Below are 57,671 nucleotides of genomic sequence, written 5' to 3' on the forward strand. Positions count from 1 at the left end.
TTTGACGAGACGGCAGGATTCACTTTATGTTACAACCTGTTAGTTTGCTCGCACTCTTCTAGAGAGTTACTTTGTCACAGGGCTTCAACCTTAGAATTTCTTCACCAGTTGCCTGTCAGCTACTAAGCGTCTTGGTACTTACTCAGATTGGACTTTCACCAATTAGCAATTAACGGCTTGCTGGGCACGCAAAATAGAAAAATATTAATAATATCTTATAGTCTTTTTTAACTTTTTTTGTTACCCTAGTCTTATTAAAGTTGTTGTACGTATAAGTTGTTAAAGTTGCATACAAGTTGAAAGTGGTGGTACCAATGGCACAAAAGACCAAATATACGATTGTAAAGGAACAAATAACGGAATGGATCACTAGTGGTAAGGTGAAACCCGGGGAAAAAATCTATTCTGAAAATGAACTGGTTAAAATGTTCGGAGTTAGCAGACATACAGTTCGCCAAGCGGTCGGGGATTTAGTACACGAAGGCTGGCTATATAGAGAACAAGGGGCAGGAACTTTCTGTTCCAATAAAATGTCGGAACCGTTGGCCGAATCTCAAACTCAAGTACAAACTTTGAACACCACTGGGAAAAACATTGGGGTAATAACAACCTATATTTCAGATTATATTTTTCCTTCTATTATTAAAGGTATAGAATCCTATTTGACTGTACAGGGATATTCGTTAACGTTTGCTTGTACAGATAATGAGGTGGAAAAAGAGAAACAATGTTTACAAACCATGTTAAGCCGGAATATTAATGGGCTGATCGTAGAGCCGACTAGAAGTAGTAATTACAATCCTAACATTAATTACTATCTAGAGCTTGAGCAAAACAATATCCCTTACTTAATGATTAACCAATTCTACTCCCAACTAATGCCGCCGCACATCATTATGAATGATGAACATGGTGGTTATATTGCTACGGAACATTTAATTAATCTTGGCCATGAAAAAATAATCGGTCTTTTTAAAACCGATGACCTCCAAGGAGTAAATCGGATGCAAGGTTTTATCCGAGCTTTTAGGGAATACAATCTCACCTTTTTCCCAGAAATGGTTATTACTTATACAACCGATGACCCGGAATCTCAACTACTTGAACGGTTACAGCAATTTTTCATGACAGAAAAACAACCAACCGCAATTGTCTGTTATAATGATCAAATAGCTTTACAAGTTCTAAATATGTTAAGAAGTCTTGGCTTAAGTGTTCCAGACGACGTTTCCATTGTCGGCTATGATGATTCCTTCTTAGCAGAGGCAACCGATGTGAAACTAACATCTGTTACACACCCTAAAATGCAAATGGGGATTGAAGCGGCCAAATGGATTGTCTCTGCCGTTGAAAGTCGAGGAACCAATCCACCTTCTACTGTTTATGAACCAGAGTTAGTGATTCGAAAATCAACTGCAGCAGTGCACAAATAACTAGGCTAGCCAAGCCTACGTCAAAAATGATTGCGCCTACTTTTTCTTGCTAAAAAGGTGTCCCAAATAAACTTGGGGCACCTTTTTTTTACACTATGTGAGTTTCTTAATACAATCTCCAGTAAACTTCCTTAATTAATACAATTTAATCAAAATGGAGCCGTGTGCTGGAAGAGTTTGTTTAATACTTTCGGCAACCACTCCAAGTTCCGCTTGTTTCCAAAGATCTCTTGCCGTTTTTTTCGAAGTGAGACCAAGCTGTTCCAATGAAACATCGACAACGGCTGTTTCTTCAGCGGCATTAAACAAGGCTACGTAAGTATGACCATCGTCACCTTTTGCGGTCCAGACAATTTTGTCATCCTTCCGATAAACCAAGCGATTACTGTGGCTGTATTGGTTTAGTTCCAAAACCTCTTTATTTGTAAGCAAGGAAAGCGTCCAGTCATCGTTATCCCGAAGTTCTCCCCCAAACATAAGCGGGGAGCGGAAGATCGACCATAATGTCATCATTGTTATTTGTTCATCTTTTGTAAATCGAGTCCAGCGGTCCGCCCCTCCGCCGTCAACTGAACGAATTCCAATATGGCCAAGAGGCAGCATATCACAGTCTGGCCAGTGCCCTGGTCCTACATGCCGGCTCCACTTTTCACACCTTTCAAACATGCCATATAACAGGCTCCAATGATCCCAAAAATCATCGGTCATTCTCCACATGTTAGCATTGTCAATTAAGGTTTCAGCAGATTCCAACGGTGCCGGACCAGGTGATAGACTGAGGACCATCTCTCTTCCACTGTTATCGATTGCCTTGCGAATTAACTTTATTTCATCTTGATGGATTTGATAAAGTCGGGAAGCTGCAATATCGTCCACCTTGACAAAATCCACTCCCCACTCGGAATACAATTGAAATAAAGAATTATAATATTCCTGTGCACCTTCTTTAGAAGCATCCACCCCATACATATCCGTATTCCAAGGACAAATGGAATTTGGATGTGCTATATCTCTTGCTCTCACATCAGTACCCAAAATTGGTGTATTTGCATGAACGGCTTGGCGTGGAATTCCCCGCATGATATGTATGCCAAACTTTAATCCAAGGTTATGTACATAATCCGCTAACGGTTTAAAACCCTTGCCCCCTTCTGAAGAAGGAAAACGATTAACTGCCGGTACCAACCTTGAGTATTCATCCATTTCAAGCGGAACAAATGGACGATACACTGATGATGTTGCCCCGGGTTCAGACCATTGAATATCAACCACAACATACTCCCAGCCATATGGTTTAAGATGTTCTGCCATATAATCAGCGTTCCCTACAATTTCCTCTTCCCTTACTGCCGCTCCATAACAATCCCAGCTATTCCAGCCTAATGGAGGTGTTTTTGTAAATGTGTGATGTATCATTTTTCAATTCCTTTCTATTAAATTATTGCCCTTTAAACTAATAATAAGGAATTGAGACATCTACATCTATAATAAATTTTTGCTCTATATTGTAAAATATTGCTCTTTTGATAATACTTAATCGAATCTAAACTCATTTAAAAAGGCTAGATCTTTTCCTAACCGAAACTCCCCTGGAGAAAAACCTATCCATTCACGAAAGACCTTTATAAAGTAACTGCTATTGGAATAACCAATTTGTTTTGAAGTCTCTTCAATGGTCATATCTGTGTTCCTTAGGAGCTGGACCGCTTTTTCCATTCGGACCTTTGTTAAGTATTCCATTGGTGAAAGTCCAGTTGTTCGTTTGAAAAGACGGGTAAAATGAAATTTGGATAAGCCTACTCTTAGTGCAAGTACATCAAGACTTTGAATAGTACAGTAATCTTCCTCTAAAAAATGGACAGCTTGAATCACCTTTTCAGGCCAGATTTCTTTTTCCTTTTTATAAGCCGCAGTATATCGGTACAGCTCCATTACAAATTGATAAACAATCGTTGAAGCACGAAATCCATCAGTAATCTGCTGTTTGCTTGCAGCATAATAGGCATTTTTCAAGAAGGTAATGGGGGAGCTCAACTCTGAAATTTGAGAAACATTCCCCATTAATTTAATTAGTTCTGTCCATTCTTTTTGAAGATTTGTTGGTCTAAATAAGATAAAATAAAATTCCCAGTTCTCACTGTCTTGAGGCAAATAATAGCGATGATCACTTGGAATTTCTACCATAAATGCACTGCCTTCAGTAAGCTTGTGAACTACACCATCTAGCTCAATATTTCCACTGCCTGAAATGGTATATTGAAACAATAATAATGGACCATCTTTACGTTTTAATCCATCCCATTCATATGAAGTATCTTTTATATGCTGGTGCCCTACGGCAAAAAGCTGGTAGAAGGAACTATTTAAGGTATCTAAAAAGCGGAATCCATAAACTCCAAATTTACTAGACATGAGATTTCCCCTTAAATGATTGATTTTAGTGAGGTATTGTGAAAATGCATTATTCTGGAATTATTATTATTTTAGATTGTTTATTGTATTGAAGACTAATGATAAACGCTGTATTTCATCCGCAGGTTTATGATCTGTCCCTGGCTGCCTTTTACGGTGATTATACCAAATGGACTGCCATCCTGCTTCCGATGGAGCAACAACAGCCTTTATTCATTATAGTCCCTAGTAATTCAGGCTCTTCTGGAAATATTTGAATATTATTCAACCTAAATGATTATGTAATGTATCATCTAAGTCAAAAAAAATCGCTTTAATACCCATTTCAATTTCCTCCAATTCGAATTAAGAATAACCTAAACATTAAAAAGGCAAAGCTTAGGTCAGCAAGATTACCAGTTTAATATTCCTTCTTTTTTAGCGGAATCTATGCTATTTTTATTGTACAGAAAAAAATTATGAAATCTTGGTGATATGGATGAAATTTAATAGTAAATTTTATAGATTACTTGAATTTGTTACAGCCTTTTTTCAGTTAAATATCCTATGGCTGTTGTTATGTTTACCAGTTTTAACCATTTTCCCTGCAACTGTTGCCATGTATTGCGTCACACGACAATGGATTTTACATAAGGACTATAGTGTTTTTCGTCCTTTCTTTAAATATTTCAAAGAAAATTTTAAAAAGAGTTTATTGTTAGGCATTTTATGGACTTTTTTTGGTAGTTTGTTTTATATTGATTTTACCTTAATGGATAATCTTGGTGATTTTCAATATATTCTATTACCGATACTGTCTTTATTAGGAATCATAGTTCTTACTACTTCAATCTTTATTTTTCCAACCATCGCTAACTTTGATATGAATTGGTGGGACACAATAAAAAATTCGGTGTTCTTTTCCATTAGATATCTTCCGACTACTCTTGTCGCGGTTATCTATATCGCTTTAATGACTTTTATTCTCTATACTTGGCCAGTAACATCATTATTTATTTTCAGTTTAGGTGCGTATAGTATATACTTTTTATGTAACAGAGTGTTTTCTAAAATTCAACAAGTTAATGCTTCTTAACATCAAAATACTGGTTTATATTTTTTAATGGATTAATTGCATTCCCCCAAAATAACAAGAGGGTCTCAAAAAGTTGTTTATTACAACCTTTGGGACCCTTTCTTTTTTAATGTTAGAACTCTAGCTTTTAAGAATATCCTCAATCCTTGCTAATTCTTGATCAGAAAACTCAAGGTTATTCAATACTGCAACATTTTCCTCAATTTGGCTCACTCTGCTCGCACCAATCAGGACTGTAGTAACCTTTCCACCACGCAAAACCCAGGCCAGCGCCATTTGTGATAGACTTTGACCACGCTCTATTGCAATTTCATTTAATTTTTGAACACGCTCAATAACTTCTGCTTTAACTTGATCTTCACTTAGAAACCCTGTTGATTTTGCTGCACGAGAATCGGCTGGAATCCCAGTTAAATACTTATTGGTTAACAAGCCTTGTGCTAACGGGCTAAACGCAATCGAACCGACTCCACTTTCCTGAAGCACATCCTGTAAGCCGTCCTCTATCCAGCGGTTAAACATGGAATACTTTGGTTGATGGATTAACAAAGGTGTTCCTAACTGATTCAAGATTTTAATCGCTTCAGCTGTTTGTTCTGCACTGTAGTTAGAAATTCCAACATATAACGCTTTACCCTGACGAACAATAGAATCTAATGCTCCCATGGTTTCCTCAATCGGTGTGTTTGGGTCTGGACGGTGCGAATAGAAAATATCAACATAATCAAGTCCCATTCGTTTTAGACTCTGGTCCAGACTTGATACTAAATATTTCCTTGAGCCCCAATCCCCATATGGTCCTGGCCACATCGTGTAGCCTGCTTTTGAAGAAATGATTATTTCTTCACGGTAAGGAGCAAAATCAGTCTTTAATATTCTACCAAACATTTCTTCAGCAGACCCCGGCGGCGGGCCATAATTGTTGGCTAAATCAAAATGGGTAATCCCTATATCAAACGCTCTTCTCAGCATTGCCCGTCCATTTTCATATGTATCAACACCACCAAAATTGTGCCATAGTCCAAGCGAGACCGCAGGAAGCATTAATCCTGAACGGCCACTGCGATTATATTTCATTGATTCATAACGATTTTCTGCTGCTTGGTAAACCATATTTTTTTCCTCTTTTCTATATTTTTTGCTGAGCAGCTAATACCACACAAACTAAGCATATCTTATAAATTAGAATAATGTGCAAATATTTTGAAGTCCCTTATTAAAGATAAAAACAAGGTAACCGAGCTACCTTGTTTTTATCTCTCTCACAGAGTCGCGATAAATGATATTCCTTTTAATAGGAACCCTACTGAATTTTCTTTATTTTTTACCATTTTAATAATAAATCATGCCGAGGTTCTCGCCATTAATTACCATACGAATGTATTAAATGAAGAAGGCTCTAACGTAACTTTATATTTTTCACTTCCTTCTCCAATACAAAGTTCACGTTGATTTTCAAACGGGTTTGAAATAACAACTACTTTAGAACCATCAGGATTTCTAAATGCAACTGCATTTCCAGTCCATGGACCATTTGTTTCAATCCTAAAGGCACCAGGTGCGATAAAATGAGAAAAATGTTTCATCACATAAAATTCCGGATTATAAATAACTTCTTTCGTCTCAGGGTCTACTGTTATCATAGAATTTTGTTCCCATCCCCAAGTGCTTCGGCCAAACGGTTCCAAGACCATGTTCCAATAAACATAGGAATTTGCACCATTCACAAAGTAATGTCGAAACAAATTATAGACGTATTGAGCATATTCCCACGTGTTTTTTCCATCTCCACATTCATTCTCTGTCTGCATGTAACGTAGTTCTGGATAGCTTTGGACTGTTTGCTGAATTGCATACTTTCCTGCCCATTGATAGCCGACACCTTTAATGTATTTATAAGCCTCAGGGTCACTTAGGACCGTATTCGCCAGTTGATCATAATCCGAAGCAGATTTTTGAAATAATTCATTGACAATTCCATTAATGGTTCCCAGCCATATTTCCGTGTCTAGCCCATGTCGTTCAAAAGCTGGACCTAAATAATCAGAAATGAATTCACGAAGCTCTTCGCCGGTCCAAACACATGATGGGAATTTCTGATCAGCCACCACTTCATTTTGGACATGGATTTGGTCGATCTTAATACCTTCTTGTTTGTAAGCCTCCACAAACTTTACAAAGTATAAAGCATACGCCTCCAAAACTTCCTTTTCCCAACGCAGTTTTCCATAGTTGTATGCTTTAGGGAACTTCATCCATGTTGGAGGGCTCCACGGAGATGCGAACAATTTTATGTTTGGATTACGTTTCAACGCTTCTTTTATAAATGGAATCAAATACTGTTGATCCCTTTCGATATTAAAATGCTCCATATGATAATCATTATCCACTTCGTTGTGACTATACCATTCTAGTGCGTAGTCACTTGCCCCAATTGGAAGCCTGCAGATTTCGAACTTACATTCACCATTTGGATCAAACAATGCATCATACACTTTATTTCTGTCTTCTTCTGTCAGGTGTTGGAGAGCGCTTAGTCCCAATTCATTAAAGCAGCCACCAAAACCATCTATAGTCCGTCCAATCTGATCCGTCAAGGTCAAATTGAGTGAACCTGATTCGGTTTGAAAAACCGTCGTCTCTTTCCAACCACCTAGCTTTGTTGTTGAAAACCAATGAATTTGTTTGTTATTCATTTTAGTTGTTTCCTTTCTTCCGCAACTTGGTCTTCCTCGATAATGATAACTCCCCAAGGTTCTAAATCCATTGTTTGACCTATATTCACTGCTCTTTCTGTCAACAGTTCCAAACCTTTGTTATGGGGATACTTAAAGACTTTCGTTTCATCAGAATAATTAAAGTAATAATGAAGCATCTTGCCATTTTGATTGATTCCAGATTTAATGATTAATGGCAAGGCTAAATCTTGGTCTACTCCCCATAAGCTAGCCTTTTTAACAGCCTGTTCTAGCACCTTTTTCATTATAGCTGCACTTGGTATACAACCAATGTAGGTTGCACTACCCATACCGTATTGATTTTCAGTAATGGCTGCATATTTACCCCATTGTGGGTGGTCATAGTATGCAAGGACCTCTGCGGTTGTTGGCGTAATTAGCTCCATCCATGTTTCCACAAAATTATTTTCTTCGCCTACCTGAAAAGGATCATTTCTTAGTGATACATTTTTCGGCTCAACAAACATATTATAATAAATGCCACAAGCTTCATTTATAATGCCTGGTTGATGTGAAGTTCTTACCTTAACATTTTCATCCGTAAAACCACTCTTAAAGGTATAAACAATATGTCCGCCGTTTTTAACAAATTCGTTTAATCGTTCTAATAGATTATTGGATGCAGTATACAATGCGGGTACCACTAACATCGAATAGTCCCCAAGATTTTCATTAGTGGGATTCACAAAATCGCAGCCAATATTCATTTTGTATAACTCATCATACATCAGTCGAACAATGTCATTGTAGTTCTTAGAGGTTGATTGATTAAATTTAAACCAATTTAAGGCGGTTAACGATTCATTGCTAACTAGAATCGCAACTTTATTTTTTTTCTTTAAGTTAACTAGATGTGGAGAAAGTCTTTCGAAATCCTTTCCAATTGTCTTCGCTTCATTGTATACAGGATTGGGTTCAAAATCATGACTTAATAAACCTTTCCAATATGTTTCAAAAGAGTTATGGATGGAATGCCAATGCCAGTAGGCTACCATATTTGCTCCAGAAGCAAGATGACTAAATGCCTGCAATCTAAGTTGACCAGGGTATCGAGTCCAGTTAGTAAAAGCTTGAGCCTCTGTTTCTATTACTAAATAATTCTTTCCCTTTGTGGATCTGGCAACATCGCCTCCAAAGGAAATTTCAATTCCTGTTAGATCGTCTTGTGAAGGATGATAAATATCCACTCCGGTTACATCGAAGGCTCTTGAAGCTTCAAAGTGATCTACATTCGGTTGGATTCCGTAGGAGTATCCTCTCCATTCAAAGTCAAAATTTTGTGTGACAAACTGATTGGAAAGCTTATATTCATTAACAATGGATACTTGCCAACTTAGGAAATCAGTGACTAGCTTTCGTTGAAACTTAGAAAACTCCGATCCAAGGCTGCCATTAATAGTTCCTACAACGGAGGGAAAGTCCTCCCAGCTGTTTATCCGGTTACTCCAATAATCGAGACCAAATTTCTCATTTAGACTTTCAATTGTCTTGAATTTTTCCTTCATATATTTGACGAATAATAGTTGGACATTCGGTCCTGCTGTATTATAATGCTTCGTTTCATTATCTGTTTGGTAACCAATTACCGCAGGATGATCTTTTACATGACCGATCAACTTTCGGATGATTCTTTCTGAATAAAAAAGGTAGCTAGGATTGGTAATATCCATAATCTGGCGAGCGCCATATCGGCCTGGTCCATTTTGGGTTACTGCTAACACATCGGGATGTTCTTTGACCATCCAGGTGGGAACCGCATACGTAGGTGTTCCAACAATAACCTTAATTCCAGCTTCATGCATTGCATTAAGCACTCGGTCCACGGAAGTAAAATCGAAAACCCCGTTTTGTGGTTCATGGGTACTCCAGGTCGATTCGGCAATCCGAACTACATTGATTCCAGCATCCTTCATCATCTGAATATCTTTATCTAAACGATCGTAGGGCATATATTCATCGTAATATGCTACTCCGTATAACAATTGTTGCATTAGGTAAACCCCTTCCAGTTAATCTATTAATCATTTGCTTTAACATTCCGCTCCAATCAACAGAGTGTGTAAAATCAACATTTAGCATTAACCCAGCTATTTAATTGCTCCATCGGCTATTCCTTTAAGAATGTATTTTTGGAATATGGCGTAAAAGACAATGACAGGAAGGGCCGTGATAATAAGCCCGGATAGAATTTTTGGCCAATCACTGTTATATTGACCGAATAACATGTTTACCGATAACATTAATGTATAATTATTTACATCGGTAAGCATAATCATTGGCAATAAGAAATCGTTCCATAACCATAGGACATCTAAAATAAGGATGGTTGCAGTAATAGGTTTTAAAAGAGGAAATATAATTTTTGTGAATATTTGGAAGTCGTTGCAACCATCAATTCTTGCTGCTTCCTCAAGTTCTTTCGGAATCGTTTTAACAAATCCATGATATAGAAATATCGCCATGTTAACCCCGAGGCCAATATAAATAAGGCCCAATCCGAATGTGGATCCCTGTACGGACAACCCCTTTGCTACTTTTGTTAGCGTGATCATTATGGAGTGAAATGGAACAAGCATTGATGCTAGGAATAAGGTAAACAAGAAATTGCTCAATTTACCCTTTGTTCTTGCTAGTTTATATCCAGCTAATGAACCGCAAATAACAATTCCTGCCAGCCCGATAACGGTAACAATTATGGTATTCCAAGCACTATTGAATAAATCTAACTCTTCGAATATTCCTGTATAATTTTCAAAATGTAATTTTGTAGGGAGCTTCATAACAGATGTAAAAATCTCCCCTTGTGATTTAAATGAATTGATGACAGCCATGTATATTGGAAAAAATGAAATCGCCGCAAAAATTGCCAAAACTAAAGTTGTACCAATAGAAACCAGTTTCTTTTGCATTATGCTTCCACCTCTTTCTTTTTCAACACTTTTACTTGAATTAGCGTGATGACCAAAACAATCAAGAAAAGAATCATCGCTTTAGCATTCGCATAACCATATCTAAAATTATTGGAAAAGGCTTCTTCATAAATATTCAGCGCCATAACCTGTGTCGATCTTCCAGGCCCGCCTGCAGTAAGTGCATAAACGACATCAAAAACTTTAAATGCACCATTTAATGTTAAGAAAGCGCAAATCGTTATTGCATGCATAATCATTGGAATCGTCACGTGGAAAAGTCTTTGAATTGGATTTGCCCCATCAATCATAGCAGCCTCTTTTAGGTGTTGCGGAACTCCTTGAAGTGCAGCCATATAGATAACCATCATATAGCCAATTCCATGCCATAAGGACACGATAAGAATGGAGTAGAAAGAAACGTTGGCATCACCAATCCATCCCTGATCAAGAAATGATAATACAGCCTTTTTGGATAATTCCGGTAGGACGTTAGTAAAAATAAATGAAAACATGAATGCACTAATAATTAAACTCAACATATTAGGCATAAAGAAAATGGTTCGAAAAAAGCCTTTTGTTCTAACTCTAGTTTCAATAAATAGAGCTAGAAGCAACGCAATCACGTTCTGAAAAACAAACATGAACGCTGTATATTTTAAAGTAAAGAAAAAAGAATGGCGAAATGCAGGGTCATCTTTAAAAGCTTCTATATAATTGCTTATTCCAACAAAGTTATAGGTTTGAGATAGAGCAGTCCAATCTGTAAAACTATAGAATCCCGCTCCAATCATTGGAATCAACAAGAATATAGAATAAAAAAGAAATGCAGGTAGAACAAATAGGATTAAACTAATAGAACCTTTATGTTTTTTTAGATTTAAACCACTTTTAGAGCTTACTTTAGATTGTACTTGTTCAATAACCATTTCACCGCTTTGCTTATTTAACTGCGACATTACCTAACACCTCACTGACATTGTTGTATTGGATAATGATAAAGACAGCTATAAGCTGCCTTTATCATGCACTGAATTTAAAATTTTACTTATTATTTTTGTTGAATTGGTCCCAAGCACGGTCCAAACCTTTGATGACATCCTTATTAGACGCATCACCTGCAAAATAACTTTGTAATAATTTTTGTGACTCATCTTTTACAGCAATCGGAATCGAAGGATCCTGATAAGCTTTTCCTTGTGAAACAAACTCAGTTGATTCCTTTAACCAAGGAAATGGTTCAAAGGTATGAACGCTAGAGACAGCATTAAATCCGAGGCTTTTATAAAATTCACTAGAATCTTTATCATCCAGAATATAATTGATTAAATCCTTTGCCACTTCTTTATGTTTGCTCATTTTTGATACCGCAAGTGATGTAGATGTAGAAAGGTTTATTCGCGTCGCTGCTGCATCTTCATTGATAGGAAGTGGAGCAACTCCAAATTCAAAGTTCTTGTTTGTTTTTAAGATTGAATCCGCCATCCATGGTCCTTGTATCCACATTGCAGCTTTACCATTAGTAAAGTCAGCTGCCCCCTGATCTTGTCCAATCTCAAATGCACGTTTTGTACCATTAGAGTTAGATAAATCCATAATATTAAACATATCTTTTAACTCTGAGAAAGAGCCTTTTCCTTCATTCATTTTCTTAACAAAGTCAGGATTTTCCTTAGCTTGAGCCGCTCCTACTGCTAGCGGTAAAAATAATTGAGGAATATATGAATCTTTATAGGATAACAAAAATGGAGTAACATTTTTTTCTTTTAATGTCTTTACAACCTGTTCCATCTCTGAATAGGTTTGCGGTAATTTCAAATTTAGGTCTTTAAAGATTTTCTTGTTGTAAAGATATCCCCATTGAAGTGTCTCCAAAGGAACCGCTACAACCTTACCTTTACTTGTAATAGATGGTTTGATAGTATCAAACACTTTGTCTGCAAATGGTTCATTCGATAAATCTTCAAGATACCCAGCTTTATCGTAAATAGGAATATCATTGATTGCATGCAGAGCGAACACGTCAGGGCTATCACCAGATGCCATCCTAGTTTTTAATAGTTGTGCTGCCTGATTAACACTTGGTAATTCCAATTTGATTTCTACATTAATACCTTTTTCCTTTTTCTCTTTAGCTACAAATTGATCAAGATATGTTTCATACTGCTGCTTAAAACGCGGTTGTCCAATAAATACTTTCAGTTCAACATCTTTTTCTGCCTTTGATCCACTATCGTTAGAAGCAGTTTCCTTAGTATTACAACCTGCTAACAAACCGAAAGCTAGAATAAAGATTAGCAATGATGATAACGCTTTCTTCATTTTTCGTGACCCCCCTGAATAATATTTAAAGCATACTTTTATATTAATCGCCCCTCTAGATTTTAAATATTGAAAATATTAACGCTTACATTTGGACTTTTTTAACCTTGTCTCATTTCACCTGGAGAAATTTTGAAATATTTCTTGAAGACTCGATAGAAGTAAGAAATATCTTCATAACCAACCATCTGGGCAATACTCTTGATTTGAAACTCATTACCTTGTAGTAATTTTTTTGCATATTCCATACGACGGCTGACGATAAATTCGGTAATATTGCATCCATGTACATTTTTAAATGTTTTACTCAAGTATTCTTTACTTACAAAAAACTTGTTGGCTAAGACCTCTAAAGATATATCAATATCTACAAAGTTCCGTTCAATATATTCTTTAATTTCTTCCAAGTTTAATCTGCTCTTCCGCTTATTTATATCAATCATATACTCGATATAGCGTTTTCCTAAATCCTGTTGTTTCTTCATAACTCTATCAAGGGAAAGGTCAAATTCACTAATTAGGTCACCATTATTTTCAAAAACCTCGTGAACATTAAAATTATTTTTTATCATTAGTGCTTCTAAAGTAAGAATAAATTCATGCTCAATCTTTGCAATTACATTACTGTCAACCCCAGTCACTTTCTTAAATTCATTAAAATAACGGTGAATGACATTTTCAAATCCCTCAATATTTAATTCGTGCAAAAATGAGGTAATTGTTTTTTTGTATTCCATAATTAGGGCAGAGATATCTTTGCTAGAAAAAGAGATTGGCTTATAGAATTGTGACTGTGAATAACTTTTTATTTCGTTGATACACTTTTCTAGAGCTAGATTTAATTCTTGAGCATTGATAGGTTTCAGTAAATACTCATTAACCCTCGAACGGATTGCCTGGCGCATAACGTTAAAATCGTCATACCCGCTTGCCACAATAAGCTGAATTTGTGGGAAACGGTCTGCCATGATTTGAAGCAGCTCCATGCCGACGACTCCAGGCATTTTCATATCCGTGATGACAATATCAGGGGAACTCTGTTCAATTAACCTTAAGCCCTCTTGTCCATCCCCAGCTTCCCCAATTATTTCAATACCATATTGATCCCATTTTCCAAATTGCTTAATCGTTTCTCTTGTCCATTTTTCATCATCAACAATTAATATTTTAATCATGAAATACCCTCCATCGTTATCCTAGCAGGAATCCTAATTACCACCATTGTTCCTTTTCCCACGGTACTTGAAATATCAAGACCGTAATCATTACCGAAATACAACCTGATTCTTGCATCAACGTTTTTAATACCAATACTTCCTGTTGTACTTAAAGAATGAGTGCTCTTTTTAATTTGCTCCATAAGGTCAACTAATTTCTCCTCAGGAATTCCAACACCATTATCTGTAATTGTAATTTCAATATCGTCAAAAACTTTTTCAACTTCAATCGATAGTTTCCATAATCCCTTTTTTTGTTCAAATCCATGATTAAAAACATTCTCTACTATTGGCTGAATCGTTAACATTGGAATCGTGTAACCCTCTGTACCTTCTTCAATGTATAAATCAGTCTGTACCTTCCCCTCAAAACGCATGTTCTGAATATATAGGTAATTTTTTATATGTTCTATCTCACGGTCAATTAAAACCAAGTTTCCTTGCTTTCCTGTTATATAGCGAAACATATCACTCAATGCACTTATGACAGAATAAATCTCCTCGGCTTTATGAGTCACTGCCATTCCGCCTACCAGCTGAAGGGTGTTGTATAGAAAGTGAGGATTGATCTGTGCCTGCAATGCCATAAATTGTGCGTTTCGTGTTTCTATCTCACTTTTGTACTCTTTATTAATTAACTCATTAATTCGGAAAACCATCGATGAAAATCGTTTTTCGAGCAATCCAATTTCATCTATACGCTCTGTTTCAATACTAACATTTAGGTTGTTTTCTCCTACTTCATTCATAGCATGTACTAACTGAATGATCGGCTTTGTCGTGCTTAATGATATGTAAATGGATAAAATAATCGTAAGCAGGATCGAAAGAGCACTAATAATTATTCCAACGATAAGTGTTTTCGTAACTCCATTCAAAAGGATACTTTCAGGAACAACTTTTACAATGGCTACTTTATTGTTGAAAGCCCTCTTAAAAAAAACATAACCTTTGTTCATTTTTAGATAGGATATATTTTTCTTACTATCATTCATTTGTTTGATGATTTTTTGAAAATCAACGGAAGTTTTTTTACCTAGATTAGGATTGTAAAGAATATGCCCCTGACGGTCTATCACAAAAACAGAACTTTCCGGTTCTGATTCTAGCATCTCAATAACACTATCGATTACATTCCAATTCATTTCCAAAGATATTCCACCAACAATTTTTCGATTCTCAAATCTTATGATACTTCTTGTAAGGGAAAAACCTTGATTCGGCAGTTTGCTTTCAAAACTATAATTCGGACGAACCCCTAAATTACTCCAAGCAGTCCCATTTAGTTGATTAATCTTGGATACTTTAAAATCTGCCTCTTTTATGGAGTAGACTGTCTGGCTTTCTTTGGCATATATCGAAACAGCATTCACATGTTTATTCCCATAGTAAATAGAAAATAACTTATCCTGGATATAAGCCAGCGTACTAAAATTTAAAGGAATATTTTCATCATTAATCTGACTAATACTTGGTATTAATTTTTCATCTATTAAACTTGCAAACAAAATATTGTCACTTTCTGTTAACTTTTCATCCAAATATTTTCCTGCTAAATTAATTCTCGCCTCATTTGAATTTACTACTTCCTTTTCAAAATTACTTTGCGAAACATTTATTGAAAACATGATCAGAATTAGTAATGGTAAAATCATGACAGAAAGCATTAAGAGCATAAGTTTATAGCGGATATTACTTGCTATTTTACGAAAAAGATTTTGATGTATGTACATCCAAAAAGCATTTAGTGCCTTCATAAATTTCAGCATTCATTTTCTTTCCCTTTCAATAAATTTATAACTTATTTTATATACCAACTTAACTTTCAAATAGGGGTTTGTCAAAAGTATTTTAATACTAGGTGTACCCAACAAAAAAAGACAGATGGAGCTTCAAACTTAATGCTCCTTCTGTCTTTTTTTATGCATGTGAGACAATTAATTGGCAATCTCCAGCTATCTCGAATTCCCCAAACCCAACCGGGATAATAAGGTGGGTGCCCTTGTCCAATTGATAGGCTTCCCCTTGATGAACAAGTGTGCCTTCGCCCTTTATCATACTAAGAAGTAAGTAATCATCATGGGGATTAAACGTTGCCTTTCCATTCACATCCCACTTAAATACGGAGAAGAAATCCGATTCTACATAAGTTGTAATGGTTACATTATCCTTTATTTCAATTTTAGGAACAGAAACGTTCCCTTGATGTGGAACTGTAGTAACATCAATTGCTTTCTCCAAATGGAGATCTCGCAAATTGCCTTCTGCATCTCTGCGGTCATAATCGTAGACGCGGTAGGTGGTATCTGAGCTTTGTTGTGTTTCTAATACCAGGGTTCCTTCACACAAGGCGTGGATGGTTCCACTTGGTACATAGAAGAAATCGCCTGGCTTAATTTTAACCCTGCGAAGTAAATCCTCCCATCGCCCTTCCTTCGTTTGCTGGATCAATTCTTCTTTTGTCTTGGCGTTATGGCCAAAAATCATGTCCGCATCCTCTTTACAATCAATGATATACCAGCATTCTGTTTTCCCAAGTTCACCGTTTTCATGGATTTTTGCATAGGTATCATCTGGATGAACTTGAACGGATAAATCCATGTTCGCATCCAATATTTTTGTTAATAGAGGGAAAACGTCCTCCGTCGGATTTCCAAAAAGTTCAGGTTGTTCTTTCCAAAGTACGTCCAGAGTTTTTCCAGCAAATGGTCCGTTTTCAATCATCGATGGACCGTTTGGATGTGCAGAAATTGCCCAGCATTCCCCTGTTTTATCGTTTGGTATCGAGTAACCAAATTCTTTTTGTAAGGCGGTTCCCCCCCAAATTCGTTCTTTAAAAACGGGTTTTAAAAATAATGGCTGCAATATTATTCCCTCCGTAGTTCATATGTCTATTGGAATTTTCCCCTTTCAAATTTATCATAATCATTTTTTTATGGAAAGCTATTAAATTACGGCTGTTTACTTTAATTATTGCTAACCACAGCATTCATCCAAGGATTGCATAGTTTGAGTAATCACTGGAAATTTTGATAGAATAAACAGACTACATTTTTTAAGGAGAGATCAAATGACAAACAACCAAAAATATATCGGTTATATTGGAACATACACGAAGGGGGACAGTAAAGGAATCTATTCCTTCACACTTGATACTAACGAGGGAAGATTAGCAGATATTAACGAGGCGGCGCAGTTAGAAAATCCTACATACCTAACGATCAGTAAGGACAATCGCTATCTATATTCCGTTGCAAAAAAAGGGGAAGAAGGTGGTGTCGTTGCTTTTTCAATAGAGGGAGATGGCACGTTAACGGAGCAAAATCGTCAGATGCTTCCAGGCTCATCGCCCTGTCATGTAAGTGTAGACAGCAAAAACCGCTATGCATTCAGTGCAAATTACCATAAAGGATCCGTAGAATCCTACTTAATTAACGAGGAGGATGGCACGGTCCAACCGGCTGCCTCAATCATTAAACATGAAGGTTCAGGCCCAGATCCAAGACAGGAAAAACCGCATACCCATTATGCCGGAGTCACCCCTGATGAGAATTATCTGGCCGTTGTTGAATTGGGAATTGATGCACTTATCACTTATGCGATCCACAGTGACGGCACACTTTCCAAAGCGAATCTGCTTCCTTTAAAAGCTGGAAGCGGCCCAAGGCATTTGGTTTTTCATCCGAATGGAAAATTTGCTTATCTCATGACCGAATTTAGTTCAGAGGTCATTGTTTTAACCTATCACCCGGAAAATGGCCATTTTACAGAAAAGCAATATATTTCCACCCTTCCCGCTGATTTTTCTGAAAATAATCAAGGCAGTGCGATTCATATTTCATCGGATGGACGTTTTGTATATGCGGGCAATCGAGGCCACAACAGCATTGCTGTGTTCCGTGTTGATGTAGAAACGGGAGAGCTTAGCTTTGTTGAGTACACATCTACTGAAGGAGATTGGCCGAGGGATTTTATGTTCGACCCAACGGAGAAATTCATCGTTGCATCCAATCAGGAGTCGAGTAATCTTGTATTGTTTGCGAGGGACGAGGAATCTGGAAAATTAACCCTTATTGAGTCTGATATTGTTGTGCCATACCCAGTTTGTATCAAATTCTTACATGTTTAAAATCAAAGCCAGGAAAGCGATGCGCTATCCTGGCTTAATTTTTTATAAATTGGAGAACTAGGGCGTAAAAATTTACAATCCGTGACAATACTAAGGAGGATGTTCTTATGATAAAGGATGTGTCTTTATGAGTTTCTTTCATAGTCAAGAAACCCTTAGTTCAATTGAGTGGATATTAAGAGCAGTTATCGGATTTTTCTTTTTGCTTATTGTCGCGAAAATCATGGGACAACGTGCAATTTCCCAATTAAGATTATTGGATTTTGTTATCGCCTTAGTGCTAGGAAATATCATTGCTCATCCATTATCAGATGAAAAACTTGGCATGAAAGGTTCGATGATTACGACCGTTGTATTGGTGGTTTTGTATACAGGAGGATTGTTCATCAGCTTAAAATCGAGTCGCATCGAAAAATTCCTAGACCCCGCCCCATTTCCACTGATAAAAGAGGGCGAAATCAATTACAAGGGACTAAAGAAAGCTAGAATTTCCATTGATCATTTATTAGCTGAGTTAAGAAAAGAAAAAGTTGCGGATATAAAAAAAGTGGCTTTGGCGCTTTGGGAGTCCGATGGGGAAATTTCGATTTTTTTGGACCCAAAATATGAAGCACTGACACCGGCAAGTTATCAAAAGAAAATTGAGCCCTTTGACCTGCCAAGGACGATCATAAAAGAGGGAAAGATTGATTTCACTTCGCTGCAACAAATTAGAGTGGAAGAAGGATGGATTGTTAACCAGCTTAAGACGCTTCATCAGGTAGAAGTATGTAATGTTTTGCTTGGTACCATTGATCACCAAAAAAAATTACAGATTTTCCTATATAAATCTTAGATCTACCAGATTAACTTAAATGAGAAGCGTAAGAAAAAAGGTTGTCGAACCCTTATATATTTTGACGAACGAAATTTACTTACAATCTAGATTATTACTATTATAATACTAATTATAGGAAGAAGTAATTAGTACGTTGGTAGTATAGCCAAGCGGTAAGGCACGGACCCTGCAAGGTCTGAAATCTTTGGTTCAAATCCAGATACTACCTTAATAAACCATTAAAGTGACAGGGGAAAATTACCTGTCCTCTTTAATATTAAACAAACATCATTTACAGATTGGTCTAATGTTAAATCACAACATGAAGTGATGAATCTTTTTTAAAAAGTATCGAACCTATTTTTTGTTTTCCCACTATTCAAAATGCGATTTGCAGGAATAGATCTCATAGCCAATTCATTATAGTTACTCTCAGGTTTAAATATAAACACGGGGTTAGAATGTTGTATCAAGTGTAAATCCCAACACATACCATCTACCTTGTTATATTGTCCTTGGATAGTCATGATATGGTTGGTATTGTTTGAAGGTTGAATCTGTAAATTTGTAAAAGTGTTACCACTACATTCGTTCGGAATAGTTTCACTGCCTTCTAAAACAATATTTTCAATACAATCTTCCAATGAAATTTTATCAAAGCGATTAGCATTTACGTATGCAAATCCACTAGAAGGTTTAGTGGCTTTCAAATAGATACCTTTCGCAAAAGATACAATTTTTATATCTGTAAAGTTTACAAATGAAATCTCATGTCCGCTTCCACCTGAGTACAAAAAGATTCCTGTGCCTGAAACTGAGCCTGTCCAATTTACAAGGACAAGATTTTTTAATGATGTATTATTCCAAGTATTGTAGTATTTATATTTCCCGTCCAAATAAATAGCTTCTTTGGTGTAACCGTTGTAATCAACCATAATACTAGCATCCCACAATGAAGAATCCTTTTGTAGTTCAAACCCCCGAATGTTAGCACCGATTATAAATCTTGTCCCATAACTTCCTTGTAACCTAACACCCTGTTTAATGATAATGGTTCCTGTAATATAATAATCTTTATCTGAGGCAATTACTGTTTTCCGGGCATTTTGGGAAGCAAAATCAATTGCAGCTTGAATCTTCGCCTGTGGTGTAGTACCTGTAAAATCCTCAACATACACGTTTGGATTTTCTGCCAAATAAAATTCCTCCTTTAATACTATTATAGGTTTCAAATTATTATATTGATTTTAAAAAAATAAGCATGGTTAAATCGCACAATGATAAAGAAATTATATAAAGTAATAAAAACAGCCCCAAATTATGAATAAACATAATTTGGGGCTGTTTTTATTACTAAGGGTAGATATGACTTATCCATGTTTTGTTTTGATATTAGGAACTGCTCTGTCACTAATCTTCTTATCATTCATTCCTATAGATATTCTCCCAGCAAAATAGTATCCATATGGAATTTTATTCAAGACAAATGTGGATGCAATTGACAATAATAAACTAGCAAAGAAATATAATCCTGTTAGCAGGGATGGATGAATTTCCAAAGACAAACGATTGAAAACTACGTACATCACAGCTAAAAAGACCGGATGTATTAAATAGATGCCGAACGAATACTGGCTAATCCAAACGAAGAATTTAGGTACTTTGGGAATTTTTGTAGCAATATAATAGATCAAAAATATCATACTTGTCGTAAAAAAAACCATATCTACTCTTTTAGATGAAATAATCGGTAAAACTTTTGTTCCATATAAAAATAAACAAATGGATCCTAATATGAATGGACTGACAATTACCCACTTTGAATATTTGTTCAAAAGGTTGATAAATAAGGAAAAGTGTTTACCGCAGTAATAAGCCAGTGAAAAATAAAACACCCAGCCAAAAAAAGGAATCCAATAGAATTTTTCCCATATGTATACCCCAATTTCTGTTGGATACGGTTTAACAAAGTTGAAAAAACCTAAATAGGCCATATTGATCAAAAATGCGCTCCCCATAACTACTGACGGTTTCCATTTTTGCAAATGTTTATTGAAAAAATAATGAAGCAAGTAAAATTGAAAGATAACCAAGATAAAATAGCCATGGAAATCCCCTAATAAAAGATGTCGCCAGAAAAATTGTCCAAACGAAATCAACAAACTAGTTCCTGTACTTAAGGATTGTTCAAAGGCTTTTAATACAGCAAAAAATGTCCCAAACAATACATAGGGAACCATTACATACTTTAGCCTTTTAGCCCAAAAGTTTGAAGGTAGTTCATTTGGGTAGGAACGTGATAAAATGAATTCTGAAATAAAAATAAAGGTGGGCGTACCAAAAGTTAATAAAACTCTTATTAAATTGACTGTATTACTTTCATCAGCGTAAGCTCTTGCAAGTGAATGAAGAAGTAATATACTTAAACAAGATATACTTCTCATTAAGAAAATTTCATTTATCAATTTTTTCTGCAAAATGCCCTCTCCCTTTCAAGGAAAAAATATTTAATAGCACTTTCATTATTCATAAAAGAACACTTCTACATATTGGTATAATTTTCTTTTAGCGTCATTTCCATGAACCCCAAAGGTATTACCAATTATTTTGACATATTCACTAATTGTGATACCAATGTTGTGCTTATTCATCCACCATGCTTTTGGATCATAGGAAGTATCACTAGAAACATAAATTAGCTCATTATTGCTATTCTTATAAACTTTATTGAAATTATATTTTACCCTCCTCATATGGAAATCAGATGAGACTAAGATTGCAGAACGGTAATTATACTTTTTCATTATTTTCTGTACATAAACTGCGCTTTCATATGTGCTATCTGCCTTATCCTCTAATACTAAAGAATTCCTTGGTAGAAGTGAAACAGCCTTTCCCCAAAGATTATCTGCCAATCCATTTGATACGATGATTTTACTTGCATACCCCAACTTATAAAGCTCAATTCCTTTTTCGAGACGCCCTTCCCCTCCACTCAATACAACAATCACATCTACTTCTTTTGGCTCTTCATTAATCACCAGATATCTTCCTGCGAAAAATAGGACAAGAATAAATACAAGTACCACTAACAAATAAAGTGTATATCGAAAACTCGTTTTTTTATTGATAGTATTCAGCGTACCTTTGCCTCTATTTTGTGGAGACCTAATCTTTGAATGTAACATTTTTATCTCCTGTAATAATCTTTTTATCTTCCAAATAGATAATAAAGGGAATTATTTTTTCATCGCATTAAGAGTTCTTTAACATAAAGGTTTGTCTTTAAACAGTTGCGTGTTCAATAAGGTCATAAATTTCTCCATAAGAATGTCTTCTATCAAATTTTTCTTCCGCCAATCTCCTTGCATTTTCCCCATATGCCGCACGTAAACCTTTATTATTATAAAGCTGTTCAATTAGGGCGGCTAATTTCACAGGATCTCCTGGATTGTAGTTATAGCCAATATTTTCTACCGTCACCATGTCCATAAATTCCTTATTTAGGCTGCTATTTAATACTGGTAAACCTGCTGATAAAAAATCTCCAATTTTGTTCGTAATACTTTGTTGAGCACCTTTACTGATTGCATTCGCTGCAATATCTGAACTTACTAAATAAGGAATCATTTCCTCATATTTTAAATGACCCATAAAATTCACAGGTGCACCCAGCTGATTGGCCAGATTTTCAAATTTTGGTTGTAATGGTCCGGACCCAAATACTTTAAAAACAATATTGGGTATCCCTTTATTTTTTAGAATAGAAACTGCACGAATCACTGTCTCCAGGTCATAACTATAGCTGATAGTTCCGATATAGGTAATCCAAAATTCATTAGGATCTTCCTTTACTTGCTTTTCCTTATAGGAATCAAAAACGCCTAGGTCTGTTCCGATAAAGACGGGTAAGTAACTTCTGGCATTTATATTGACTTTATTTACTCGCTGTACATAACTCTTAGAAACACCTACAACATAATCTGCTAAACTATAAATTTTATTGGCATAGACTGTAAGTGGATATAATATGACATCAACCAATACCTCTGGTAGAGGGATAGCATTTTTGATTGCTTCTGGCCATACGTCCTGAATATCCATCACAAATGGTATCTGAAACTTCTTAGCATATCTACCAACAATAAAAGCAGCATCCATCATAGGATAGGCACAATAAATCACATCGGGTTTTTGCTTAATGTTTTTTAAAAAAAGCGCAAGTTGTTTCGAAAAATGTCTATGGCTTTGAATTCGATCGATACCAATATTCTTTTTGTACCCTAGTTCATCTATCATGACGATATTATACGTAAGACTCCTATTGATATTTTCTATTTTAGTTTTATCTCGAAAGTTTTTATCACTGTGCTTAAAATTACTCGTAAGTAAAGTGACCTTATGACCCTTGCTGCTTAATTTGTCTGCAATATAAGTAAATCTATTAAATCCTTTTTCCCCTGGAAGTATTGTAAAGGGAGCGACTAAAAGAATCTCTCTATTATTTGTTAACATCCTTCCACTCTCCATCCGACATCAGGTTAGCTGTACTTTTTAGACAACTACTTTCATAGTTTCTCTAGATTGATTGGTCATAAACAACAGTATTTCCTTTAGTGACCTTCTATCTAGATGGTAATAATTATCAAGTAGATCTGAAATTTTCGTAACATCTAAAGTCACTGATTTACCAACGAAGATTTTTGGATGTACCTGATAGTCCTGTACTTCATTTTTATTTAGAATTTCTTCAAATAGTTTCTCACCTGGTCTTATTCCAGAATAAGAAATTTCTATCTCATCTTCTGAATAGCCGGATAAGCGAATTAAATTTTTAGCTAAATCAACGATTTTAACTGGCTCTCCCATATCAAGCACAAAAATCTCCCCACCTTGTGCTAGTGCTCCAGCCTGTAAAACAAGTCTAGATGCTTCAGGAATGGTCATAAAATATCTTGTCATTTGAGGGTCGGTTACTGTTACAGGACCGCCTTTCGAGATTTGATCCTTAAACAAGGGAATAACACTCCCCCTGCTTCCCAATACATTACCAAATCGGACTGCCACAAATCTCGTATTGCTTTTTCGATCCAGCTCTTGAACAATCATCTCAGCTATTCTCTTCGTAGCACCCATCACACTTGTTGGGTTTACTGCCTTATCAGTAGATATCATGACAAAAGTCTCAACACCATTTTCCCCTGCTGCTTCTGCTACATTTTTTGTACCTATCACATTATTCTTAATGGCTTCTTCTGGATTTCTCTCCATTAATGGTACATGCTTATGAGCAGCTGCATGAAATACCACCCTTGGCCTATATTCATTCATAATAGCGAAAATTTTATCCCGGTCCGTAATATCTGCAATTTCAGTAACAATTTCAATTTTATTACTTAAAGAGGATTTTAACTCCATTTCAATCGTATAAATACTATTCTCTCCATGGCCAAGCAGGATAAGTTTTGAGGGTGAAAACTGAGAGACTTGACGGCAAATTTCGGAGCCAATCGATCCACCAGCACCAGTTACAAGTACAACGCTGTTAGTAATATATTTTTCAATCGATTGTGTATCTAATTCAACCGCCTCCCTGCCCAAAAGATCACCAGGTTCTACATTGCGTATTTCATTAACAGAGACCTTACCAGTAACTAAATCTTCAAACATTGGCATCATTTGTGTATTAATCTTGGTTTTGGTGCATTCCACATAAATATCGTGCAACTCCTTTTTATTAAGGGACGGAATTGCAATAACGATATTTTCAATCTTTAGATCTTTGACCGCATCATCAAGTTTGTTTAAGCCTCCATGTACTGGTATTCCTATAATTTCAAGGTGTTGCTTTTGTTTATCGTCATCAATAAATGCGACAGGAATTAGTTCACCGTTACTTTGCTTTAATTGTCTTGCTACAAACATGCCAGCAGATCCAGCTCCAATAATCAGCGTTCTCTTCTTAACTTTATTGTTTCCTTCCAAGTGCTTACCTTTATAAATCCGCCAAGAAAACCGAGACCCGCCAATTAAAAACAAATGCATCATCCATGTCGTTGTTAATATTCGAAAATAAACTTGCTGACCAATAATATATTGAATAATAGCTGCAGTGATTACTGAAAAGGTTACGGCTTTTAGAACGGTTACCATCTCATCAACACTTGCATACTCCCAAGCACTTTTATACAACTTATATTTATAAGCAAATATATGATGACTTAAAAGTAAGGTTGTTGATACAAGAGCCAATGGCATAGTGGGGACTACACATCCTGAAAACAAAAGAAAACTGCATATATAAACGGATGTGAACACTATTAAGGAATCAACAACTAATAAAGAAACCAACCGTTTATGAAAACTCATGATTAGACATTCCTTTCCGATTCTTTTCAAAAGGCTTATATTCAGCTAACTTTTTCGATGAATATAAACAGAGGTGCAAAAGTTAGATTTCTGCAATTTTACAAAGAATCATCCGTTCTTATTAACGAACGGATAAATAATAGAAATTCGCTATATTACTAGAAAAAACCTTATTTCAAAGGGATTTTTTCCTACTAACTCGGGAGCTGGATGGAAATATAATTTTTTCTCCTATGATGAGTGATAAATGATTCAATTGTTTGAATAACCCTTGTTTGCTCTTCTTCCGTCATGTTTGTCCCTGAAGGTAAACAAATTCCTCTTTCAAATAAACAGTCAGAGACGCTCAAGTAGTTGGAATGAGGATAGTATTTAAATTGATTTAATAATGGTTGTAAATGCATTGGTTTCCAAATTGGTCTTGCTTCAATATTTTCTTTTTCTAGCGCCTGAATTAACTCAAGTGGAGAAAACAATGGTTGTTCTGAATCTATAAATAGAGTGGTTAGCCAGCGATTATGACGTGTCCCTTGATATTCCGGCATAAAAACAAACTCCTTAAAATGACTTAATTCGCGAACGTATCTGTGAAAAATAGCTTGTTTTTGTTCCACTCTTTCCTCAATAGCCGCTAGTTGAGCAATTCCGATTCCCGCCAAGATATTACTCATCCGATAATTGTAGCCCAACTCACTGTGCTGATAATATGGTCTGTTGTCTCTTGCTTGCGTAGAGAGAAACTTCCCTTTTACAAGTGCCTCCTGGTCATTTGAAACCAACATTCCCCCACCCGAGGTAGTAATAATTTTGTTTCCGTTGAAGGAATACACACCAAATTTCCCAACCGTTCCACTTTTTCTCCCTTTGTAGATAGCACCAAGTGATTCGGCAGCATCTTCAATAATAGGAACCTGATAAAAATTACAAATTTCTACTATTTCATCCATTTTCGCATTCTGCCCATAGAGATGGACGACTATTACTGCTTTGGGTAGGCTTCCTTCTTCTTCCGCATCCAAGAATGCTTTTTTCAAAGCTTTAGGCGACATATTCCATGTATCAAATTCTGAATCAATAAATACAGGTTCAGCTTGTTGATAAAGAATTGGATTTGCACTCGCCACGAAGGTAAGTGTGGAACAAAAAACTTTATCACCAGTTTTCACATCAAGTAATCTTAATGCCAGATGGATGGCTGCCGTACCCGAACTTACCGCTAGAGCACCTTTGGCTCCAACATATTGGGATATATCCTGTTCAAACCTGTCTACATTAGGACCTAAAGGAGCAATCCAATTTGTTTTAAAGGAAAAATCGATGTATTTCTGCTCATTGCCGGTCATATGTGGTGACGAAAGATAGATCCTCTTGTTATTACTCCCCATAAACTCACATCCACTCCTAAATGAAGTAATTTCTATTAGACTATATAAAGGCTAAGGTTATTGTTTACTAAGAAGATTTTGTATAGCCAAATCCGGATGTCTGTACAAAGGAAAATAACTTTCAGTAACAGGCAGGCTATTAACTAGTTCTTGATAAATTTCCTCATTACGGATTCTTTTTCCAATGTAAAAAGGCAAATCCCCATATTTATTAAAACGCTTTTTAAAACGATATAATGTATCGTTATCTCCAGCATATCCTCCACCTAAATGTAATACTTTCTTTCCTTTAAACTTTGCCCATTCAACAACATAATGAATTAAAGAATTATTAGGTGAGTACTTTAGGTATTCTTCATCCGAACCTAATAAATGATAATGGATGAAATCACCATAGTGCATAAAAAAGCAAGACATTACGACTTTATCTTCCATCATGACTTCGATTAGTTCCAAATGATCCCGCAAAAGTTCCACATTATTTTCAAAAAAATCTCTCTGAAAATAGTAATAATCATATGCGTTTTTCTTATCCATTGTTTTATAATATAGATCCAAAAAGTTTTCTAATTCGCTTAGAGAGCGATGGACCATCGTGAAATATTCATTGGCTTTCGCCTTCCGTAGTCTATTTCTGTTTTTCTTATCAAAATTAGCCCATATTTCTTCTAACTCCAAAGATAAATCAACGTAAATGGTATGACGGTTTAATGTAGCCTCAATATCCTTATAATCCAAGTCATTCCGAATTAATGGATGAAATCTAACAAACTCGGAAATAATATTTTTTTGAAAACAAAAGGAACTAAATGAATCCTCAAATTGTCTGTATAATTGTTTTTTAATGGACTCGTCCTTCGTATTAGTAATTGGGCCTCCATAACCGTATGGAGTTGTTATATCATACAAATCCCCATATTTTTTTCTGACGTCATCTGAATAGGATAAGTCATTAAGCCCTCTTAATAAAAACGGGTAATAGACAAAATTCTCTCCATTTTCATATATAAAGAGATGCGCTTTCCCCTCCCCATTTCTCTCATAAATTTCTAGATATTCCGGTGTAAAATATACATCTTTACTTTCTGTCTTTTCTAAAAATTTGTGCCAAAACTCTTTTTCACTTAAATCAAATGTTTTATAAACCACCTTAAGTACCCCCATTAATTCCTTTTAAAAGAGTTCCATTCGACCCATTTTCACGATAACCAATCGAAAATAGATGTCGTTTTTATCATATTTACTTAGCTAATCTCTATATTCATCCTGTTGCTTTTACACGCCAATGTGAACTCGGAGTGGTTGTAGAATACTTCACCGGTCAATAAAAGTATTTTCCGTTTTGAGTCAAGCTGTAAGAGGCAGCTTAGTAGATCATGATCATTCAAGGCATTAGAATCCGTTAATCGATAGAATTGATTTTTAATTTTACCAATATGATAAACTCCCTCTCTAGTTGAACATGTAAACATAGAAAAATCATATGCATCATGCTGGGCTTCAGCATTAGGATAATTCTCTATATAACATTCGTAAGTGGAGTGAGAACGTGCTGAAGCAAGCTGTCCCCCAACATACCAGTATGTAGAATCATTTCTAACAAAGCCGATTTTTTCATACCAACTGATAGCTTCCTCGTTATGATTAAAAACATCTAAGGACATCTTATATTTCCCATATTCATCCAATAGATGGTATCCGTGTTTTACTAAAAGCGATTTTCCAATGCCAAATCTTTGATATTCAGGGAAAACATAAATATTATTTAAAAAAATATCCTCTTCAAAAATACGCCATTCTGTATAGCCGGCTAAACGGTCATCAACAAATGCCCCAAAAAGTTTCACACGTCGATTTTTCTCGGGAACCGCAAGCAAGTTTTTTATATATGCCACATAACCTTCTGAACTAAAAATAGTGAGTGGAAAAATGTCTTTGTTCATTCCGGACTTAATCAGCTTGGGAATAAGATAAGCATCTTTAATTTGTAAAGGTTCAATCTTTATATTCATTAGTTTTATTCCACCTCTTGAAGACTAAGCTTTCATCTGTCGTTCCACATCAAAATCTAACATTTGTTGATCAGGTACATTAGCAATCCCGTCACGTTTTAAAGTTTTACTGATTGTCTTGAAAATAATCCTCAAGTCCAAGCCGAAAGACAGGTTTTCTACGTATTTAACATCTAATCCCAATCTGCTGTTCCAATCTAACTGGTTCCTGCCCTCCACTTGTGCATACCCTGTAATTCCCGGCCTTACAGAATGACGTTTTCTTTCTTCTAGAGAATAGTAAGGCAAGTATCGAACTAAAAGTGGACGAGGCCCAACCAAGCTCATGTCACCTTTCACCACATTTAGTAATTGTGGTAACTCATCCAGACTTAAGCGTCTTATCATAAGCCCAACTTTTGTTAATCGAATAGAATCCGGTAAGTCATTTCCAGTTTCATCCTTTTCATTTGTCATTGTTCTAAACTTAAATAAAGTAAAAATCTGCTCATGATATCCCACTCGTTTTTGTTTAAAAAGAATCGGGGAACCTAATTTCACTCTGACGACAATTGCAACACCAAGCATGATTGGGCTGAAGAGACACAATAGGAGTAAACCCGCAAAAATATCAAACAATCTTTTCATTATTACCCCCTAGTCCCATTCAATATATATTGTTATTTAGTTCTTAAAAAAGAACAATCAGGGAAAAGAACTGCTTTTTCAAGGGTTAAAACAATACAATGATAAATACCTTTATTTTGCAATTACAATAGGTATTTCTATAGAACGACTTTTTTTCCTAAATACCGCTTTTCTTAAAAATTTAGCCATAGGCTTTTCGATAACTAAATAGACCAACGAGGATGAAATAACTGTTAATAGGATCACGATTATCATTGAAAAAAAGTAGCCTAGTGAGTCGATTAAATTTAACTTCATCAAAATTAAGATATACAATTGCAGAAAAGGTCCATGGGCAATGTAGATTGAATATGAAGCGTCTCCTAGGAAAGAAAGCACTTTTGGGACTTTTCGATTTCTCTTGTCTTTTTCAGAAATACCAAGCATCATAATCATGGAAAATAGACAAAAGAATATAGGGGCCTGCATCTCAATTAAACTGTATATATTATTGATCCAAACACCTAAATATCCCAACATACCTATCAATATCAACAAGGATGAATATTTAAATGTATAGTTGAGAGTCAGATGTGCTACAAGACATCCAAATATGATTTCTAAACTGCTAAAGCTGATAAAAAATGAATTATCTGGATAAGGAATTATATGTAGCTCTATTAATATCGTAGCCACGATCCAACATAAAATGACTGGTTTAAAGATTACTGGTTTGAAAATATAAGCCGTGAATAAGATATAAAAAAACATCACATGACTAAGTGACCATGTTGAAGCAAGAATAGGATTTGTTGGTAGGATGAGCATTGACTTAATAATAATCTCCCAAGAATATGCCCCATCCATTGAAGGGGAAATAAATGAACCAGCAATCGCTAATAAGGTAAACATCCAATATAACGGGTAAATTCTAATTACGCGCTTCAAGAGAAATTCAGTTGTCTTTCCTGGAACACCAGCTTTCTTATGGTAAAGGTAATAAATCATAAACCCAGTTACGATAAAAAAGAAGTCAACACCGCCAGTTCTTTCCCATTCTCCCATGTGAAACCAGTCGTACTTAAAATCGGTATAAAACAAAATATTTACATGACCTAAGAGCACAAATAAAATTGCTACTGCCCTTGAAATTTGTACATACGAAAGCTTCCTTCGTTCATTAGCCAATTACACTCCTCCCTGTTTATTGAAAATCAATGCGGTGCAGTTATTCTAATACTAATATGTTTTTGAATGTTTCTTAAAAGCGTGTAATGAATAATTAGCAAAATACCATAAAGCGGCAGCGATATTGATTTTCTGTACCTTCCTATACGTATTCCATGTTTTCTGAGCGGATTTTAGTTTGTTACTTGAGAGTGAATGTACGCATTTTCTATAAATAGCCAACTCCTCATTCAATCCATATGCGTGGATACCTTTTGAGAGAATGGAAAGCCAAAGCCCATAATCTTCAGAACAATCTTTTTGCAACGGCATTTGTACTGCCCCTACTTTTCTTTTATCCAACAAGACGGTTAAAGTCCCAATCATTGTATTTTTCAATAGACTTTTATATTCTAGCTTAGGAGGGGCCCGAAATACGACATCAGTTTTATCACCGTTTTCATTCATAATCCTGTAATCAGTATAAGAAAAAGCAAGATCATTTTTTTCCATAAACACTACCTGCCGCTCTAATTTTTGAGGTAGCCAAAGGTCATCACTATCTAGAAAGGCAAGATAGTTTCCCTTTGCAGCAGCAATTGCTCTATTTCGTGCATTGGCAGGTCCGCTATTTTCTTTAAGTTCAAATAACTTGATTCTAGAATCATGAACCATTTCTTGCTTTACAATATCAACCGTGTTATCTAACGAGCAATCATCTACAATAATCATTTCCCAGTTTGTAAAGGTTTGCTCTTTAACTGAATGAATGGTTTCAGTAATAAATTTTGAAGCGTTATAAGTTGGAGTGATAATTGAAACAGCCGCTTCTGTTGAGTATTCCATTTTTTTTACCCCACTCTCTCCACTTTGTATACTTTGAAACGACTCTTCAGACCTCAAAAAGTAAGACTTTCTAATGATTAATTACCTTGTTTTGTTCAAGATTTTTTAGTAATTTCTGGTTGAGAATATTATCTTCTTTTACCCCTTGAGCTTGCTCACGTTGAAGAACAACTCTGATCGTTTGCAATAGGATTTTCAAATCCAGCCAAAACGAATAATTGCGAACATATAGTAAGTCAAAACGTAATTTATCATCTACAGGAGTGGTATAGTTTCCTAACACCTGTGCTAAACCTGTTATTCCTGGCTTCACGGTTAATCGATAAGTATATTCAGGGAGTTTTTGTTTAAATTGATTAATGAAATATTCTCGTTCTGGTCTTGGTCCTACTAAGCTCATTTCCCCCTTTAGTACATTTAATAATTGTGGAAGCTCATCCAAACGAACCGCCCTTATGAACCTTCCAATTAAAGTAATTCTGGGATCTCTATCTGTGGCTAATACTGGTCCTGTACTCTTTTCTGCATCTTGAATCATACTTCTAAACTTATAAATCCAATATGGATTTCCATTTAGTCCTATACGTTCTTGTTTATAAAGAGCAGGTCCTTTAGAGGTGAGTGGGATTAATAAAAATAAAATTAATAAAAAAGGACTAGCGATTACAATAACAATTGACGATACAATCACATCAAACATCCGTTTATAAATTTTTTGACTTACGCTTAAGATTGGAGGTTTTATCGAAATGACGAGCATATCATCTATTTGCTGTGTGCCAGCACCCAGAATCGACAATTCAAATAATTGTGGTACCACCAATATTTCTTTCCCGTAATTGATACATAAGCCCGCAATTTCCTCTTTATCCTCTCTGCTAATAGTGGGGCTAAGAAGGAAAAGATCTCCCTTTTTTACGTAGTCATGGATAAAACTTTTTTTAGCTAGGGGAATAAATCCCGATATTTCGAACCACCCTTTGTTATGATTTAAGAATTTGTCAGCTAAATACAGTCCTGTTTTTGAATCTTCACCGATAATATAGACTTTCTTCTTACCAAATATTTTTTTGTTTAAATACCAAATACATACACGCGTACAGATTAATAGAATCGTTTGAATAAGAAATGCTTCAAAAATAAAGCTTTGCTGAAAGGATAGATAAGGTGTCCATAGTGAAACCATTGAGATGAAACCTGAGAAGACAACCATCGATAATATAATTGAATAGACTAAATGCTGAATACTTTTTCTGCGCCAATCTGCATATAGTCCATAAAGATAAAAAACAAAAAGTGAGGAAACCGAAAGTACAATTAACCAAAAGTAATCGATGTTCACCCCCTTACTAGGGATTGAAAATAAATATGAGAACCAATTCGTCATGAAAAATCCTACAGATACTAACGTGATATCAACGAAAGCCAGAATTTTTACATAAGTCCCTCTATAGTCTTCATTCATTTCATTTCTCCTTTTTATTTATATTTACTTTAAGAAATCGATATTTAAGGGTGAACAAAGCCAACAAAACCTTTTTCTAATTGGATAATGACTAATACAAGTTGTAATGTAAGAAGATTAGTTACATTTCCAGTACTCCTGTAAAGTATTACTAACCATTTGATCTAGTGAAAAATCCTCTTCTACTTTCCTACGGGCATTTACAATACATTGATTCAGAACTTGTTCTTCAGATTCTATATATATAATTTTCTTACAGAAGTCATCTACTGAATGATTATTTATGAGAAAACCAGTTTTATTTTCAATAATAGCTTCCTTAATTCCACCTCGATTAATAGATATGATAGGGGTACCAACTGCCATAGCTTCTAAAATAACCATTGGAAATACTTCTCTATAGGACGTTAAAAGTAAGAGATTCATACTTTTTATAAATTCCTCAGGATTATGAACGATACCCACCATCTTTACCTTATGAGAAAGATTTTGTGAGCGTATTAGGTTGTTTAGTTTTTGGTATTCTGGACCATCTCCTGCAATAAAAAACATGAGATTCGGAATGTCCCGAAGCTGATTGGCAATATTAATAAATAGCTCATGATTTTTTTCTTCTGATAATCTTGCTAATATACCAACATTGAAAAATTCCCCTTTTTCTTTTCCATGGAAAACAAACTGTTTTAAATCAACTCCATTGTAAACTGTTGTAATTTTGTTAGGCTTTATTCCGGCCTTCACAAGGTTAAATTTTTCAAAGTCACTTACTGTGATGATTCTTTCTACATATTTATTTAATAAATATGAGAACAAAAATCGACTTTTCTCCTCAAGAACAGTTACATTATGCTTGGTATAAACAATCTTGAAGTTTTTTTTAGTCAACTTTTTAATAAAGATACAATACAGAACCATCCTTAAACTATTCGCGTGAATTAGATCTATTTGTTTATCAATCAATATCTCTTTCAGCTTTTTTATGTTAAGCAAATGCTTAGTTCTACTTATTTCACTAAAGTTATTTTTATGTTTGATTTTCTCGTACAGCTCTCCTGAACCGGCAGCAAAGTGAAAATTTATGTTAGGGTCCTGTAATTGATTCTCCAATTTACAAAAATACATTTCTGCTCCGCCGAAAATCAGCTTATCCGTAATGACTAAAATGTTCATGCTTTGCATCACCTCCTTTAAAACTTTAATTCAACTTTATTCTTTGTTTATGGGAAGTTAAGACAGGGAGAGGATCTGTCTTCTTCGCTTCAGTTCGTAATACCTGCTTCTCATTATGCAAATAAGTAGATAATATCGCTAAATACAAAAAAAATATATCGTTAATAATCACCGAAAGGAAACCCATTTGAAGTATAAACCCGATAAAGGTAAAGAATAGATAGGGTTTATTTTTATGTGTCCTACTTTGTATTAATTGAACAAACACTAAAATGATAAATAAACAAAAGCAGGAAATTCCTAATAAACCGGATTCTGATAATATCTCTAAAAATGTATTATGAACTTGAAGTGTATCTCCAAATTGAAATGAATTGTAAGCAGGAAAGTTAAATGCTCCAATTCCAACATATTTGTGTGAAGCAAAAAAATCCCAGGCCCTTTCCCACAATTCTAACCTCCCGCTTCCACCATCCGAGGACATGTCTTCAATTCTCGATTCTAAAATCCCATATATATCGAATTTCAAATGAACGATTGCAATATACAAACTAACCGATAAAGCAGCTACGATACCAACTAGCAATTTTAACCGTTTTAATGGATTATCATTCAAAATATAAATAAAGAAGATAAAAGCCATTATTAAAAGCCCGCCTCTTGAAAAAGTCAATAAATTCGTAATGATACAAAGGGTTAAACCAATTTTGTTTTTTAAAGAATTAGAATTGCATAAGTAATAACAAAAAAATAGAGTATTATACAGAACAAAAAAGTTAGGATCCTGTACCAACCCGATTAATCGGGGGTAATCCCGATCTAACATCACTCCGAATTCATATATTCTGTCGCCCTCGAAAATAAAGCCCACACTTTTTAATCCGATAAAATAGAGGACTAGGCTAGCTATATTAAAAAAAAGTCCTACATCTGAAATCGCCCTTTCAATCACCAAATTATTTGACCTTGCAATAATGGATTTAATAATAAAATAACAAGAAATATATAGAACTATCCCTATGAAAATTCTAATACTGGAGGCTGGATATAATGAAAATGCTCCAGTAAAGCTATACATCAAATAAAATAACAACATCGCTACTTCAAACAAGTGAAGCCTATAGAAGTAAAATGAGCCGATATGGATGAATAAATATATAATAGAAAAGACCAAATACGGTTTTATGGCAAACCCCACATAAATATAGTAATTTGCAAGAGTTACCAGTAAAAAGAGAAAGAAGATTGTGAAGCTGTATTTTTGAGAACTTGGAGATATATTATCGTCCATCTTACACCCCCTGGGATTTCTTGGTCCTCCATTTATATCTTGTTCCACTTACTTTAATATACTCATAAATTATGTTCTTAAATTCTTTATCTATAAAAAGTACTAAGGTTAATAGAAGGAAGTTAAATACAACTGCTAAAAATGGATGGGAATCTAGAAAAAATTCAATACCACCTAAACATATGATAAAAAATGATAAGTATGGATATATTGCCTTTTTGGCAATAATCCAACGATTTGGATTGTAAATCCAAAATCCTAATAGGGCAATTCCTTCAATCATAACACCTGCGAATGCTGCTCCAGTTACACCAAATAACCTGCTTAAAAACAAATAAAGAAAGACTCCTGAAATTACTGCAATCGATTGAACAATGGTACGAAGAGACTGTAATCCCTTTGTCGTTAAACCATCTGCTAATGCAATATTAATTGCCTGTAAGGTAAGCATTAAGGATAAAATTTTCAGTGGAAATGATGCATGAATCCACTTATCACCAAACAGTAAATCTATTACAACATTTGACATATAGTAAAAAGGAATTGTCATCGCCATTCCTACTAATGTCATGATCTTGATAAGCGTTATGTTGTATCTTAAATGATCGTCTAATAGATTATTATTAAAGGCTCTGAATAGTACAGGGTAATAAGCTCCAGCAATAATAAATGGAATTTGCTGTAATGCCTGGGGGATTCGATAAGCTACTGCAAATAATGCAACTTCTTCTAGAGTTATGGTCTTTTCCAGCACTAGGGGTCCTAAATGCGGAAGCATTACAAAAAGCAATCCACCTAAAGTAAATGACCCTAGATTTTGTAAAAGTCCTTTATGGAATTTACCTTTCAATCGAATGTTAACATTTCGACTTACTAGATAGACCCCAACCACACCCCCGGCAAAATAAGACAGACCATATAAAGTGGTAATAATCAATGGCTTAAGGCTAAAGTGAATCCCTACTGTTAGGGTGAGAACTAAACAAACAGAAGAAATAATTCGTATCATCCCGTTATACTGCATTTTCTCAATCATTTGAAAAAACGTTGTACCGATACTTTGTAGGGCAATTCCTAAAACCATCGGAATAATTAAATAATACGCTGTTTGTATTAACTCTTTATTCCCTGAGTTTGAAATATGAATTACGACAAATCCACAGATAAATGTTGCTACAAGTAAAACCATTCTCATTTTCACATATGAAGAGATTAGGATGGATAGATCCATATCCTTTTTAGATCCTTCTCTTAAGACAATGGTACTTAGTCCAGCATCTGTAAAATATCCCATAATCATTGCAAATGCTAACACAACACTAAACATCCCATAATCATACGACTTTAAATAATTGGCTAAAACGATTAGTGCCGTAGCATTTAATACACTAGATAGTGCTGTACTATAAAACAGATGAGTAATATTTTTTGCAATAGAATTTTTCTTTAATTTCTCCATAAAAATAGCCACCTTATATTAACAAACACCTGATTAAAGAAGTCTTCCCCCTAGTAATTATCCTGTTTGATAAATAACTCCTACAATTCTATTGTTTTTTCTATCCAAGTAATCTTTTGTTAGAAGTACATCTTCTTTCTTCGTTTTATTTTCTTTTAGCACTAAAATAACACCATCACATTGATTTGCTAGAATATGAGAATCTGATGCTATTAAAAAAGGTGGGGCATCAATGATTACCACATCAAACTCCGACACACAGTTACTAACAAATTCCTTTACTTTACTTGCTATCCATATTTCTGAAGGATTTAAAGGAATAGGACCAGTTGGTAAAACGAATAGTCCTGGGACAAACGTTTCTTTAATATAAAGTTGGATGTTTTCTTCATCCAAAATCACATTTGTTAATCCACTCTCATTTTTTATCTGAAACAAACTGTTTAATGAAGGTTTCCGTAAATTGGCATCAACAAGTAGTACCTTTTTTCCTTGCTCAACAAAAGCAATTGCTAATTTAGAAGAGATAATAGATTTTTGTTCCTCATTACGTGGCGATGTTACCATTAATAATACCGAATCACTAATAGATACTTGATCTATATTCGTACGAATCATTCGGATTTGTTCTGTACTGATTGAATCTTCATTAAGCTGAAGCCTTTGCATTATTTTTTTTGTTTCATCCCTTTTCTTATACACTGATTTGCCCCCTCTTATTATCATTTAAGACGGCTGACTGTTGCTTCCTTTTGTTTTTATTCATAAATTTTCTTTTGCTATTTTTTAAATTTATTTGTCCTAATACTGGTAAACCTACAATACCTTCAATCTCTTTTACATCTTTAATCGAATCGTCCCAATACTCTCTAAACATTGCAAGGCCAACTCCAAGGAAAATTCCAATCACTGAACCAATTGCGACGTTTAAAGACAAACTCCCAACGATCTTAATCGAAGGATCTCCATCTGTATCACTTAATAGCTTTATATCCTTAACATTAAACAGCTCATACATTTTATTGACCGATGTTTTAGCTATGGTATGTGCAAGCTTCTTAGTACTTTCCAAATCATGATCCCTTACTACTACATTGATAATTTGTGAATTTCTATTATTTTGTACAACTATCTTTTTCTCTAATTCGTCATCATTTATACTAAGCTCTTTTTTAACAGAATTTAGCACGATTGGACTCTTTATGAAATCAATTGTTGAAGCAAGCAGCATACTAAGTTCTTGTGTATCACTATAATTACCCTCTTCCTTTGTAAGTTTGCCAATTAGGATATTTTCAGTAGCTTCATAGGTTGGCTTTAATAAAAATAGGGATAAACCAACAGTCAAAAGAGATACACATATTACTGTAAGAATGATGGTTACTATTCTCTTTCTAATAATTCGAAGGAACTTTTTTAGATCTATTCTTTCGTCCATTGTGACCTCCAAAAACTAATATATTTATTACTCAGTTTTTACCATTTTAATCAGTCATGAGAGAACTGAAACATCCCGCTCCATCGTTAGCAATACATTTATCCCTCTAATTACTCTTTATAACGAACACAAAGGTGCAAATTAACAAAAAAGTGTTGGATTCTACTTTGAATTCATCGCGTCTTCTTCTGGAGTAGAATAATAATTATGTACTCCTTTATCCTTAATATAGTTTGATCCTATATTCGAATATAAACTATTTCTCATAGACTCTTTTGAAAATTCTATTATTGGATTATTGCCCTTTACTATATGTGCGTCCCATATTAAACCTTCAAATTTATTATCAGAGCCACTTACTGTTATTACTTTTTTAGTATATTTAGAGACTTGAATTTGAAGTCCATTAAAATCATTACCAGAACTTTCATTTGGAACACTCATCGAGCTATTAATGTCAATACAGCTTATACAGTCATCCAAGGTTAGATTAATAAATCGATTGCCGTTAATAAAGCTATATTTATTACTATCCTTTGGTTTTTCAGCTTCCAATTTAACACCGGTATGAAATCCTGCAATTCTAATATCAGTAAAATTAACAAAACAAATGAATTGACCTGGGCCACCAGCATAAAGATTAAGACCAGTACCCTTATGTGAACCGCTAGTGTTTACGATTGTAACATTTTTGATTTCTGTTCTATCCCATGACCAAAATTTTTGATTACCGTCTAAGTAAATAACATCTGAATCAAAGTGATCATCTATTATTTCAAAAATTCCATTTGAAATTGATGCATTTTTTTTCACATCAATTACCTGAAAGTTCCCTTCTATTATTAACCTAGTATTTTGACCAAATTCCAATTCAACACCCTCTTTTAAAACTAATCCTTTCTTTAGAATATAACTCTTATTTCCAAGTAACTTTACTTTTCCAATTTTTGTTTCCTGACTGTAATTTATTGCTTCTTGAATGGATCGTGAATCGTCTTTCAAATCATCACCGTTAGCTCCAAATTCATCCACATTCACATATTCGTTTTGGCCAGTGCCAGTCCTTGTAGCGACTTGATGCTCATTTTTAAATAAAAAAAGAAGGCCAACAATAAAAATAATGGCTGAAATATATATAGTTGTACTCCTTCTACTCATAATTCTCTCCTTACAATCCCTTAATTGATTCTTTATATAATTAATTATAGTTCATTATAATGAACAAATCAACAATATTATCCCATAAATAGGTAATTACGCTCGGGAATGTTCTGATTTTCGTAATCCATTTTGATTTTGACCGACTGCTGTTGTCCTTTTTTTACTCCGATTATTTTTAAACCAGTCATAAGTTTTCTCTAAACCAGCCTGAAAATTATGAAGTGGTTCCCACTCCAGGTCCTGTTTAATCTTTGTATTTTCCAACCTAGAAAATTTGATATCACCTTGCTTTGGCTCTTTATAGATTACTTCTTTTATATCTTCCAAATTTCCGAGAGTATAAATAAAATCGTTCACACTTGTCTCTGTATTAGTTGATAAATTATAAACCCCTTTGAGATCATATTCGACGCCGCGATAAATGGCATAGGCAACATCTTCTACATATATAAAGTCCCTAGTTTGCTCTCCGTCACCAAAGACCTGCAGGGGCTCTTGCTCTAAAACATTGTTAAGAAAAATGGAAATGACTCCACCTTCACCGACCGTTCCTTGTTTAGGACCAAAAACATTCGAAAAACGGTAACAAAGTGTTTCAACCCCAAACATTTCAGTCCACTTTTTACAGTATAGTTCCCCTACCCATTTATTGATTCCGTATAATGATAGAGGATCACATAAAGCATCTTCTTTCAATGGAATATTATCATTAAGACCATAAACGGCTGCTGAAGAAGCAAATACTACCTTTTCCACTCCATATTTGGTTGATAATTGAAGTATATTTGTCAATCCTAGGATGTTTGATTGAGAATCTAGGTATGGGTTCACCATTGATGTTCCGACATTTACTTGTGCTGCCAGATGAATAACTACATCAAATCTATTAGATTGGAATACACCCTCACACGTTTGGTCTTCTACGTTTAATTGATAAAATTTATGTTTGAACTTCACATTATCCTTATTTCCTGTAGAAAGGTTATCAATAATGTAGACTTCATCACCTTCCTTAAAAAATCTTTCAGAAACAAAGGAACCTATAAAGCCATAACCACCAGTTACAAGGACCTTCATATTTTCACCTCTATATATTTTGTCTAATTGTTATAACTATTTTTTGACTTTTTGTAGGGCGTTTCTTAACTCAATTAAGTCTTTCTCATTTATCAATCCAGATTCTAGTGCAATATTTATGAAAATATTCCAATTTTTAACATTTCCCTTACCATTATCATGTGTATCAGATTTTGCGGTATCTTGGCTTAAAAGTGTTTGTATGTCTACATCTAGTATTTTGGCTATTTTTCCCAAAATTTCAATTGAAGGGTTACTCTGGATATTTCTTTCGATTTGACTTAAGTAAGATTTTGAGATAGATGTTTTCTCAGCTAATTGAGATAAGGTAAGGTTTTTCTCTTTCCTTAATTTTTGAATTTTTTCTCCTAACATAATAGGCCTCCTAAAATAAATTTCACTCCTCTCTTAAATATCATTATAGTAAACATTTCGTTCTTTGTAAAGAACGAAGATAATCACCTAATACTTTTGGTAAGTGCTTTATTACGAACAACACTTAACCATTAACTCATTTTTAATAAAATAAATTGACACCACCGCTAAGTTGTAGTAAATTTTATAAATAATCTAAATATTACTTTCTTATCAAGAGAGGTTGAGGGAATGGCCCTGCGACACCTCAGCAACCATCAATGGATCGCCATTGAAAAGGTGCTAAGTCCTGCAAATTAGTCGTTAATTTGCAAGATAAGAAGAATGACTTTTTGGTCGTACTTACAAAAGCCTTTCTTCTTATAGAAAGGCTTTTTTATTTAATAATTTTTATACAACACAAGGAGTGGTAGTCATGTACAAAATTGATACGAAACTTGCTCAAATTGGAAATCGCAGTGAAACAACAACTGGAACCGTAAATCCGCCTGTATACTTCTCAACAGCCTTTCGTCACGAGGGAATTGGTCAATCAACTGGATTCGATTATATCCGAACAGGGAACCCAACGCGCCAGCTTCTTGAAAAAACTATTGCCGATTTAGAGAACGGCGATCAAGGATTTGCCTGCAGTTCTGGTATGGCAGCAATCTTAACCATACTTGCTTTATTTCAATCCGGTGATGAATGGCTGGTAAGTGAGGATTTATACGGCGGTACCTACCGTTTATTAGAAAAAGGCTATCAAAAATGGGGCTTGAAAAGTCAATATGTTAATACCTGTTGTCCGGAAGAGATTGAAAAGAAAATTACGCCGCAAACAAAAGCGATCTTCCTTGAGACACCAACTAATCCGCTTATGCAGGAATCAGATATTGCCGCTGTTTCAAAAATTGCCAAGGAACATGGACTATTGCTAATTGTGGACAACACTTTCTATACGCCACTGTTACAACAGCCGATTACCCTTGGTGCTGATATTGTCATCCATAGTGCGACGAAATACTTAGGTGGCCATAATGATGTTCTAGCCGGGCTTATTGTCGCTAAAGGAAAAGAGCTTTGTGAAGCATTGGCATTCCATCATAACGGTGCTGGAGCGGTCTTAAGCCCATTCGATTCTTGGTTATTAATGCGCGGTATGAAAACATTATCACTTCGAATGGAAAGACATGAAAAAAATGCTAAGAATATCGTCGAATTTCTTTCCCTGCATGATGCTGTCACAGATGTCCTCTATCCGGGACGGGGTGGAATGGTTTCCTTTAGAATCAAGGATGAAGCTTGGGTTAATCCATTTTTACAAGGCTTAAATCTAATCAGCTTTGCGGAAAGTTTAGGTGGAACGGAAAGCTTTATCACTTATCCAGCAACGCAAACCCATGCGGATATTCCTGAAGAAATCCGAATTCAATCCGGCGTCTGCAATCGTTTATTGCGTTTCTCCGTTGGACTTGAGGATTCACAAGACATAATTGAAGATTTGGAAAAAGCTTTTGCCCATGTTCAAGAAGGAGTGATTGCATAATGGCACACGAAGAATACACATTTGAAACCAGGCTCCTTCATAATAAGCACAAAATTGATCCTACAACAGGAGCGGTTAGTGTACCCATACAGCATGCATCGACCTTTCACCAATCTGATTTCGATCAGTTTGGCAAGTACGATTATGGCCGCAGTTTAAATCCGACAAGGGAAGCACTTGAGGATGTCATTGCTGAACTTGAAGGTGGGTTAAAAGGCTTTGCCTTCGCATCTGGTATGGCCGCCATTTCAACGGCATTTCTCCTGTTATCTGCAGGTGATCATATTGTCATTACGGAAGATGTCTACGGCGGTACATTTCGGATGGTCACAGAGGTCCTCACGCGGCTCGGAATTGAACATACCTTCGTCGATATGACGAATTTAAATGAAGTAAAACAAGCCATTCAGGCAAACACAAAAGCGTTTTATGTGGAAACACCTTCGAATCCGTTAATGAAAGTGACTGACATTAACGCGATTAGCAGCTTAGCTAAGGAGACGGGCGCGTTAACATTTGTCGATAACACCTTCCTTACCCCCTCCCACCAACGGCCATTGGAGTTAGGTGCCGATGTCGTGCTCCATAGCGCGACGAAATTTTTATCGGGCCATAGTGATGTTGTTGCTGGACTTGCTGTCGTCAAAGACGAAAACTTGGCGAAAAGATTAGGTTTCTTGCAAAATGGGTTTGGGGCAATTTTGGGTGTTCAAGATGCATGGCTCGTTTTAAGAGGGATCAAAACGCTGCACGTCCGACTGGAACAATCACAAAAATCGGCTATTAAACTAGCGGAATTTTTAGATGCGCATCCGCTTGTTGAAAAGGTTCATTACCCAGGGTTGGAAAGTCACCCACAATATCAAATTCAGAAAGCGCAAGCAGCTGGTCCAGGAGCGGTCTTATCGTTTGAATTGGCTAATGAAGATGCACTTCGCACCTTTCTTGCCAATGTAAAAATACCTGTATTTGCTGTCAGTCTCGGAGCGGTAGAATCGATTCTTTCCTATCCAGCAAAAATGTCCCATGCAGCCATGCCTCAAGAAGAGCGAGAGAAGCGCGGGATTACAAATAGTCTGGTTCGCTTATCAGTTGGACTTGAAAATCCTGATGATTTGATTAAGGATTTTTCACAGGCACTTGAGCAAGTTCGCGATAAACATTTGGTATTACATCAAGGAGAATCATCATGAGCTTTTTAGATAAATTAAAAAATCAAATCTTAATTGCCGATGGAGCCATGGGCACTCAATTGTATTCCTATGGAAAGGATAGTTGTTTGGAGGAACTGAATCTTTCCCAGCCCAAACACATCCAAACTATCCATAATGCCTATATAGATGCAGGTGCTGACGTGATTCAGACCAATACTTATGCGGCAAACTATTTAAAGCTGCAGAGGTATGGTTTGGAGGATTCTGTAAAGGAAATTAACAGTGCTGCAGTCTCTATTGCTAAAAAGGCAGCTACCCAAAACAATACGTACGTCCTTGGAACTATTGGTGGAAATCGAGGAATTAAGCCTGATTCCATTTCTATAGAAGAATTAAAGAGAAGCTTCCGGGAACAATTATATTGCCTCCTTCTTGAAGGAGTGGATGGCTTATTGCTTGAAACCTATTACGATTTTGAAGAGCTTGAAACCGTTCTAACGATTGCTAGAAAGGAAACAAAGCTGCCCATTATCGCGCAGGTCTCCCATCAAGAGCCCGGGTTTTTGCAGGATCGAACTCCTGTCAATGACGCCTTAAAAAGACTTGAAGGCCTGGGAGCCGATGTGGTCGGGCTTAATTGCCGTCTAGGCCCCCATCATATGCTATTAGCATTGGAACAGATTGAATTACCAGCACATGCTTTTCTATCTGCTTACCCAAATGCCAGTCTTCCAGCCTATACGGACGGAAAGTTTCATTATGAAGGAGATGCCGATTATTTCCGAAATTCAGCAAAAGCTTTCCGTAACCAAGGTGTACGGTTACTTGGCGGATGCTGCGGGACCACTCCTGACCATATTAGAGCATATGCTTCTGAACTAAAGAATAGTGTTCCAATTACTGAAAAAGTAGTAAAATTAGAGCCAAAGAAGATAATCGTTGAATCTCTTGCGCCAAAAAGGGAGTTTACTCCCCTGCAGGAACTCGTGAAAGAGAGACCATCAGTTATCGTTGAATTAGATCCACCTAGAAAACTAGATACAACAAAGTTTTTCCAAGGAGCTAAAGCCTTAAAAGAAGCGGGAATCGATTCGATTACCCTTGCTGATAATTCACTAGCAACGGTCCGAATTTCCAACGAATCGCTTGGCTATTTAGTGAAACAGGACTTAGGAATGCGGCCACTCATTCATATTGCGTGCCGTGACCGCAATATTATCGGCTTGCAATCGCATTTAATGGGTCTGCATACACTTGGGATGAATGATGTTCTTGCCATTACCGGTGATCCTGCAAGAGTTGGCGATTTTCCAGGTGCATCATCTGTTTACGATGTGTCCTCCTTTGAACTTATTCAAATGATTAAGCAGTTGAATGAAGGATTGTCTTTTTCTGGGAAAGATCTGGGGCAAAAGACAGACTTTAGCATTGCGGCAGCCTTTAATCCCAATGTCCGCTCACTGGAGAAGGCCGTGAAGAGACTTGAGAAAAAAGTTCATTATGGGGCAGATTACTTTATCTCCCAACCGGTTTTTTCAGAGGAAAAATTACTCGAAGTTTATGAACATACAAAGCATCTTGATGCACCAATCTATATTGGCTTAATGCCACTAACTAGCAGCAAGAACGCTGAGTTCCTCCATAATGAGGTACCTGGTATCAAGATTGCCGATACGATCCGCCAGCGGATGGCCCAACTGAATGATGATCCGCTTCAAGCTGCCCGAGAAGGAATTGCGATTACTAAGTCACTAATCGATGCAGCCTTAGATTTATTTAACGGTATTTATTTGATTACACCATTTTTACGTTATGAATTAACTGCTGAATTAGCGTTATATACTCGTCAGCGGGCTAGTGAAATGAGGGGGAGCAACTATGCCGAAAACACCATTTAATGAACAACTCCAAAAACGAATCCTCGTCATGGACGGGGCAATGGGGACAATGATCCAGCAAGCAAATCTTACCGCTGAAGATTTTGGCGGTGAACAGTATGAAGGCTGTAACGAGCACTTGAATTTAACCGCGCCAGCTGTCATCGCTAATATTCATCGTGAATACTTAGAGGCTGGGGCAGATATCATTGAAACCAATACATTTGGGGCGGCAAGCCTGGTTCTCGATGAATATGAACTTGGTTTTAAAGCCTATGAAATTAATAAAATAGCTGCCTTTCTTGCTGTGAAAGAAGCTTACAAAGTTTCAACTGATGAGTGGCCGCGTTATGTGGCAGGCTCAATGGGCCCAACAACAAAAACCTTAAGTGTAACAGGTGGAACTACTTTTGATGCACTTGCAGCCGCATACGAGGAACAAGCCATCGGCCTAATTGATGGCGGTGTCGATTTACTGCTTCTTGAAACGAGTCAGGATATGTTGAATGTGAAAGCGGGCTATGTTGGCATCGAAAGAGCGTTTGAAAAAACCGGCAAAACACTGCCGCTGTTTATATCGGGGACAATTGAGCCAATGGGGACGACACTCGCTGGACAGTCAATCGAATCGTTTTTTATCTCTGTTGAACATATGAATCCTGTGGCCGTTGGACTTAACTGCGCAACAGGTCCTGAATTCATGCAAGATCATGTCCGCTCATTAGCAAATCTAGCATCGACAGCAGTCAGCTGTTATCCAAATGCAGGTTTGCCTGATGAAGAGGGTCATTATCATGAAACACCTGAGACTTTGGCTAAAAAGCTGGCTGATTTTGCCGCCCATGGCTGGCTAAATATTGTTGGTGGCTGTTGTGGAACAACTCCTGACCATATTAGGGCGATTGCCGATGCGATGAAAGCCTACCAACCAAGAGAATTTAAGCCTTCATCAGTTCATATGGTTTCCGGGATTGAACCATTCATCTATGACGATCCAACGTTAAGACCGATTATGGTCGGCGAACGGACGAATGTGATTGGCTCACGTAAATTCAAGCGGTTAATCACCGAAGGGAAATTTGAGGAAGCGTCAGAGATTGCACGAGCCCAAGTCAAAGGCGGCGCGCATGTAATTGATCTTTGCCTCGCCGACCCTGACCGTGAAGAAATGGTTGATATGGAAAACTTCATTAAAGAAGTCGTCAAGAAAGTAAAGGCTCCCCTTGTGATCGATTCAACCGACGAAAAGGTCATCGAGAGAGCCCTTAAATATTCACAAGGAAAAGCGATTATCAATTCGATTAACCTTGAAGATGGTGAGGAACGATTTGAAGCTGTTGTCCCATTAATCCATCGCTATGGTGCTGCTGTCGTTGTAGGCACCATTGATGAGGAAGGCATGGGAGTAACTGCGCAACAAAAGCTAAAAATTGCCAAACGGTCACATGATTTATTAGTGAACAAATATCATCTGAAGCCGCAGGATCTCATTTTTGATCCGCTCGTTTTTCCAGTTGGTACAGGTGATGAACAATATATTGGTTCCGCCAAGGCTACAGTAGAAGGCATCCGGTTAATCAAGGAGCAACTCCCGGAAGTACAAACGATTCTTGGAATTAGTAATGTATCTTTCGGATTGCCTCCAGTCGGTAGAGAAGTTCTAAACTCTGTCTTCCTTTACCACTGCACCCAGGCTGGACTTGATTATGCTATTGTTAATACAGAAAAACTTGAACGGTTTGCATCTATTTCAAAAGAAGAAGTTCAATTAGCGGAGGCCCTCTTGTTTGATACAACAGATGAGTCGCTCGCTACATTCACTGAATTTTACCGTGGTAAAAAGAAAGAACCGAAAACAACCGTTCCAAATATGACCTTAGAAGAGAGACTCGCCTATTATGTGGTTGAAGGTACAAAAGAAGGCTTGCTGCCGGATCTAGATCTAGCGCTTGAAACGTATCCTGCCCCGCTTGATATTATTAATGGACCATTAATGGATGGGATGAAAGAGGTTGGCCGACTCTTTAACGACAACCAGCTCATCGTTGCTGAGGTGCTCCAGAGTGCTGAAGTAATGAAAGCAGCCGTTTCGCATTTAGAACCTCATATGGAAAAAGGCGATGTTTCTGCTACAAAAGGGAAAATCATTTTAGCTACCGTAAAAGGCGATGTTCATGATATCGGTAAAAACCTCGTCGAAATTATTCTCAGCAATAATGGCTATGAAGTAATCGACCTTGGGATTAAGGTGAATCCAACTGACTTGGTTCAAGCCATTCTTAGAGAAAAACCAGACATGGTTGGTTTATCGGGTTTGCTGGTTAAATCTGCCCAGCAAATGGTGTTAACAGCTCAGGATATGAAGGATTCCGGTATTGCAGTACCTATCCTCGTTGGCGGTGCAGCTCTTTCTCGGAAATTCACAGATACGAAGATTTCCAAAGAATATGACGGCCTTGTCCTTTATGCAAAGGATGCAATGAATGGTTTAGCCATTGCGAATCAATTGAATTCGGAAGAGGAAGTTCAGAAATTAATGCTTGAGAAAAATGAAAAGCTAGCCTCTTTAAATGTGCCGAGGGAGTATGAACGCCCATCCACTGTTTCCGTTGCCGTAAAACCGAAGCCAGCGGTATCGACAAAGGCTCCTGTATTTACGCCAATGGATACAAAGCGACATATCCTTAAATCGTATTCACTTTCTCATATCGAACCATATATCAATATGCAAATGTTGATTGGCCATCATCTCGGTGTAAAAGGGAAAATTGCGAAGTTGCTAGCTGAGAAGGATGAAAAGGCTGTTAAGGTAAAAGAAGTCGTGGATCAATTACTAGCAAATGCTAGTGCAAACAATTGGATTACGCCTGCCGCTGTTTATCAATTTTTCCCAGCACAATCCGATGGGAATAAGGTTATTATTTATCATCCTGAAAATCCTGATCAAATTTTGGAAACGTTCGATTTCCCACGTCAGGAATCAGCACCAGGTCTTTGCTTAGCTGATTTTCTAAAGTCAGTTGATAGCGGTGAAAAGGACTATGTCGGCTTCTTCACCGTTACGGCTGGTAGAGGAATTCGTGAAAAGGCAGATCAATTTAAAGCGGAAGGACGCTTTTTGGAATGCCATGCTCTTCAATCATTGGCACTGGAAACAGCGGAAGGCTTTGCGGAATTAATTCACCGGCAAATGCGCGATCGCTGGGGATTCCCGGATCCGCTCGATTTTACCATGCAGGACCGTTTTGCCGCACATTATCAGGGACAGCGTTTTTCGTTTGGATATCCAGCATGTCCAGAGTTAGAAGATCAGAGAAAGCTGTTTAAGTTGATTCAACCGGAAGAAATCGGAATTCAACTAACAGAAGGCTGTATGATGGAACCGGAAGCGTCTGTTTCGGCGATGGTATTTGCCCATCCAGAAGCTAGGTATTTTAATGTGTTAAGATAAGGTTTTTATATGAGATTCCGCGGAATAAGTTCGTCATTCCGCGGAATTTTTCTTTTTCCGTGAGCACCTCTTGTCGTTATTCCGACAAAAGTGGATTGAATTCCGCCAATGTTGTGTGGAATTCCGCCAAACCAAAACATGATTCCGCCAACTTTGTATTTAATTCCGCGAACCGGATTTACAGCCTTAAATCTGTGAGCCTCCCTTGACATTTTCCAACAAATCTACTATAGTTACCTAGGTAACTAATTAGTAATTTTTGAGGTGACCTACATAAATGAATAGCCATGAATTATTCCATACGCTGCATCAGCTATCACGCCATCTTACCAATACACTCAATGAAGCATTAAAACCATTAGGGTTATACGGGTCACAATGGTCTGTCATTTTTGTTTTAAAAACCAAAGGCTCTTTAAGCCAAAAAGAACTTTGTGATTACTTATTTGTTGAGGCACCTCCAATGACCCGTACCATTCAACGGCTTGTTAAGCAAGGATACGTACGTCAGGTCCCCGGTAAAGACAAACGAGAGAAACTGATTCAATTAACAGATGTGGCGTTAAAGATGTTCCCCGAATGGGAAAGAAGAGTCTTTGAAACGAATCAGTCAATATTGAAGCATTTCCCAGAAACATCACAAGAAGAGCTTTTAAATTTGCAAAAAAGCTGGTTGCAACAGCTTTTATAAAAGGAGCGGATCATATGAATAAGCCTAAATTATGGACGAAAGGTTTTATAAGTACTTCTTTAAGTAACTTCTTTCTATTTTTAACCTTTTATGTTTTACTCGTCACACTTCCTATATATGCGATACAGGAGTTCCATAGCAATGCATCAGAAGCGGGATTGATGACAACGGTCTTTTTATTTTCAGCGATTATCTCCCGTCCTCTGGCTGGTCAATGGCTTGAAAAAGCTGGTCACAAAAAGGTGCTGCTTACCGCACTGATAATTTTCTCAGGCGCCTCCCTGTTATACTTTTTTCCAAAAACAATCATTGGTTTTCTTTTCATTCGGTTATTACACGGAATTGGTTTTGGCATGGCAACAACCGCTGCAGGGGCAATCGTGGCGGATCTCATTCCGACTTCACGCCGTGGTGAAGGCATGGGCTATTTTATTATGTCGACGAATATGGCGATGGTGCTAGGGCCATTTATCGGCTTAACGGCCATTCAGCAATGGGGAGCAAAAACCCTGTTTATCGTCAGTGTCATTGTCGCGATTGGGGCCCTGATTACAGGTTTAAGCGTAAAGGTTAAAGAAATGGGGCAAGCAGACCACATGGCCGTCCATTCTGCGTTTTCATTTCGAAACTTTTTCGAAGTTTCCGCCATTCCTATCGCAATCGTCGGCTGCTTTCTTGCCATCGTTTATTCAGCGCTTCTTTCTTTCGTATCTGTATTTGCCACTGAAATACACCTTACCGAGATTTCTAGTCTTTTCTTTGTCGTCTATGCGATTGTTTTATTGATTTCAAGACCTTTTACTGGAAAATGGTTAGACCAGCATGGTCCCAATGTGATTGTCTATCCATCCATCGCTTTGTTTGCCATTGGGATGTTTATTTTAAGTCAAAGCGGCAGCGCGGTCAGCTTTCTCCTTTCAGCAGGAATGATTGGTTTAGGCTGGGGAACACTTTTTCCAACCTTCCAAACCATCGCCATTCAAGATGCAGCACCTAGAAAACGAGGATTAGCTACAGCTACTTTCCTATCAATCTATGATATTGGGATTGCATTAGGCTCGTTTCTTCTAGGCTTAGCCGCCGCAAAAATGGATTATAGCTCGCTTTATTTCTTATGTTCATTCTACATTCTTTTGGGTATTGTTCTTTATTACTTTCTTTATACGCGAAAACAAGCATCGTTTAAGGAACATAAAACAGAGTTAAATAACGTTAACTCTTAATGAATGCTAACCACTTTTAAAAATGGATAATTTAACTACAAGAACCATCAATCCGAAGCAGGAAATGATGGTTCTTTTTATTTTGCTGCCAGCACTAAACGTTTTTTGATGGTCTCCATTAAGAAATATTTTCTAGGATGGGCAGTTGATTTTACATAAGTTTCTATTTACGCTAAGCTTAATCTAGCTTTAATTTTTTAAAAAAATGGAGGTTATTGATGTGATTGACGTTCTAATTGTTGGTGCTGGGCCTACAGGAGCAAGTGCAGCCCTATTTACAGCTAAAGCTGGTAAGAAAACATTGGTTATTGATAATGATAAAAGTGTGACCAAGCGTGCTTGGATTGAGAACCATTATGGTGTTGCAGAAATTACTGGACCTGACCTAGTTGAAACTGGTAAGAAACAAGCCAGCAAATTCGGTGCAGAAATTGTCCAAGCTACGGTTTCAAATATCAGTAAAACTGAAAGCGGTTTTAAAGTTGAAACCAATCAAGGGGAATATGAGGCTAAACATGTTGTTCTTGCCACTGGCATGTCTGTTGATCTAGCTGAAACAGCGGGTTTACAAACAAAGCCAGGTACAGAGCCAAGAATCAAGACTATTTTTGACGTAGATGCTGCTGGAAAAACAAATATTGACGGCATTTGGGCAGCAGGAACAGTTGCCGGTGTGAGTATGCATACCATTATTACTGCTGGCGACGGTGCCAAGGTGGCGATTAATGTTATTAGTGAAATAAACGGTGAACGTTATGTTGACCATGATGTTTTAAAAGCTTAAAAAAGGGTTACATAAAGGGGGAAGCCAGATGGCAGGAAAGAAAATGGACCATGTCGGTGTGATGGTAAGCAACCTTGAGGCCTCACTTATTTTTTATCAAAAAGTGGTTGGGATGGAGCTAAAAGACCAGTTTACGATTGCCAACGGTTCAATAACTTTAGCCTTCCTTGGATTCAATGGTACAGACGAAACAGAATTAGAATTAGTATTTGGTGGTAATCCCGACCTTCCAACTGAAGGGAAAGTTAATCACGTTGCCTTTTTGGTGGACGATATAGAAGATGAATTCAAGCGTTTAAAAGGTGTCAACGTAGTTTTCATTAGTGATGAAATCGTGACACTTCCGAACGGATATCGTAATTTCTTTGTGCAAGGACCCGATGGTGAAAAAGTCGAGTTTTTCCAAAGGTAAGTTAAATTTAAGAAAAGGGACTCAGCTGAGTCCCTTTTCTTCATTGTGAGTACAAGATGCTTTTCACATAAAAATTGACAGTCTAAACCCTTCCTTTTAAAATTGGTTTAACTTGATTATCATTAGCTTTGGTAATCTTACTAAATATTTTAAAATACATACAAGGAGCGGTTTCATTACTTATCATTTTCTAGAGTAAGGGGAAATTTTATGATTAAAAAAGATACGAATCTTAAACCCGTCGTTGCTGGTTTACTGTTAGCGATATTAATGGCAGCTATGGACAATACGATCGTAGCTACTGCGATGGCTACCATTGTAGCAGACCTCGGCGGCTTTGATAAATTTATTTGGGTCACCTCTGCCTATATGGTAGCAGTAATGGCAGGAATGCCGATTTTCGGTAAGCTTTCCGATATGTACGGACGGAAACGCTTTTTTATTTTTGGACTCATCGTCTTTCTGATTGGCTCGGCATTATGCGGTATTGCCCAGAGCATCGTTCAATTAAGTATTTTCCGTGCCATTCAGGGGATCGGCGGCGGAGCCCTGATGCCGATTGCTTTTACGATAGTTTTTGATATTTTCCCACCTGAAAACCGCGGGAAAATGACCGGTTTGTTGGGGGCAGTTTTCGGAGCATCCAGCGTCTTAGGGCCGTTACTTGGGGCCTACATAACTGATTATATTAGTTGGCACTGGGTTTTCTATGTGAATGTACCAATTGGAATTGTATCGATTTACTTAATTGTTCGTTATTATCATGAATCATTACAGCATTCCAAGCAAAGGGTTGATTGGCTTGGGGCGATAACACTGGTCATTTCGGTGGTGAGCTTAATGTTTGCCCTTGAGCTAGGCGGGAAAGAATATGCTTGGGATTCTACTCCAATCATCGCATTGTTTGCCAGCTTCTTCGTCTTTTTTGTAGCCTTTTTCATTGCTGAAATAAAGGCTGCTGAACCGATTTTACCGCTTTGGCTCTTCAAAAGGCGCTTATTTGCCACCTCGCAAATCTTGTCCTTTTTATACGGCGGTACGTTTATTATTTTAACCGTGTTTATACCGATCTTCGTTCAAGCGGTTTATGGTGGGTCGGCTAAGAATGCTGGATTGATTTTAACACCAATGATGCTCGGGTCTGTTGCAGGGAGTTCGGTGGGCGGTATTTTCTTGACGAAAACCTCCTACCGCAATTTGATGATTGTTTCGATTATTTCATACGTTCTTGGCATGTATTTCCTGGGTACCTTGACTGTCGATACAGCACGTTCCTTGCTGACGATTTATATGATTTTGGTTGGTTTCGGGGTTGGTTTTTCCTTTTCTTTATTACCAACTGCTTCCATGCACAATTTGGAACCGCAATACCGCGGGACAGCCAACTCAACAAACTCATTTTTACGGTCATTTGGAATGACACTTGGGGTAACAATCTTTGGAAGCCTGCAAAACAATTTGTTTACGGATAAATTGAAAGATGCGTTTAAAGGCATGGAGGGTGCAGGAGATTTTAAAATGGGCGATCCCCGCCAAATTTTCCAAGCGAGTGAACGCTCAAAAATTCCAGATTTAATTTTAGATAAAATTGTTCATGCGATGTCTGATTCAATTACACATACCTTTTTACTAACATTGATTCCCATTGCGATTGCGGCGATTACAATCTTTTTCATGGGCAATGCCCGGGTAGAAGTCAGTAAGAAACAGGTAAAAGGATAATAGTTAAGCACTTGGGCGTTTTATCCCAAGTGCTTATTTTTGTTATCTTATTCTGCAAACTTCCCGTCCATATAATCGCGATAGGCCTGGCGGATTTCTTCTTCGGTGTTCATGACAAAAGGTCCCCTCGCAACGATTGGCTCATTCAGTGGTTTTCCTGCATATAACAACAAGCGAAGAGATTCCCTGGCGGTAATAGTAACTTCACTGGTTTGTCCCGCCTCGCCTTTACCTAGCAGAAGCACATGGCCCTTTTCGGCCTCTGTCTTACTTTTTCCAAACTGACCTTTTCCTTCTAAAACATACATGAAGCCATTGTAGTCTCCCGGAAGATCCTGGGTAACGGTTGCTCCTGGTTGTAAGTTGATTTCAATCATTGTCACCGGAACATAATTTTTCGTTGTCGATTGAATGCCGCCTGATGAACCGGAAAAGATTCTGATTAATACCCCATCCTCTTCGCGCACTGGCATGTCTTTGGCACGGAGATTTTGATAACGCGGTTCTGCCATTTTGTGCTCACGCGGCAGGTTCACCCATAGCTGCAAGGAATGAACGGTCTCTCCTTCAGCCGGGTCTTCGATATGGATCACGCCTTTTCCGGCTGTCATCCACTGGACATCACCAGGCTCAAGCTCCCCCCGTCCCGCTTTATTATCCTGATGCTCAAGTTTTCCCTCAATCACATAAGTCACTGTTTCAATCCCACGATGCGGGTGGAAATCAAAGGTACCTTTTTTAAAAAAATCTTCTGCAAGAAATAGAAATGGATCTGACTCCTTCATTTGATTTGGATCCAAAACCATTCCCGCTGTATGTATCGGACTATTCTGGTGATGCTGTACCGTCCAAACACGGTCAATACCCCTTTGGAAAATTTCACTCATGCTTTGTATCCTCCCTTTGTAAATCATGATAATGGTATCGTTATTAAGAGGTTATATCAAATTTAAGGATTGATATGTGCAAAAAAGGGATTCGCTCATTGAATACCGCGATTCGCCCATTAAACATCGAAATTCGCTCATTAAATCTGTAGATTCGCCCATTAAATACCAGGATTCGCTCATTGAATACCGAAATTCGTCCATTGAAATATATCCGGAAAAATATTTTACAAAAATTGATAAAATTCGGCAGGAATTTCTATACTTCTACTAGAATTCATTCATAAATTGAGAGGAGTGTTAATTTTGATAATAAAAGAACGGACAAAACCATTAATTATGCTTATATTAGAAGCTTTACTGCGGCGGCTCCCCTACAGTCACCAAAAGTACCAACAAATTTTAGAAGAGCTTGGAAGGAGGCAGGCCGGCTTCCTTGGTGAGAAATCGCTCGATTACTATTATCGTGACCTTCCACAGCAGAAATATATGATCCTCCACGATTTAAACCTACCTGATGGTGACTACAACTGCCAAATTGATACCCTACTTCTAACACCTGAATTCGCCCTAGCAATCGATGTGAAAAACATGGCCGGAAAATTAATATTTGATACTGAAAATGAACAGTTTATTCAAATCAACAATGGTATTGAAAAAGGATACGGTTATCCGATTGCTCAGGGAGAAAGACATCAAAAATACTTACAGAAACTTCTTGCTGAACATCATTTCCCTCCAGTTCCAGTTGAATATTTAGTGGTGATTAGTAATAGCTATACTACATATGCTGTTACAGGAAAAAATGCCCACAAAGTTAAACCTCGAGTATGTAAGGCCGACGTCTTCTTAAACAAAATTACCCTTTTAGAGAAACAATATCCGAAACCGTTATTGACCGCTAAAGACCTCCGTAAGCTTTGCCGTCTCCTCGTGAAAAAGAATACCATTCCAACAAGCTATGTATTGAATAAATATGGTATTCAGAAATGTGACCTGTTAACGGGTGTCCACTGTCCTACCCTCTCTAATCATTCCCTTGTCCGTAAGAACCAAAAATGGTACTGTCCTGCCTGCGATACTTTTTCAAAGGATGCACATATTAACGCATTGAAGGATTATTTTCTGCTGTTTGGTCCGACGATAACAAATAAGCAGTTTCGGGAATTTGCTCACTTAAAATCACGGGATGTAGCAAAAAGAATACTGCTATCTTGTAATCTGCAATGCCTTGGAAAGTACAGATCCTGGTCCTATGCTCCAAAGAGCTTCCCCTGGTGAGTTTTAATTTCAAATTTATTAACAGGGTAAAAATGATTCGCTCATAAAGTTGCGAAATTCGCCCATTAAACGCCTAAATTCGCTCATTAAATCTGTAGATTCGCCCATTGAACGCAGAAATTCGCCCATAAATCAAAAATGCACTACTTGAATTACCCCATTAAAGAAAAATATCGATTAAAACCAATAAAAGACACCTAAATTAGGTGTCCTCTACCATAATATTGAGGAAAGCAAGCATTTTTTTCAAAAAATGCCCCCTCGTTATACCTCGAGATCCTTGCCCTCTTCGACTACATGGAAGAGAAGATGGGCTAGATGATGGATCGGGCCATATTCTTCCTCGTCCTCATCGTCTGGTTCCTCATTAAACTCCATGTCATTTAAGAATAGCGCCATAAATTCGTAAAAGTCCTTCAATTGGAAGGAATAGCAGCCAACTGGGTCTTCTTTGTCTTCCTCATAGTGCAATACCATATAAGAGAGGTCCCCGTCCTCATCTTCTGCATCAAAAAACACAAATAGACCAATGTTTGTGTCGAGCTCAAATAAATGCCTTGTTCCACCTTCCGTGGCTTTCGTAAAATCTTCTTGACTAAGCTTTTGAATCTGCATGCTATCTACATTATCTTCTTGATGGAATCCGACAACAAATGATTTCATGTTTTCCTCCTTCGTTCTTTCCGTAATAAAAAACACATGTCAATAGCATACCCTAATTCAAGCTCGTTTCATTCCTAATCAGCTAAAAATAGATAAAAAGGTGACATCGTTAATCACACTGTTTATCTTCCCCTTCAAAATGATCATTTAAGAGTGTATTTTCACTTGGAGCGAAATTAACTGACTGTAAACTCATTTTCGGCTCAAGTCCGTAAAGTTCGTCGACTGATTTACTTTCATTTTTCTCACTCGGGGATTTTTCTTTTTTCATTTTTATCACCTCTTTCATAATAATATTTTCCTAGTATTGTCTGCCTTAATTTTAATTAACATTCAAATATCAAAAAAAAATCCCTGATCAGTTCAGGGATTTTTGATAACGATCAGCCAATTGGCGGTTGAATGGGATGATATGCAGGTCCACCAGTTGAATAGGCCACGTCACTGCTTGACGTTGACACTTTCACATCCTTAGTTGAAGTAAAAAGAGTAATCAGTGAGATTGAAAACATTATGACAACAAACTTTTTCATATAAATGCCTCCTCCGATTTAAGTTATTTTATTTAAATAAGTAACTGCATCAACAACCAGACCCTTTTGATTGTAATAATCTGCAAGCATTTTATAAAAACAGGTTAGGTCATCACTATGTTCATTTTCCTCTTCAAAATAGGGAATTACCTTAGATTCCAAATATTTAAACGCTTTTGCTGGAGAGGCCATATGGAGGAGATAAAAGTCCGCCAAGAGTCTATATTTTTTAACCCCCAGCTCTTTTGCCAATAAGTTAACTTCTTGGAAGCAGACTTTTGCTTTTTCAATGGAGTTAAGTGAATGGTGCAGCTCCCCAATCGCATGTAATGTGACCAGATAGTGCTGATTTTTGTTTGGCTGCAAGGCCAAACTTTTTTGATAATAGTACAGAGCTTCCTTTGCATTCTTCATTTTAAATTGCAAATGGCCCATATTATGATAGATCTGGGGAAGTAATTTATCTTTCTTTAATAATTCTGCGTTACGGATTAAGTGCTGAAAACACTCCTGTGCTTCCTCATATATATTGGAGTGGGTATAATTAATCCCGAGCAGCATAAGTGTGTGGAGAATTCGGATGAAGTTATGC

At 36.7% G+C, this 57,671-nt stretch carries 51 protein-coding genes, 1 tRNA gene and 1 riboswitch (1 of these 53 running past the window's edge); of the genes, 15 read left to right on the top strand and 37 right to left on the bottom strand.

Going from position 1 to position 57,671, the window contains the following annotated elements:
- The first annotated feature begins 314 nt into the window (after positions 1-314).
- The gene (locus J7E63_RS18550; protein WP_214716525.1) at positions 315-1,433 is read left to right on the top strand and encodes a GntR family transcriptional regulator; all 1,119 of its coding nucleotides are present in this window, start codon (positions 315-317) and stop codon (positions 1,431-1,433) included.
- A gap of 135 nt (positions 1,434-1,568) precedes the next feature.
- Here J7E63_RS18550 and J7E63_RS18555 read toward each other — a convergent pair whose 3' ends face one another.
- Entirely contained in the window at positions 1,569-2,849 is a 1,281-nt protein-coding gene (locus tag J7E63_RS18555) for a glycoside hydrolase family 27 protein (RefSeq protein WP_215015019.1), read from the bottom strand.
- 117 nt (positions 2,850-2,966) lie between these two features.
- The gene (locus J7E63_RS18560) at positions 2,967-3,845 is read right to left on the bottom strand and encodes an AraC family transcriptional regulator (RefSeq protein WP_214716523.1); all 879 of its coding nucleotides are present in this window, start codon (positions 3,843-3,845) and stop codon (positions 2,967-2,969) included.
- Between the two features lie 478 nt (positions 3,846-4,323).
- On the opposite strand from J7E63_RS18560, the gene J7E63_RS18565 reads away from it, so the two are divergent.
- Positions 4,324-4,920: a YesL family protein gene (locus tag J7E63_RS18565; protein ID WP_214716522.1), complete on the top strand. Its 597-nt coding sequence runs from the start codon at positions 4,324-4,326 to the stop codon at positions 4,918-4,920.
- A gap of 120 nt (positions 4,921-5,040) precedes the next feature.
- Here J7E63_RS18565 and mgrA read toward each other — a convergent pair whose 3' ends face one another.
- The 9 genes from mgrA to manA form a co-directional block, all read right to left on the bottom strand.
- Positions 5,041-6,033, bottom strand: a complete 993-nt coding sequence (mgrA, locus tag J7E63_RS18570) for an L-glyceraldehyde 3-phosphate reductase (protein WP_215015021.1) — start codon at positions 6,031-6,033, stop codon at positions 5,041-5,043.
- Between the two features lie 254 nt (positions 6,034-6,287).
- Positions 6,288-7,616, bottom strand: a complete 1,329-nt coding sequence (locus J7E63_RS18575; RefSeq protein ID WP_215015023.1) for a glycoside hydrolase family 30 protein — start codon at positions 7,614-7,616, stop codon at positions 6,288-6,290.
- Entirely contained in the window at positions 7,613-9,649 is a 2,037-nt protein-coding gene (locus J7E63_RS18580; protein WP_215015025.1) for a beta-galactosidase, read from the bottom strand. Before J7E63_RS18580 ends, J7E63_RS18575 begins: the two co-directional genes overlap by 4 nt.
- A gap of 96 nt (positions 9,650-9,745) precedes the next feature.
- Positions 9,746-10,570, bottom strand: coding sequence for a carbohydrate ABC transporter permease (locus J7E63_RS18585; RefSeq protein ID WP_098930746.1), 825 nt, complete (start codon positions 10,568-10,570; stop codon positions 9,746-9,748).
- Complete coding sequence (locus tag J7E63_RS18590) at positions 10,567-11,496, bottom strand: carbohydrate ABC transporter permease (RefSeq protein WP_215015170.1); 930 nt, start codon at positions 11,494-11,496, stop codon at positions 10,567-10,569. Before J7E63_RS18590 ends, J7E63_RS18585 begins: the two co-directional genes overlap by 4 nt.
- 115 nt (positions 11,497-11,611) lie before the next feature.
- On the bottom strand, positions 11,612-12,889 hold the full coding sequence (locus tag J7E63_RS18595; protein ID WP_215015027.1) for an ABC transporter substrate-binding protein: 1,278 nt from the start codon (positions 12,887-12,889) through the stop codon (positions 11,612-11,614).
- A 101-nt stretch (positions 12,890-12,990) separates the two neighbouring features.
- A complete protein-coding gene (locus J7E63_RS18600; protein ID WP_215015029.1) occupies positions 12,991-14,064 on the bottom strand; it encodes a response regulator in 1,074 nt (357 codons plus the stop codon).
- Complete coding sequence (locus J7E63_RS18605) at positions 14,061-15,875, bottom strand: sensor histidine kinase (protein WP_215015032.1); 1,815 nt, start codon at positions 15,873-15,875, stop codon at positions 14,061-14,063. The genes J7E63_RS18600 and J7E63_RS18605 overlap by 4 nt, the downstream gene beginning before the upstream one ends.
- A 151-nt stretch (positions 15,876-16,026) precedes the next feature.
- The gene (gene manA / locus J7E63_RS18610) at positions 16,027-16,974 is read right to left on the bottom strand and encodes a mannose-6-phosphate isomerase, class I (protein WP_215015172.1); all 948 of its coding nucleotides are present in this window, start codon (positions 16,972-16,974) and stop codon (positions 16,027-16,029) included.
- Positions 16,975-17,176: 202 nt separating this feature from the next.
- On the opposite strand from manA, the gene J7E63_RS18615 reads away from it, so the two are divergent.
- The 3 genes from J7E63_RS18615 (at position 17,177) to J7E63_RS18625 (ending at position 19,281) form a co-directional block, all read left to right on the top strand.
- Entirely contained in the window at positions 17,177-18,235 is a 1,059-nt protein-coding gene (locus tag J7E63_RS18615; RefSeq protein WP_215015034.1) for a lactonase family protein, read from the top strand.
- 127 nt (positions 18,236-18,362) lie between these two features.
- Positions 18,363-19,070 carry a DUF421 domain-containing protein gene (locus J7E63_RS18620; protein ID WP_215015036.1) on the top strand — a complete coding sequence of 236 codons (708 nt, stop codon included), beginning with the start codon at positions 18,363-18,365 and terminating at the stop codon, positions 19,068-19,070.
- Between the two features lie 138 nt (positions 19,071-19,208).
- Positions 19,209-19,281, top strand: a tRNA-Cys gene (locus J7E63_RS18625).
- 112 nt (positions 19,282-19,393) lie between these two features.
- Here the strand turns inward: J7E63_RS18625 and J7E63_RS18630 are convergent.
- From J7E63_RS18630 to J7E63_RS18725, 20 genes are all read right to left on the bottom strand, one after another.
- Complete coding sequence (locus J7E63_RS18630) at positions 19,394-20,248, bottom strand: hypothetical protein (protein WP_215015038.1); 855 nt, start codon at positions 20,246-20,248, stop codon at positions 19,394-19,396.
- A gap of 174 nt (positions 20,249-20,422) precedes the next feature.
- Positions 20,423-21,529: an acyltransferase family protein gene (locus J7E63_RS18635; RefSeq protein WP_215015040.1), complete on the bottom strand. Its 1,107-nt coding sequence runs from the start codon at positions 21,527-21,529 to the stop codon at positions 20,423-20,425.
- Positions 21,530-21,574: 45 nt separating this feature from the next.
- Complete coding sequence (locus J7E63_RS18640; protein ID WP_215015042.1) at positions 21,575-22,093, bottom strand: YdcF family protein; 519 nt, start codon at positions 22,091-22,093, stop codon at positions 21,575-21,577.
- A 244-nt stretch (positions 22,094-22,337) separates the two neighbouring features.
- Positions 22,338-23,567 (bottom strand): glycosyltransferase family 4 protein, encoded by a 1,230-nt coding sequence (locus J7E63_RS18645; RefSeq protein ID WP_215015044.1) that lies wholly within the window; start codon positions 23,565-23,567, stop codon positions 22,338-22,340.
- Positions 23,568-23,606: 39 nt separating this feature from the next.
- The gene (locus J7E63_RS18650) at positions 23,607-25,421 is read right to left on the bottom strand and encodes a polysaccharide biosynthesis protein (RefSeq protein ID WP_215015046.1); all 1,815 of its coding nucleotides are present in this window, start codon (positions 25,419-25,421) and stop codon (positions 23,607-23,609) included.
- Between the two features lie 194 nt (positions 25,422-25,615).
- Positions 25,616-26,806: an aminotransferase class I/II-fold pyridoxal phosphate-dependent enzyme gene (locus J7E63_RS18655; protein WP_215015048.1), complete on the bottom strand. Its 1,191-nt coding sequence runs from the start codon at positions 26,804-26,806 to the stop codon at positions 25,616-25,618.
- A 57-nt stretch (positions 26,807-26,863) separates the two neighbouring features.
- Positions 26,864-27,955: a GNAT family N-acetyltransferase gene (locus J7E63_RS30210; RefSeq protein ID WP_215015050.1), complete on the bottom strand. Its 1,092-nt coding sequence runs from the start codon at positions 27,953-27,955 to the stop codon at positions 26,864-26,866.
- Between the two features lie 95 nt (positions 27,956-28,050).
- Entirely contained in the window at positions 28,051-28,818 is a 768-nt protein-coding gene (locus J7E63_RS18665; RefSeq protein WP_215015052.1) for a GNAT family N-acetyltransferase, read from the bottom strand.
- 24 nt (positions 28,819-28,842) lie between these two features.
- Positions 28,843-29,445 (bottom strand): sugar transferase, encoded by a 603-nt coding sequence (locus tag J7E63_RS18670; RefSeq protein WP_215015054.1) that lies wholly within the window; start codon positions 29,443-29,445, stop codon positions 28,843-28,845.
- A 111-nt stretch (positions 29,446-29,556) separates the two neighbouring features.
- Positions 29,557-30,612, bottom strand: coding sequence for an acyltransferase family protein (locus tag J7E63_RS18675; protein WP_215015056.1), 1,056 nt, complete (start codon positions 30,610-30,612; stop codon positions 29,557-29,559).
- Between the two features lie 51 nt (positions 30,613-30,663).
- On the bottom strand, positions 30,664-31,437 hold the full coding sequence (locus J7E63_RS18680; protein ID WP_215015058.1) for a glycosyltransferase family 2 protein: 774 nt from the start codon (positions 31,435-31,437) through the stop codon (positions 30,664-30,666).
- A gap of 70 nt (positions 31,438-31,507) precedes the next feature.
- Positions 31,508-32,902 carry a sugar transferase gene (locus J7E63_RS18685; protein WP_215015060.1) on the bottom strand — a complete coding sequence of 465 codons (1,395 nt, stop codon included), beginning with the start codon at positions 32,900-32,902 and terminating at the stop codon, positions 31,508-31,510.
- Between the two features lie 117 nt (positions 32,903-33,019).
- The gene (locus J7E63_RS18690; RefSeq protein ID WP_215015062.1) at positions 33,020-34,072 is read right to left on the bottom strand and encodes a glycosyltransferase; all 1,053 of its coding nucleotides are present in this window, start codon (positions 34,070-34,072) and stop codon (positions 33,020-33,022) included.
- Positions 34,073-34,097: 25 nt separating this feature from the next.
- Entirely contained in the window at positions 34,098-35,363 is a 1,266-nt protein-coding gene (locus J7E63_RS30360; RefSeq protein ID WP_215015064.1) for an O-antigen ligase family protein, read from the bottom strand.
- A gap of 1 nt (position 35,364) precedes the next feature.
- Positions 35,365-36,822 carry an oligosaccharide flippase family protein gene (locus J7E63_RS18700; protein ID WP_215015074.1) on the bottom strand — a complete coding sequence of 486 codons (1,458 nt, stop codon included), beginning with the start codon at positions 36,820-36,822 and terminating at the stop codon, positions 35,365-35,367.
- A 57-nt stretch (positions 36,823-36,879) separates the two neighbouring features.
- Positions 36,880-37,524: a CpsD/CapB family tyrosine-protein kinase gene (locus J7E63_RS18705; RefSeq protein WP_215015076.1), complete on the bottom strand. Its 645-nt coding sequence runs from the start codon at positions 37,522-37,524 to the stop codon at positions 36,880-36,882.
- Complete coding sequence (locus J7E63_RS18710; protein WP_215015078.1) at positions 37,517-38,260, bottom strand: YveK family protein; 744 nt, start codon at positions 38,258-38,260, stop codon at positions 37,517-37,519. Before J7E63_RS18710 ends, J7E63_RS18705 begins: the two co-directional genes overlap by 8 nt.
- Before the next feature lie 162 nt (positions 38,261-38,422).
- A complete protein-coding gene (locus J7E63_RS18715; RefSeq protein WP_215015080.1) occupies positions 38,423-39,418 on the bottom strand; it encodes a glycoside hydrolase family 55 protein in 996 nt (331 codons plus the stop codon).
- 96 nt (positions 39,419-39,514) lie between these two features.
- Complete coding sequence (locus J7E63_RS18720) at positions 39,515-40,498, bottom strand: NAD-dependent epimerase/dehydratase family protein (protein WP_215015082.1); 984 nt, start codon at positions 40,496-40,498, stop codon at positions 39,515-39,517.
- Between the two features lie 36 nt (positions 40,499-40,534).
- On the bottom strand, positions 40,535-40,873 hold the full coding sequence (locus J7E63_RS18725) for a helix-turn-helix domain-containing protein (RefSeq protein ID WP_215015084.1): 339 nt from the start codon (positions 40,871-40,873) through the stop codon (positions 40,535-40,537).
- Between the two features lie 207 nt (positions 40,874-41,080).
- A riboswitch (SAM riboswitch) is annotated at positions 41,081-41,195 on the top strand.
- 93 nt (positions 41,196-41,288) lie between these two features.
- Here J7E63_RS18725 and J7E63_RS18730 point away from each other — a divergent pair.
- From J7E63_RS18730 to metH, 4 genes are read left to right on the top strand one after another with little or no spacing between them, the layout of a single operon-like run.
- Complete coding sequence (locus J7E63_RS18730; RefSeq protein WP_215015086.1) at positions 41,289-42,401, top strand: methionine biosynthesis PLP-dependent protein; 1,113 nt, start codon at positions 41,289-41,291, stop codon at positions 42,399-42,401.
- The gene (gene metC / locus J7E63_RS18735) at positions 42,401-43,594 is read left to right on the top strand and encodes a cystathionine beta-lyase (protein WP_215015088.1); all 1,194 of its coding nucleotides are present in this window, start codon (positions 42,401-42,403) and stop codon (positions 43,592-43,594) included. The genes J7E63_RS18730 and metC overlap by 1 nt, the downstream gene beginning before the upstream one ends.
- On the top strand, positions 43,591-45,453 hold the full coding sequence (locus J7E63_RS18740) for a bifunctional homocysteine S-methyltransferase/methylenetetrahydrofolate reductase (RefSeq protein ID WP_215015090.1): 1,863 nt from the start codon (positions 43,591-43,593) through the stop codon (positions 45,451-45,453). The genes metC and J7E63_RS18740 overlap by 4 nt, the downstream gene beginning before the upstream one ends.
- On the top strand, positions 45,434-48,883 hold the full coding sequence (metH, locus tag J7E63_RS18745) for a methionine synthase (RefSeq protein ID WP_215015092.1): 3,450 nt from the start codon (positions 45,434-45,436) through the stop codon (positions 48,881-48,883). Before J7E63_RS18740 ends, metH begins: the two co-directional genes overlap by 20 nt.
- A gap of 5 nt (positions 48,884-48,888) precedes the next feature.
- Here metH and J7E63_RS18750 read toward each other — a convergent pair whose 3' ends face one another.
- Positions 48,889-49,095, bottom strand: coding sequence for a hypothetical protein (locus J7E63_RS18750; protein ID WP_215015094.1), 207 nt, complete (start codon positions 49,093-49,095; stop codon positions 48,889-48,891).
- 65 nt (positions 49,096-49,160) lie between these two features.
- On the opposite strand from J7E63_RS18750, the gene J7E63_RS18755 reads away from it, so the two are divergent.
- The 5 genes from J7E63_RS18755 to J7E63_RS18775 all read left to right on the top strand — a co-directional run bounded on the left by J7E63_RS18755 (position 49,161) and on the right by J7E63_RS18775 (position 53,715).
- On the top strand, positions 49,161-49,574 hold the full coding sequence (locus tag J7E63_RS18755; protein WP_088089423.1) for a MarR family winged helix-turn-helix transcriptional regulator: 414 nt from the start codon (positions 49,161-49,163) through the stop codon (positions 49,572-49,574).
- 14 nt (positions 49,575-49,588) lie between these two features.
- Positions 49,589-50,797 (top strand): MFS transporter, encoded by a 1,209-nt coding sequence (locus tag J7E63_RS18760; RefSeq protein ID WP_215015096.1) that lies wholly within the window; start codon positions 49,589-49,591, stop codon positions 50,795-50,797.
- 205 nt (positions 50,798-51,002) lie between these two features.
- The gene (locus J7E63_RS18765) at positions 51,003-51,581 is read left to right on the top strand and encodes an FAD-dependent oxidoreductase (protein ID WP_251033614.1); all 579 of its coding nucleotides are present in this window, start codon (positions 51,003-51,005) and stop codon (positions 51,579-51,581) included.
- Positions 51,582-51,609: 28 nt separating this feature from the next.
- A complete protein-coding gene (locus tag J7E63_RS18770; RefSeq protein ID WP_215015100.1) occupies positions 51,610-51,993 on the top strand; it encodes a VOC family protein in 384 nt (127 codons plus the stop codon).
- A gap of 210 nt (positions 51,994-52,203) precedes the next feature.
- Complete coding sequence (locus J7E63_RS18775) at positions 52,204-53,715, top strand: MDR family MFS transporter (RefSeq protein WP_215015102.1); 1,512 nt, start codon at positions 52,204-52,206, stop codon at positions 53,713-53,715.
- Between the two features lie 47 nt (positions 53,716-53,762).
- Here the strand turns inward: J7E63_RS18775 and J7E63_RS18780 are convergent, their stop codons facing one another.
- The gene (locus tag J7E63_RS18780) at positions 53,763-54,602 is read right to left on the bottom strand and encodes a pirin family protein (protein WP_215015104.1); all 840 of its coding nucleotides are present in this window, start codon (positions 54,600-54,602) and stop codon (positions 53,763-53,765) included.
- Between the two features lie 306 nt (positions 54,603-54,908).
- Between J7E63_RS18780 and J7E63_RS18785 the strand changes: the two genes are divergently transcribed.
- Entirely contained in the window at positions 54,909-55,883 is a 975-nt protein-coding gene (locus J7E63_RS18785; RefSeq protein WP_215015106.1) for a nuclease-related domain-containing protein, read from the top strand.
- 264 nt (positions 55,884-56,147) lie between these two features.
- Here the strand turns inward: J7E63_RS18785 and J7E63_RS18790 are convergent, their stop codons facing one another.
- The 4 genes from J7E63_RS18790 to J7E63_RS18805 all read right to left on the bottom strand — a co-directional run.
- Positions 56,148-56,546: a cytosolic protein gene (locus tag J7E63_RS18790; protein ID WP_215015108.1), complete on the bottom strand. Its 399-nt coding sequence runs from the start codon at positions 56,544-56,546 to the stop codon at positions 56,148-56,150.
- A 109-nt stretch (positions 56,547-56,655) separates the two neighbouring features.
- On the bottom strand, positions 56,656-56,835 hold the full coding sequence (locus J7E63_RS18795; RefSeq protein ID WP_215015174.1) for a hypothetical protein: 180 nt from the start codon (positions 56,833-56,835) through the stop codon (positions 56,656-56,658).
- Between the two features lie 94 nt (positions 56,836-56,929).
- Positions 56,930-57,079, bottom strand: a complete 150-nt coding sequence (locus J7E63_RS18800) for a hypothetical protein (protein ID WP_215015110.1) — start codon at positions 57,077-57,079, stop codon at positions 56,930-56,932.
- A gap of 18 nt (positions 57,080-57,097) precedes the next feature.
- Positions 57,098-57,671: the 3' portion of a tetratricopeptide repeat protein gene (locus tag J7E63_RS18805; protein ID WP_215015112.1), read on the bottom strand. Its footprint extends 647 nt past the window's final position; 574 of the gene's 1,221 nt are visible here — the last part of the coding sequence; its start codon lies beyond the right edge, outside the window — the gene reads right to left on this strand; its stop codon occupies positions 57,098-57,100.

This window comes from Bacillus sp. ISL-75, from assembly GCF_018613095.1.

Bases quoted from the DNA above. Each gene is read 5' to 3' on its own strand.
- J7E63_RS18550 (WP_214716525.1), top strand. From the start codon at position 315: ATGGCACAAAAGACCAAATATACGATTGTAAAGGAACAAATAACGGAA.
- J7E63_RS18555 (WP_215015019.1), bottom strand. From the start codon at position 2,849: ATGATACATCACACATTTACAAAAACACCTCCATTAGGCTGGAATAGC.
- J7E63_RS18560 (WP_214716523.1), bottom strand. From the start codon at position 3,845: ATGTCTAGTAAATTTGGAGTTTATGGATTCCGCTTTTTAGATACCTTA.
- J7E63_RS18565 (WP_214716522.1), top strand. From the start codon at position 4,324: ATGAAATTTAATAGTAAATTTTATAGATTACTTGAATTTGTTACAGCC.
- mgrA (WP_215015021.1), bottom strand. From the start codon at position 6,033: ATGGTTTACCAAGCAGCAGAAAATCGTTATGAATCAATGAAATATAAT.
- J7E63_RS18575 (WP_215015023.1), bottom strand. From the start codon at position 7,616: ATGAATAACAAACAAATTCATTGGTTTTCAACAACAAAGCTAGGTGGT.
- J7E63_RS18580 (WP_215015025.1), bottom strand. From the start codon at position 9,649: ATGCAACAATTGTTATACGGAGTAGCATATTACGATGAATATATGCCC.
- J7E63_RS18590 (WP_215015170.1), bottom strand. From the start codon at position 11,496: ATGGTTATTGAACAAGTACAATCTAAAGTAAGCTCTAAAAGTGGTTTA.
- J7E63_RS18595 (WP_215015027.1), bottom strand. From the start codon at position 12,889: ATGAAGAAAGCGTTATCATCATTGCTAATCTTTATTCTAGCTTTCGGT.
- J7E63_RS18600 (WP_215015029.1), bottom strand. From the start codon at position 14,064: ATGATTAAAATATTAATTGTTGATGATGAAAAATGGACAAGAGAAACG.
- J7E63_RS18605 (WP_215015032.1), bottom strand. From the start codon at position 15,875: ATGCTGAAATTTATGAAGGCACTAAATGCTTTTTGGATGTACATACAT.
- J7E63_RS18615 (WP_215015034.1), top strand. From the start codon at position 17,177: ATGACAAACAACCAAAAATATATCGGTTATATTGGAACATACACGAAG.
- J7E63_RS18620 (WP_215015036.1), top strand. From the start codon at position 18,363: ATGAGTTTCTTTCATAGTCAAGAAACCCTTAGTTCAATTGAGTGGATA.
- J7E63_RS18645 (WP_215015044.1), bottom strand. From the start codon at position 23,567: ATGTTAACAAATAATAGAGAGATTCTTTTAGTCGCTCCCTTTACAATA.
- J7E63_RS18650 (WP_215015046.1), bottom strand. From the start codon at position 25,421: ATGAGTTTTCATAAACGGTTGGTTTCTTTATTAGTTGTTGATTCCTTA.
- J7E63_RS18655 (WP_215015048.1), bottom strand. From the start codon at position 26,806: ATGGGGAGTAATAACAAGAGGATCTATCTTTCGTCACCACATATGACC.
- J7E63_RS18665 (WP_215015052.1), bottom strand. From the start codon at position 28,818: ATGAATATAAAGATTGAACCTTTACAAATTAAAGATGCTTATCTTATT.
- J7E63_RS18670 (WP_215015054.1), bottom strand. From the start codon at position 29,445: ATGAAAAGATTGTTTGATATTTTTGCGGGTTTACTCCTATTGTGTCTC.
- J7E63_RS18680 (WP_215015058.1), bottom strand. From the start codon at position 31,437: ATGGAATACTCAACAGAAGCGGCTGTTTCAATTATCACTCCAACTTAT.
- J7E63_RS18685 (WP_215015060.1), bottom strand. From the start codon at position 32,902: ATGAATGAAGACTATAGAGGGACTTATGTAAAAATTCTGGCTTTCGTT.
- J7E63_RS18690 (WP_215015062.1), bottom strand. From the start codon at position 34,072: ATGAACATTTTAGTCATTACGGATAAGCTGATTTTCGGCGGAGCAGAA.
- J7E63_RS30360 (WP_215015064.1), bottom strand. From the start codon at position 35,363: ATGGACGATAATATATCTCCAAGTTCTCAAAAATACAGCTTCACAATC.
- J7E63_RS18700 (WP_215015074.1), bottom strand. From the start codon at position 36,822: ATGGAGAAATTAAAGAAAAATTCTATTGCAAAAAATATTACTCATCTG.
- J7E63_RS18710 (WP_215015078.1), bottom strand. From the start codon at position 38,260: ATGGACGAAAGAATAGATCTAAAAAAGTTCCTTCGAATTATTAGAAAG.
- J7E63_RS18715 (WP_215015080.1), bottom strand. From the start codon at position 39,418: ATGAGTAGAAGGAGTACAACTATATATATTTCAGCCATTATTTTTATT.
- J7E63_RS18720 (WP_215015082.1), bottom strand. From the start codon at position 40,498: ATGAAGGTCCTTGTAACTGGTGGTTATGGCTTTATAGGTTCCTTTGTT.
- J7E63_RS18725 (WP_215015084.1), bottom strand. From the start codon at position 40,873: ATGTTAGGAGAAAAAATTCAAAAATTAAGGAAAGAGAAAAACCTTACC.
- J7E63_RS18730 (WP_215015086.1), top strand. From the start codon at position 41,289: ATGTACAAAATTGATACGAAACTTGCTCAAATTGGAAATCGCAGTGAA.
- metC (WP_215015088.1), top strand. From the start codon at position 42,401: ATGGCACACGAAGAATACACATTTGAAACCAGGCTCCTTCATAATAAG.
- J7E63_RS18740 (WP_215015090.1), top strand. From the start codon at position 43,591: ATGAGCTTTTTAGATAAATTAAAAAATCAAATCTTAATTGCCGATGGA.
- metH (WP_215015092.1), top strand. From the start codon at position 45,434: ATGCCGAAAACACCATTTAATGAACAACTCCAAAAACGAATCCTCGTC.
- J7E63_RS18750 (WP_215015094.1), bottom strand. From the start codon at position 49,095: ATGTCAAGGGAGGCTCACAGATTTAAGGCTGTAAATCCGGTTCGCGGA.
- J7E63_RS18755 (WP_088089423.1), top strand. From the start codon at position 49,161: ATGAATAGCCATGAATTATTCCATACGCTGCATCAGCTATCACGCCAT.
- J7E63_RS18760 (WP_215015096.1), top strand. From the start codon at position 49,589: ATGAATAAGCCTAAATTATGGACGAAAGGTTTTATAAGTACTTCTTTA.
- J7E63_RS18765 (WP_251033614.1), top strand. From the start codon at position 51,003: ATGGAGGTTATTGATGTGATTGACGTTCTAATTGTTGGTGCTGGGCCT.
- J7E63_RS18770 (WP_215015100.1), top strand. From the start codon at position 51,610: ATGGCAGGAAAGAAAATGGACCATGTCGGTGTGATGGTAAGCAACCTT.
- J7E63_RS18775 (WP_215015102.1), top strand. From the start codon at position 52,204: ATGATTAAAAAAGATACGAATCTTAAACCCGTCGTTGCTGGTTTACTG.
- J7E63_RS18780 (WP_215015104.1), bottom strand. From the start codon at position 54,602: ATGAGTGAAATTTTCCAAAGGGGTATTGACCGTGTTTGGACGGTACAG.
- J7E63_RS18790 (WP_215015108.1), bottom strand. From the start codon at position 56,546: ATGAAATCATTTGTTGTCGGATTCCATCAAGAAGATAATGTAGATAGC.
- J7E63_RS18795 (WP_215015174.1), bottom strand. From the start codon at position 56,835: ATGAAAGAGGTGATAAAAATGAAAAAAGAAAAATCCCCGAGTGAGAAA.
- J7E63_RS18800 (WP_215015110.1), bottom strand. From the start codon at position 57,079: ATGAAAAAGTTTGTTGTCATAATGTTTTCAATCTCACTGATTACTCTT.